A 57,347-nucleotide genomic window follows, 5' to 3' on the forward strand; every position below is an offset into this window, starting at 1 on the left:
CGTCGAGGTCGTCGTCGCCGCTGCCGCCCGCGAGCGCGTCGTTGCCCTCGCCGCCGAGCAGCGTGTCGTCATCCGCCCCGCCGTCGAGCGTGTCGTTGCCCGCCAAGCCGCTCAGAACGTCGTCGCCAGCTAGGCCGCTCAGCGCGTCGTCCCCAGCCGTACCCGTCAGGAGGTCGTCGCCCGGCGTCGCGACCGGGGCGTCAGGCACCTCGGCGAGCGAGACCACCGTCACGTCGTCGAAATTCACCCCCTGGCTGCCCCAGGAATAGAGGCCGAAGGTACCGCCATTCAGCCCGCGATCCTCGATCGCATAGGGGAAGAGCGCCTCGCCATCGATGAAGGCCGAGATCTTGTGGTCGACGATGTCGACGCGCAGGCTCGTCTCCCGGTTGACTGCGTACTTGTTCCAGGCTTGGCCGAGCACTTCCTCGACGCCATCCTGCAGGCGGACCAGGGTCCAGACCTGGAATTGGTGGTTCAGCTCGAGCTTATAATAGTTGTTCGGGTCCTGATAATAGAACACCAGGCCGAGGCCATCGTCGTCAGGCGTCTTGAACGAGGTCTCGACCGAATAGTCCTTCCAGGCATAGGCGCCGGCCGCTTCCGCGTCATAGATCGCGATCGTACCCTTGCGCAGGATGTAGTTGCCGTCGCCGAGCGGGCTCCAGCCCTTCTGCCAATCATCGGCATTGCTCGGGCCGCCGGCCGTAAGCTGCTCGCTGTAGATGTTCGACTTCTGATAGAGCCGCCCGTTCTCGACCACCCAGTTCGACGGCCCGCTGATCGTGCCCTCGTCGAGGATCGTCCAGACGTCGGAGAGCGGGCCAGTGTCGAAGCCGTCCTGCATCAGCACGGCGCCATGATCGACAACGTCGACTGCAATCGTATCGGTCGAGACCTTGCCGGTGCTGTCGGTGACCTCAAGCACGACCTGCTTGGTGCCGACCGCGAGCTCGACCGCCGCGTCGCGCGTCTCGGCGACGACCTCGCCGCCGACGAGCCAGCGATAGCTGACAATCGCATCCGGCCCGAACGAGCTTTCCGCCGTCAGGTGGACCAGGGCCGCGTCGTGGCCTTCTTCGGCGATGGCGCGCATGTCGCCCTCGCCATGGGCGGTGAGAGCGAGCTTGTTGACGGTGATGTCGTCGAAGATCGAGCTCTTCTGCCCGCTCGAATAGACGCCGATCGAGCCCCCCGAGAGCGGGTTCGCATCGGTGACCGGGCCGTCGAAGACGCTCTTGCCGTCGAGCAGGACGTCGATCCAGTTGCCGGAAACGACGACGCGCAGGTCGAGCTCGTCATTGAAGCGGTAGCCGGCCGAGACCTGGGCCAGCACCGTCTCGACGCCGTTCTGGACGCGCACGAGGCTGCGCGAGACGCCCTCGTTGTCCATGACGAAGCGGTAATAGTTCTGCGCGTCCTTGTAGTAGAAAACCACGCCGATATCGTCGTTATCGGTCGATTTCAGCGAGACGTCGTAGCTGTAATTGCTCCAGTGCATCGCATCGGCGCTATCCCAGACCAGGAGCTTGCCGGCCGCGTCGCTACGGTCGTGCAGCGCGCCCTCGCCCGCGGCAGGGTCGGAGTCGGGCGCGTGGATCGTGCCCTTCACGGACCAGGTGTCGAGGTCCTGGACGTGGTTCTTGTCCCAGAGCGAGAGCGAGCCGTCGCCGAAGCGCGGGTCGAGGCTGCCGTTGTCGAAGTCGAACTGGACGGCATGGGCCGGGTCGATGGCCGCCTCCACCATGATGCCGCCGGCCTTGGCGCCGCCGAGCGCGCCGATCTCGGCCGCGCTCATCACCTTGTCGGTGAAGAAGACGCTGTTGGCGAAGCCGTGCACGGTCTCATAGTCGTTCTGGTACGGCCCCTCGTCGGTGAAGATCAGGAAGCCCTTGACCGGATCGATCTGGTAGCGGTCGGCCGGCATCGATTGCGAGCCGACGAGCACGCCCTGGAGGTACTTCGCCAGGGTGACGGTGCCGTCGCCATTATCCGTCACGGTCAGCGCGATGCGCTGCCATTTGTCGGTGGCGAAGACGCCGGTGTAGTTGCCGCCGATGCCGATGCCGCCGGCCATGTTGACCAGGAAATCGGCGTCGCTGACGTTGGTCGGGTCGGTCTGCAGCAGGGCCATCCAGTGGTTCTTCGCCTCAGGCGCGAAGACGTCCCAGATGATGGTGTAGCTCTTGATCGGGCCGCCATTGGCCGGCCCGAAGCCGGGCTTGAGCAGATAGCCCTCGTCCGGCGCCGTCGCCGGGAACTCCATGATCTCGTCGACGCCGCCCGTGAGCGCGGCGGTGCCGAGTTCGGTCGTCGTGCCGAAATGCGTGGCATCGAAGATGCTGTCGGGCTCGATCACCTCGAACTGGCCGTTGCCATGGCTCGGCTCGAGCGGCGCGCTCGCATTGAAGTCGAACTGGACGGAATGCCCGCCGGCGGGCTGCGTCGCGGAGATGCCGTCGGCATCGGCCTTGCCGAGCGCGGTGACTTGGGCCGCCGTCAGCGCCTTGTCGGCGAACATGACGCTGCTGACATAGCCGGACTGGGTCTGCAGGTCGGAGCCGTTGGGCGCGTTGTCGGAGAAGATCAGGAAGCCCTTGACCGGGTCGATCTGGTAGCGCGAGGTCGGCATCGACTGCGAGCCGACCAGCACGCCGTCGATATATTTCGCCAGGGTCGAGTTGCCGTTGCCGAGATCGGTGACGGTCAGGACCACGCGCTGCCAGACGCCGTACTGGAACGTGCCGGTATAGCTGCCATTGATGCCGATGCCCCCCGACTTGTTGATCAGGAAGTCGGCGTCATTGGCCGAGGACTGCGCCGGGTCGGTCTGCAGGAAGGCGAACCACTGGCTCTTGTTGGCGACGGGCACCAGCACGTCCATGGCGAGCGTGTAGCTCTTGATCGCCGCGCTCGAACCGAAATCCGGGCGGATCAGGAAGCCCTCGGTGGTGGGAGCCGCCGCCGGGAAGGACATCACGCTGCTCGGGCCGCCGGTCATGGCCGGCAGACCGAATTGCGCGGCCGTGCCGAAGACGAGCTTCTCGGAGAAGTCGGGCGCGGCAGCGGCGGCCGGCTTGCTCCAGCCCTCGGCATCGCCGTCGTTGAAGTTCTCGACCAGCAAGGTGCCGGCGCCCTTGACCACGACCAGCGCCTCGTCGGTCGAGACCTTGCCGCTCTGGTCGGTGACGACCAGCGTCAGCGTGTGCTTGCCAGTCTCCAGCTCGACGCTGGCCAGCGCGCCGGTCGCCACGACGTTGCCGTCCTCGTCGCGCCATTCATAGGACTGGGCGAGATCGGGATTGAGCGTGCCGCGGCCGTCGAGCACGACGAGCGTGCTGTTCGCGCCCGCCCCGGCATCGGCGAAGACGTCATTGCCGGCCTTGGCCTGGGCGTAGAGCTCGGGCGTGCCGAGATCGAGCCCGGTGATCTCCTGCTGATGGTCGCGATAGGGGCCCGTCAAGCCGTCGCGGTCGATCTCCTCCTGGTCGCGATAGCCGGTCATGTATTCGTCGCGCTCGGTGAAATAGGTCGAGGTGAAGATGCGGCCATTATCCGGGTCGATGGTCAGCAGGCGGATGGCGCCCTCGCCGCCCTTGGTGACGAGCTCGGTGGTCGAGCCGTTCTGGTAGTCCGCCATCATCTCCAGCACGGTGTTGCCGAACTGCGAGTAGCTGACATTGGTCTCGGCCGAGTCGCCCAGCACGTGGCCGGACAGGGTCATGACGATGTTGGGATATTTGCTGGTCAGCTCGCGATAGACCGTCTCGCCGTCATTCGCGCCCTCGGCGGAATTGGCGACGCCGTAATCGGTCACCGGAGCGGCGCCGATCGTCGAGGCCATCGGGTCGCTGCGGCCGGCATAGGTCGTGAGCGTGTGCGAGGCGATGATGACGCGATGGTCGAGATGGCCGTCGAGCACGTCGCCGGCCCAGCGCAGCACGTCGTCGCGCGGCGCGAATTCCAGGCTCAGCACCAGCCATTTGGTGCCGTCCGGCGCGGTGAAGGTGTGGAAACTGTTGGCCGCCCGCTCGGGCTCGGCATCGTAGACGCCGCCGAACGTATCGGGATTGGTCGCGGCCTGCGCGTCCGGCGAGAACAGGCTGTCGAGGAAGGTGGTGGTGTGGTTGGCGGCCGAGCCGCCCGAGGCCTGGTCGTGGTTCCCCGGCAGGATCGAATAGGGGATCTTGCCGTCGAGCTGATGCAGTGCGGCAGACGCGATCTGCCATTGCGCCGCGTTGTTGTTGTCGGTGACGTCGCCGAGGCCGATGACGAAGTCGATGTTCAGGCTGTCGGCGTTATCGGCGAGCCATTGCGTCATGTCGCCGAAGATGTGGTTCAGCGCAGCGTTCGAGGTGTAGTTCTGCGTGTCCGGCAGCGCCGCGATGGTGAAGGCGTTGGCGCCGGCGGCATTCACGCGCAGATTGTCCGTGACGGAGGCGCCGCCCGCACCCGTCGCGGTCACCACGAGGTCGGCGAAGCCGAGCCCGGTCGCGTTCAAAGTCAGGACGCCGTTGACGATCTCGGCGGAAATCGCGGTGCCGTCGCTGCTCGTGACCGCGAACGTCGTATAGCTGTCGCCGAAAGCCGCTTTGAGATCGATCTGTCTGGTCGCGTCGACGCCGATGCGCAGCAGCTGGTCGTTGATTTGGTTGAGGTGCGCCATGGTCGGTTCTTTCCCTGCGGGACAGACGGGGGATCTGGATGCTCCGACCTATGCGGAGCGCCGACCGGCCAATCCAATAGAAACGGCCAATGCCCGTTATAGGGTGGTTAACCTTGCGGGAGCCCGGGCATGAACGATGCCCAGCTCCGGTGCTTCCACCTCGCCGCCACGGAGGAGAGCATCACGCGCGCCGCGGCTCGCCTCGGCATCAGCCAGCCGACCGTCTCGGCCCAGATCAAGACACTCGAAGAAGGCTACGGCGTGCAGCTTTTCCGCCGCGTCGGCCGGAAGATCGAGCTGACCGATTTCGGCGCGCATCTCAAGGCGATCACGGAACGGATCTACGCGGCGCAGGACGAGGCGCGCGAGTTGCTGATCGGCCACCAGAACCTGAGCAAGGGCCATCTGCGCATCGGCGCCGTCGGCCCGTTTCACGTCTTTCCGGTCCTGCGCGAGCTCGGCACGAAATATCCCGACGTCACATTCTCGCTGCGCTCGGGCAACTCGACCTCGATCTACGATGCGCTCGCGCGCTACGACATCGATGTCGGCATCCTGGCCGACCTCAAGCCCGGCGACCGGAAGTTCCACATCCAGTTCCTGCGGCGGGACGACATCGTCCTCCTGGTCAATCGCGACCATCCCTTCGCGGCGAAGGCGTTCGTCTCCTATGCCGAGCTCGCGCACGAGACAATCATCCTGCGCGAGCAGGGCTCCGTCACCCGCAGCACCTTCCTGAGCGCCCTGATCGCCGAGGACCACAGCATGCCGCGCTTCCTCGAGATCGAGACGCGCGAGGCGACCAAGGAGGCGGTCGCCTGTGGCTTCGGCATCGCGCCGCTGCTGCGCTCGGAGGCGGGCGAGGACGAGCGCTGCACGCTGGTGCGCATCGCGCCGCTGGCCCCCGGCTTCGACGAATACGTCGCCTGCCCGCGCGACCTCATCCGCACCCCGCTGATCAAAGCCTTCCTCGACGCCGCCAGCACGGTCTCGGCCCAGCTCGACATGCTCAAGGCAGCCCGCGCGGACAACTGACCCGCAAGACGGGAACCTCCGCCCCTGCCGGCCTCCCAGCGTCATCACTTTGTCGCGGGTCATTTCTGCGTGAGCGGAAAGCCCAAGGCGGCCGTGCCGATTTGCGCCGCACTCACCCAAATCCACCTGCGCGCGCCTGAAACAGCCGACTGGCAGCCGGATTGACCGGGAGACCGGAGCCGCGCGCGCGAAACCGCGGGCGAAGGCTTCGACATAGGTCCTCTTGACGCCTTTCTCATGGTGGCATACCAAATGCCAATAGAGCTGCCGGACTAGCCCCCTTCGGGGATGCTGACCGAAGCGGGCCAGGCGGCACCGAGCCGAGGAAACGTGAGCATGAGCAACGTCTTAGCGTTGCCTAACCAAGAGGGGCAGGGCCGTCCGGACACCTCCGTGACGGCAGGGCTCCTGTGGCTTGAAGCGCTGGGAATCCCGAACCCGGCCCCCTCTTGCATGCAGGCGTCGAAAAGGGATCAGCGGCGCGGCCGCTGGCAGTCGCATGTCGCAATCGGTTGACTACGCTCAGCTGGTGGCGCGCGCGGGCGACGGGATCGTCGTGTCCGACCCGCAGGGCGTCATCACCGTCTGGAACCACGCGGCGGAGCGGATCTTCGGCTTCAGCGAGGCCGAGGCGCTCGGCCAGTCGCTCGACCTGATCACGCCGGAGCGCCACCGCCAGCACCACTGGGCCGGCTACGACAAGACGATGCGCACGGGCGAGACGCGCTACGGCGCCGACGTGCTGCGGGTGCCGGCCCTGCACAAGGACGGCCGGCCGCTCTCGATCGCCTTCACGGTCGGGCTGATGCTCGGCCCCGACAACACCGTCACCGGCATCACCGCCGTCATTCGCGACGAGACCCAGAAATGGAACGAGGAACGCCAGATGCGCCGCCGTCTGGCAGAACTCGAGGCCCAGGCCGCTCAGACCGTGGCAACATGACTGAACGCATCCGCTTCGAGCCCGCGAAGACGATCAGCGCGGAGATCGAGGCCAGGCGCTTAACAAGTTCGAGTACTTAACAAAGCAGCAAGTGCGCAACGAAGCAGTCGGAAGGGAACTAAACGCTATGAGTCAGCCGCTCGAGGGTATCAAGATCATCGACTTCACGCACGTTCAGGCCGGCCCGGCCTGCACGCAGTTGCTGGCGTGGTTCGGCGCCGACGTCATCAAGGTCGAGCGCCCCGGCGCCGGCGACGTCACGCGCTCGCAGCTTCGCCATGTCGAGAATGCCGACGCGCTCTACTTCACCATGCTGAACAGCAACAAGCGCTCGCTCACGCTCGACACCAAGACCCCCCAGGGCAAGGAGATCCTCGAGAAGCTGATCAAGGAGAGCGACGTCCTGGTCGAGAATTTCGGCCCCGGCGCGCTTGACCGCATGGGCTTCTCCTGGCCGCGCATCAACGAGCTCAACCCGGGCATGATCGTCGCCTCGGTCAAGGGCTTCAGCGACGGCCACCACTATGAGGACCTGAAGGTCTACGAGAACGTCGCGCAATGCGCCGGCGGCGCCGCCTCGACCACCGGCTTCTGGGACGGCCCCCCGACCGTCAGCGCCGCCGCGCTCGGCGACTCCAACACCGGCATGCACCTCGCCATCGGCATCCTGACGGCGCTGCATCAGCGCAACAAGACCGGCAAGGGCCAGAAGGTCGCCGTCTCCATGCAGGACGCGGTGCTGAACCTCTGCCGCGTCAAGCTGCGCGACCAGCAGCGCCTCGACGCGCTCGGCTACCTGGAAGAGTATCCGCAATACCCGCACGGCACCTTCTCGGACGTCGTGCCGCGCGGCGGCAATGCCGGCGGCGGCGGCCAGCCGGGCTGGGTTCTGAAGTGCAAGGGCTGGGAGACCGACCCGAACGCCTATATCTACTTCACCATCCAGGGCCACGCCTGGGCGCCGATCTGCCGCGCCATCGGCAAGGAGGAGTGGATCGAGGATCCGGCCTACAACACCGCCCGCGCCCGCCAGGACAAAATCTTCGACATCTTCGGCACGATCGAGGTCTGGCTCGCGGACAAGACCAAGTTCGAGGCGGTCGACATCCTGCGCAAGTTCGACATCCCGTGCTCGCCGGTGCTGTCGATGAAGGAAATCGCGGCCGATCCGTCGCTGCGCGCCAGCGGCACGGTCGTCGAGGTGCCGCATCCGCAGCTCGGCACCTACCTGACCGTCGGCAGCCCGATCAAGTTCTCGGACATGAAGGTCGACGTGAAGGCCTCGCCGCTTCTGGGCGAGCACACCGACGAGGTGCTGCTCGACCTCGGCTACACCCAGCAGCAGATCGAGGAGCTGCATCAGGCGCGCGCCGTCTGACGCTCCCGACCTGACCCGACCCGGCGAGACGGCGCGCGAACCAGCGGGCCGTCTCGCCTCCTCACCCGATAGCCGCGCTGTCGCCGCGAACATGGTCGATGGCGCCAGCGCGTCGTCAGTTGGCCCCCGGCCTGCCACGGCCGGGCGGCGACGGCGATCGCGACCTCCAGGCCCATGAGAGGCGGCATGCTCGACCCCCATCTCCTGGGCCGGCTCGACTTCGTTCATCAATCGCCGGTGAGCATGCCCTTGCCTGCCGGCCTGAACGCGCTCGGCCTGTTCGACGTGCGCGACACCGCGCTCTACGTGCCCGGGAACGTCGATCCGCACGAGCCGACGCCGCTGGTGGTGCTCTTCCATGGCGGCGGCGGTAGCGCCGCGAAGATCCTGCCGATGTTGCAGCAGCACGCCGAGCAGCGCGGCTTTCTCCTGCTGGTGCCGCAATCGGTCTTCCCGACCTGGGACATCGTCATCGGCGGCAACGGGCCCGATCGCGAGCGGCTCGACGCTGCGCTGGTCGAGGTCGCCTCGCGCTTCCGGCTCGATCCCGCCCATCTCGTCTTCGCCGGCCATTCCGATGGCGGCAGCTACGCGCTCTCGCTCGGCCTGACCAACGGCCATCTCGTCAGCCATGTCGTGGCCTCGTCGGCCGGCTTCATGTCGGTGCACATCCAGGCCGGCGCGCCGCGCGTCTTCATCTCGCACGGGAGGGCGGACGAGCAGATTCCGATCGACCGCAGCGGCCGGGCCCATTCCGCCAGGCTCCGCGAAGCCGGCTATGACGTGACCTATGTCGAATATGACGGGCCGCACGCCTATCAGCCGGCGGTGGTCGCGCAGGCCGTGGATTTTTTCCTGATCTGACGCCCCCGGCATGGAGGCGAGCGCCGCTCCACATCTGCGACATCCCCTACGGATGTCTTGCTTGTAACCGGGCGCGGCACCGCCTGATCTTGGCCGGGACATGAGTCGCCTGGCGGAAACGGTGCGGGCATCCAAACATGATTTTGGCATTACGTATGCCACATATTGTTACCTGAGACCGACCATGTTCGAAATTTGCTGTCTTTTCTGACTTGCCATCTGGCATAATATATACCAACCTGGGTTCAAGCGGCGCGAACAGACCGCAACGAACTCATAGGTGTAGGAAATGACCACAGCGCTTCAGGCCGGGGAAACCGGCCAACGCGTCAGCGATGCCTATCGTTGGACGCAGTTGTTCGTCGGCGTCATCTGCATGGTGATGATCGCCAACCTCCAGTACGGCTGGACCTTCTTCGTCCCCGACATCCAGCAGAAATTCGGCTGGGACCGCGCCGCGATCCAGTGGGCCTTCACGCTGTTCGTCCTGTTCGAGACCTGGCTGGTCCCGATCGAGGGCTGGTTCGTCGACCAGTACGGCCCGCGCATCGTCGTCATCTTCGGCGGCGTGCTCTGCGGCATCGGCTGGCTGATCAACGGCTTCGCTGAATCGCTCAACATGTTCTATGTCGGCCAGGTCATCGCCGGCATCGGCGCGGGCGCCGTCTACGGCACCTGCGTCGGCAACGCGCTGAAATGGTTTCCCGACAAGCGCGGCCTTGCCGCCGGCATCACCGCGGCCGGCTTCGGCGCCGGCTCTGCGCTCACCGTAGCACCGATCCAGTCGATGATCGCCGACTCGGGCTACCAAGCCGCCTTCATCAACTTCGGCATCGGCCAGGCCGTCATCATCTGCGCCATGGCCATCTTCCTGCTCGCGCCGAAGAAGGGCCAGGTACCCCCTCCTGCCGCTTCCACAGCGAACGTGCAGAGCCGTCGCGACTATGCTCCCGGTGAAGTACTGCGCCAGCCGATCTTCTGGCTGATGTACGCGATGTTCGTCGCCGTCGGCGCCGGCGGCCTGATGATCACCGCCAATCTCAAGCCGATCGCGGCCGATCTGCACATCGACAAGATCAACGTCACGCTCATCGGCTTGACCATGACCACGGTGACCTTCGCCGCCACGATCGACCGCATCCTGAACGGCCTGACCCGCCCCTTCTTCGGCTGGATCTCCGACAAGATCGGCCGCGAGAACACGATGTTCATCGCCTTCGGCATGGAAGGCCTCGGCATCTTCCTGCTCTACCTCTGGGGTCACGATCCCATCTGGTTCGTGCTGCTCTCGGGCTTCGTCTTCTTCGCCTGGGGCGAGATCTACTCGCTCTTCCCGGCGACCTGCACCGACACCTTCGGCTCGAAGTTCGCCACGACCAATGCCGGCCTGCTCTACACCGCCAAGGGCACGGCCGCACTGCTGGTGCCGCTGGCGAACTACCTGCAGCAGGCCGAGAACTCGTGGGACGGCGTCTTCCTGATCGCGGCCGGCGCCAACATCGCCGCCTCGCTCCTCGCCATCCTCGTGCTCAAGCCCTGGCGCCGCAGCGTCGTCGCAAGAGCCCAGCGCGAGACGCAAGCTGCCGCTCCGACCCCGCACGGCGTGCCCGCCGAGTAAGGACCTCCCGCGACATCATCCGGACGACTCTCCCAGCGTCCGCTTCGCGGTCACTCCCCGGCGCTCGCGCGCCGGGGTTTTTATTTGCGCGGGATTGACGGTCGGCCACCACCGGAATCGGGCAGAGCAGAACGACCGCGGCAGGCAGGCGATCTCTAGTGCTCGAACATCGCCTGATTTGCGTCGGGCGCAAGTCCGGTCTGACCGACCTCATATGTCAGGGTGTAGTGCTCCCCGAGGAACTGGTTGCGGTTGACCTGCACGACCTGGCCGCGCTCGTCGCGAAAGACGAAGGTCTGGTCGACCAGGGCGGTTCCGGGCGGGCATTTCAGGTGCGCCACGTCCGTGGCGCTCGCCGGCACCGCAGAGACCTGGACGGTGGCGCCCGCGATCTTCAGGCCGAAGCGGCGTTGCAGTACCGGGAAGATGAACACCGCATCAGTGAAATCGGCCTTGGTCAACTGCTCGCCATAGACCGGATGAAAGTAGATCGCCGAATGCCCGATCAGGCGCTCCTGCCAGAGCAGCTCGAGCTTGAGGCAGCGCAGCTTGGTCTTCTCGTCCAGCTCGAAGCCCTTGCGGACCTGCTCGTCCGGCGCCTCCAGGCGGAACGACTTGACGATGCTGCGGCGCCCCGCGCCGCCACGCGTGATGTCCTCGATCGAGCTGATCTGCTTGCGCAGCATGATCTGCGGCGGCACGGCAATGCGGGTGCGACGCGCCTTGCTCTTCTGGATGAAGCCTTCCGCCGCGAGCATCTGCAGCGCCTGCCGCACCGTGATACGGCTGACCCCGTACCGCTTTGACAGCACCGCCTCGCTCGGCAGCGCCTCCCCTACCGCGGCGCGCGGATTGGTCGCGATGGTCGAGCGAAGGGCGTTATAGACCTGTTCGTAGAGGGGAGCCGCAGAGCCGGCGAGCTCCGTGTCGAGTTCGATCTGGCTGCGCTTCAAGCGGGTCGACGTCATCGATGGGCTTGGCTCTTCCTGGAAACTCTTGGGACCAACCTCCGCGGGTCAGATGCGAGCGGCGTAACCCGCCGCTGCAACGCGGTCAAAGGCAAATTCACGTGCAAAAGCGTTCCTGATTCCGGTTGCGGCAACATGCGTTCAGGCAACAGGCGCGATCAGGCCCGAACGCTCCAGAAACGGGAAGACGCCGCCATTGGTCATCAGGTCGAGCAACTGCTTAGGCACCGGCTTGATCGCCAGCCGGGTACCGCGCTCCAGATTGACGACCGTCCAGTTCTCGATCGAGATCTCGGCGGTCTCGCCTTCCTCGAACGCCGCATGGACGCCCGGGCATTCCAGCGCCACGAAACCGAAATTCACGGCGTTGCGGAAGAACAACCCGTTGATCGTTTCAGCCAGCAGGCAGCGCAGCTTGAGATTGCGCAGCGAGCGTGCCGCCGGGCGGCTGGAACCCATGCCGAAATTGCGGCCACCGACCAGCACGTCGCCGGGTTCGACGATCTGCGCCCAGCCGGGGCGGTTGGCAGCGAAGACGGCGTTCTTCTGCTCCTCGTCGGAGACGTAGAGCATCGGTCCCGGCAACATCAGGTCGGTGTTGATGTTGTCGCCGAATGTCCAGACCTTGCCGGCGTTCATGAGCGGGCTCCTTCGGCATAGTCGGGGTGGACGATGTGCCCGGCGATGGCAGAGGCGGCCACGGTCGCGGGCGAAGCCATGAAGATCCGGGCCGACGGATCGCCCATGCGGCCCTTGAAGTTGCGCGTACTCGCCGTGATGCAGGTCTCGTTCGGCCCGAGCAGGCCCATATGGCCGCCGAAGCAGGCGCCGCAGGTCGCCGGCGTGACGACGGCGCCGGCGTCCAGCAAGGTCTGCACGTAGCCCGCCGCAAGGGCCCGGCGATAGATCTGCTGCGAGCCCGGCGTCACGATGAAGCGCACGCCGGTCGCAACCTGCCGCCCGGCGACGACCCGCGCCGCCTCGGCGAGGTCGTCCAGGCTGCCATTGGCGCAGGAGCCGATGAAGGCCTGGTCGATCTTCTGATCGGCGATATCGTCGACGGAGACCGAATTGTTCACCACGGCGTCCGGCAGCGCGACCTGTGGCGTGATTGCGTCGAGGTCGATGGTGTGGCGCGCCAGATAGCGCGCATCCGGATCGGCATAGGCCGGCTCGAAGGGCAGTTCGGTCCGCCCGCTCATGTAGTCGATCAGTATCTGGTCCGGCTCGAAGGTCACGAACTCGGCGCTGAGCTCGGCACCCATGGTCGCGAGCGTGCGGCGGGCGTCGATGCTGAGATTGGCGAGGCCAGGGCCGCCGAACTCGACATTCTGGTTGGCGTGATCGCCGTAGAGCCCGGCGATATGCAGGAAGACGTCCTTGGTCGCGACGCCCGGCCGGAGCTTGCCGACGAGGTCGTAGCGGATCGTCTCCCCGACCTGGAACCAGGCCTTGCCGGTCGTGGCGGCATAGACCATGTCGGGAAAGCCGACGCCGCGCGCCGCGCAGTTGAAGGCGCCGGCGGCGCAGGTATGCGAGTCGGCGCAGACGAGCACCGTGCCTGGCCGCGCATAGCCGTTCTCGGCGATGATCGTGTGGCAGATGCCCTGGTTGGGGCCGACATCGTGGAAGCGCGAGATGCCGAAGCGCTTGACGAAGGCACGGCCATAGCCATGCGCTTCCGCGGCATTCCGGTCGGGCGCCGGCACCATGTGGTCGTAGATCACCGCCGTCTTGTCGGGATCGTTGAGCTTCAGGAATTCGCGCCTGACATTGTGCAGGAAGCTCATGTCGAGGATCACGGTCATGTCGACGTTGACGACCGCGAGCTCGCCCGGAGACACCTTTTCCACGCCGCCGGCGCGGGCAAGAATCTTCTCGATGACGGTCATGCCCATGCTGACCTCCGTTATGTGGCCGGTGTTTCGGAAAGCGTCGCGAGCGCGTCGAGCACCGCGGCGGTCATCTCGGCTGTCGATATCGTCGCAGCTCCGGGCCCGGCGATGTCGGGAGTCCGGTTACCGCGCGCCAGCACGAGATCGACTGCGCGCTCGAGCAACGCCGCATCCTCGGGGCGCCCGAAGGAGAGGTCGAGCGCCATGGCGAAGCTGAGGATGGTGCCGAGCGGATTGGCCTCGCCGCGGCCGACCAGCTCTGGCGCACTGCCATGGAGGGGCTCGTAAAACCCCTTGCGGCGCCCATCCGGCAGACGTTCGCCGACCGAGGCGGACGGCAGCATGCCGGGCGAGGCGGCGATCATCATGGCGCAGTCTGAGAGGATGTCGCCGAACATGTTGTCGGTGAGCAGAATCTCGAACTGCGTCGGCGCTCGCACCAGCTCGGTGGCGCAGGTGTCGACGAAGATGTGGTCGAGCCCGCAATCGGGATAGCTGGCGTCACGCAGCGCCTGCACCTCTTCGCGCCAGAGGATGCCGGATTCCAGCACGTTGGCTTTGTCGACGGACGTCACGCGCCGGCCGCGCTGGCGGGCGATGTCGAAGGCGATGCCGGCGCCCCGGCGAATCTGGGTGCTGGTGAAGACCTGCGTGTTGACGGCGCGGCGTGCGCCGTCGGCGCCGATCTCGATGCCGCGCGGGCCATCGATATAGAGGCCGGCGGTCAGCTCGCGCACGAAGAGCAGGTCGGCATTCCTGACGATCTCTGGCTTGAGCGGCGAGACGTCGTCGAGATGGGGGCTCGCCTTGACCGGGCGCAGGTTGACAACGGCGTCGAGCTGTTGGCGCAGCTTGAGCGCCGTGCCCTGCTTGCGCACTTCCGGTGGGATGCCGGCATAGTCGCGGGCGGAGCCGAGCGCGCCGAGCACGACGGCGTCTGCCTTCGGCAGCTCCGCCAGCACCTCTTCGCGGATCATGCGGCCATGGCTGCGATAGGCCGGCACGCCGTAGGGCTCGTCGATGATCTCGCAGTCGAAACCGCGATGGGCTGCGAACCAGCCGACGACCCGCAGCATCTCGCGGGTCAGTTCGGGGCCGACGCCGTCCCCCGTGAGGACGACGAGCCGGTTGCGCCGGGCTTCCTGTGCCATCGCCGCTTTCCTCAGGCCGGGAGCGGATAGAGCGGATGCATCAGCCCGCTCAGCTTGCGCAGGAGATGGTCGAGATAGGCGACGCCGCGCTCGTCCAGCCTGCGGCCGCCGGTCTGGCGCGTGGCGTTGCTGGCGATGATGCCGCGCCGCTGCAGCACCGACTTGAACATGTGCGCGCCATAGCCGATCTCGAAGGTCAGGAACGGCAGCAGTGCGGCATGCAGATCATGGGCGACATCGTGATCGCCCGCCTCCAGCAGGTCCCAGAGCTTGACCTGCATCTCAGGCAATTCGCTCGCCGGCATGTTGCCGCAGGCGCCACGGCGGTATTCGTCGACCATGAACCGGCACGACTTTCCGCCGAGCATCTCCACCGGCCCGCCGGCGACGGCGAGGATGTCCGTCATCATCTGGCTGGCGAATTCCGTCTCCTCCTTGACGAAGCGGCAGGTCGGGTTGTCGCGCACCAGGTCGACGACGAGCTTGGCCGACATCGGCGTGCCGCCCATGCCGGCCCAGTTCTGGATCACGATCGGCAGATCGGTCGCCTGGGCGAGTTCCGCGTAGAAGGAGCGGATCTCACCTTCTGAGGGTCGCGCCAGCGTCGGCGGCATCGCCATGACCGAGTCCGCGCCGGCCTTGGCGGCGAAGCGGGCAAGCTCGACCGCCATGCTGGCGCAGGGGCTGGACACGCCGACGACGGTCGGAACCTTGCCGCGGCAAGGCTCCAGCGTCCGCTCGATCACCTCGCAGCGCTCCTTCTCGGAGAGAAAGGCCGACTCGCTGGCATTGGCCGAGGCGACGATGCCATGGGCACCGCAGTCGAGGCTGAACTTGACGACCTTGTCGAGGCCTTCGAGATCGAGCGAGAGGTCGGCATGGAAGGGCGTGGGCGGAATGACGAAGATTCCGCGCCAGGTGAACTCGCTAGGCATAATCTATCCCCTTGCTAGAATTGCAGCCGGCTAACCGCCAGCGTCAGCGCTTGGCCGGCTCGATGTAGTCGTTGGTGTAGAGGACCTTCGGGTCGACGTTGGGCCGCTTGCCCTCCGCCTCTTCCTCGAAGACGTAGTTGGCCTCGACGCCGGGCTCGTCGATGCGCGGCGAGAGCGGGTAGGAACTCATCGACTGGCGATAGGCCTCCTTGTAGAGGGCCGGATCGAGCTTATCGAAGAAGGGCAGCGCAGCCTTCTGGGCAGCTTCCGGATCCTTCTGGATCAGCTCCAGCGCCGAGGTCGTGGCGCGCACGATCTTTCGCGTGGTCTCGGCGTTCTTCTTCAGCCAGTCGGCCCGCGCGGTCAGGCAGTTGTAGAGGAAGTCCTTGAGCGGCTCGAACTCGCCGCTGCCGAGATTGACCAGCGTCGCGCCGCCGAACTTCAGCCGGCCGGTTTCCGCGGTCGGCGAGGAGAAGACATAGGCGTCGATGCGCTTCTGCGAGAAGGCGGCGAGCAGGGGCGCGGCGGTGCCCATCGGCACGATCGTGACGTCGCGCTCCGGATCGATCTTGACGAAGTTCAGCATCGAGCGAAGGAACTTGTCGGTCGAGCTGCCGACGCCGGTGATGCCGATGCGCAGGCCCTTGAGCAGCTTGAGCCGCTCGGCGATCGGGGTCTGCTCGGTGATCCCCGCCTTCTTGGCGATGTCGCCCTGGATGATCAGCTGCGAAGGGACATGGGTCACCAGGGCCGCGAAGGCCTTGACGTCCTGCTTGCGCATCTGCGCTTCGATGTTGAGATGGATGCCGGAGCCCATCACGTCGGCATCGCCGGACAGGATTGCCGCCATGGCGAGCGGGCCGCCGTTCAGCACGACGAGTTCGGGCTTGATGCCCTCGCGCTCGAAATAGCCGGCGCCGACGGCGACGTAGTAGGGCAGGAACAGGAAGCCGTCGCTGCCGAAGGCGAAGACGACCTTTTGCTGGGCCTGGGCGGGCAACCCGAACAGGAGTGCGAAAAGCAGGCAAATCATTCTGATCATTGTTGTTTCCTCCTTTTGAGCGTTTTTTGATCGAGACTGCGCTAGACGACGATCTCCCGGCCGGCGTCGGAGACGCGCCACGGCATCAGGCGGCGTTCGCTGATGTCGAGGATCTTGTTCAGGATCAGGGCGAGGATGACGATTGCGCCCAATGCCGCGAAGGTTCCGGCAGTGTCGAAGCGCGAGGCCGAATAGGACAGCAGGTAGCCGAGGCCGCGGTTGGAGGCGATGATCTCGCCGACGATCGCGCCGATCAGCGCGTAGGGCACCGACAGGCGCAGGCCCGCAAACACCCAGACGATGGCCGAGGGCAGGATGACCTTGGTCAGGAGATGACGCTCCTTGGCGTTCATCAGCCGCAGGATGGCGATCTGCTCCGGGCTGACCTCGCGCACGCCGCGGAAGGTGTTCAGGAAGACGATGAAGAAGACGATCGTCGCCGCGAGCAGGATCTTCATGTTCAGCCCGATGCCGAACCAGAGGATGAAGAGCGGGCCGAGCGCCGCCTTGGGCAAGCTGTAGAAGGCGGTCAGGAATGGCTGGAGCACATCCGAGAGCAGCTTGTTGCGGCCGAGCAGGACACCCGCGAACATGCCGGCACCGCCGCCGAGCAGGAAGCCGAGCCCGGCCTCCAGCGTGGTGATGCCGGCATGGAAGAGCAGCGAGCCCGAGCGCGCCAAGCCGATGAAGCTCTCGGCGATGGCCTGCGGGGTCGAGATGAAGAACACCATGTCCAGCGCCGGTGACAGGAACTGCCAGGCGGTGAGCAGGACGACGGCGAGCGCGAGCTGGAGAACGAGAACCATCTAAGCCTCCTGCGGCGAGTTCTGGGCTTCGAGCGCCGGCGCGAGGATGCGCCAGAGCTGCGCGCATTCCTCGGCATAGGCCGGGTTGAAGCGCAGGGTCATCAGGTCGCGTTCCGACGGCAGCGAACTCGTGATGACCTGCTGGATCGTGCCGGGCCTGGAGGTGAAGACGACGCATTTGTCGCCGAGCGCCACGGCCTCGTCGATGTCGTGGGTGACGAAGAACACGGTCTTGCCGAGCGAGCGGCAGAGCTTCTTGAGCTGGATCTGCAAGGTCAGCCGCATCTGCGCGTCGAGCGCGCCGAAGGGCTCATCCATCAGCAGCGTCTCGGGGTCGTAGGCGAGAAGCCGCGCCAACGCGGCGCGCTTGCGCATGCCGCCCGAGAGCTGGGTTGGGTAGGAGGCACCGAAGCCGACCAGCCCGACGAGCGCGAGCAGGCGCTCGACCTCGCCTGCGATCTCCTTCTTGCCGCGCCCAGCGATCTCGAGCGGCACGGCGATGTTGCCGGCCACCGTGCGCCAGGGCAGGAGATGGTCGACCTGGGTCATGTACCCGGTGCGGGAGTTGATCCCGGTCACGGGCTGGCCGCGATACAGCACTTGGCCGGCGCTTGGCTGGAACAGGCCGGCGGTCATGTTGAGGATCGTCGACTTGCCGCAGCCGGACGGCCCGACGACGGTGATGAAATCACCTTCCTCGACCGCCAGGTTGATGCCGCTGACGGCCTGGACGCCGTTCGCGAAAGCCTTCCCGACATCCTGGAAAACGATGATCGCGCTCATTGGAAACGAGCCCGAACGCCGACGACAAGCTGCGAAAGCCGCTGCATCATTCCTCCCAAATCGTCTTCTTGTTATAACAAGTTTAAGCCCTCCAATTTCGATTTGCAAGGCGCACCTGTGCCCCTCGGCCCCACGTCAAGGCGGAGAGCGTCGAAGCCGAGCTTGTCCGATGGAGACCGGCGCAATGTCGCGGGCCTGGAGCAATGTCCAAACGGGGAATGCCTCGACGCGAGGCCCGATTAGAGCATCGGACCGAAAAGTGGAATCCGGTTTTCGGAAAAATCCGATGCAATAACAAAAGGCTAGATCGTCACATTGCGTCCGATAGGACGCACGGCGATCTAGCCTCGACTGCAGAGGTCGAATCCCAGGCTTGAGTTACGCTTCAGGCCGGGACGGAGCCACTTCCTGCATTTGCCGCACGACCTGCGCGACGATCGGCGACCGATTGGCTGGATTCCACATGACCGACAGGTGGGTCACGGCGCTGACATCGCTCATCCGCTTCAATCTGATGCCGGGGATGTTCAGCTTCGCCATGTATTCGGGCACCAGCGCAATCCCCACGCCGACGCTGACCAGGTTCAGGATCGCGAACAGGTGCTGTGCGCGAAAATTGATTTTCGGATTGAACCCGGCTGACTGGCAGATCGAAATCACCGAGTCATGGAAACCCGGCCCGCGGGAGGACAGCACGAAGGTCTCCGCCGACATCGACGACAGCGCCACGGTTTCGCATTCGGCGGCCTCGTGGCTTGCGGGCAGGGCGAGCAGAAGCGAATGCGTGGCGATGACGTGGGAGCTGAGCCCGTGATGTTCGAGCGGCGTGCGTGCGAAGCCGATATCGATCTGGTCGCGCTCCAGCGCATCGACCTGCTCCGCGGAGTAGAGCTCTACCCACGTCTCATTGATGCAAGGCAGGGTCTTGCGGATGCTCTGATAGAGCTCGCCGGCGCCTGCGAGTAACGCGGTCGTGGCAAAGCCTATTCGAAGCCTGCCGCCCTCGCCGCGCTCGGCCCGCTTCACCACGATGGCGAGCTCGTCCATTTGCGCCAAAAGGCGCGTTGCCTCTTCAACCAACGCAACGCCGGCCAGAGTCAGCCTGACGAAGCGCTTGTTGCGGTCGAAAAGCCGGGTCTGAAGCTGTTCCTCCAGCTTCTTGATCTGTTGGGTCACGGGCGGTTGCGACATGTTGAGGCGCACGGCCGCCCTGCCGAAATGCAACTCCTCCGCGACAGCCAGAAAACACCGGAGCGCGCGCGTATCCATTCCCTAATTCCTTTTTTGTATCACTATATTCTGAAACTCCGAATAGACAAATTTCTCGATCGGTGGAAGTTTTCGCCAACTCAAAGCGGATCTTTCCATTGATGTCGGATAGCAGCCCACTCGTAACCAAGCCCCTCGAAGGCGTTCGAGTTCTCGATTTGGCGCATGTATTGGCCGGCCCATACTGCACGATGCTGATGGCGCTGAATGGTGCGGAAGTCATCAAGGTCGAACCGCTTCAGGGCGAGATGTTCCGCCACCACAAGCTGGTCGCGAAAGACGGTCGCCAAGTCACCGACGCGGTCGCCTTCCTTCATCGCAGCAAGAAGGCGATCACGCTGGATCTGCGGACCGAGAAGGGCAAGGACCTGCTCAAGCAGATGGTCGCGACGGCCGACGTGCTGGTCGAAAACTTCACGCCCCAGACCATGAGGCGCCTGGGCCTGGGCTACGACGTGCTGCGCGAGATCAACCCGCGGCTCGTCTATACGTCGATCAGCGGCTACGGCCACGACGACATTCTCAAGAGCCCCTATTCCGATCGTCCCGCCTTCAACATCGTCGCGCAAGCCGCCAGCGGCCTGATGGACATCACGGGTGAGCCCGGCGGGGCGCCGCTCGCGGCGGGCCTCTCCCTTGGCGATTTCGTTCCGGCCGTCTTTGCCCTGTCGGGAACTCTGATGGCCCTGCGCATGCGCGATCTCACGGGAATTGGCCAGCATGTCGACATCGCGATGTGCGACTGCCTTGCAAGCTTCTCCCAGATCGCGATTACCGAGAACTACCTCACCGGCGTGCTCCCGGATCGCAACAACCTGCTGCGCGGCAATCCCAGGGGCGCCTTCAAGGTCAAGGATGGCTACGTCGTCATGACCACGATCGGCGACGCGATGTGGGCGCGCTTCTGCACCTTCGTCGGCCGCCCCGAACTGAGCTCGGATCCGCGCTTCAGCACCGACCGGCTACGCGGGGCCCAATACGATACGGTGATCGAGCCCCTGCTGTCCGAATGGGGAAAGGACAAGACGCGCCGCGAGGTGGTCGATGCCTTCATCGCCGCCGACCTGCCGGCCGGCCCGGTCCAGAGCGCCGCCGACCTGCTCGATTGCCCCCATATGAAGGCACGCGACATGATCGTCGAAGTCGATGACCCCGTTCATGGTCACCTCGTGATGACGGGCAACCCGCTCAAGTTCTCTGCGGTGCCTGAAGCGACGCCGACGCCGGCGCCCAAAGTCGGGCAGGACACGGACGAGGTGCTGAGCGCACTTCTCGGATTGCGGGAGCACGACATCGCCGATCTCAGGCGGCAAAAGATCATCTGAGGGCCGAATCCAGGACAAGCGAACCAATACCAACGACGTGAGGCAAAACCAAGAACAATACATCAACGATAAAATTCTTCGGGAGGTCAAACGTGAACAAAGACAAGCTTAATGCTGTCATAGGCGCCGCTTTCACCCGCCGGCAGGCTCTTCGGTCGGCCTTGCTCGCAAGCGGCGCGGCCCTTTTGCCGCCGACCTTGTCGGCACCGGCATTCGCCCAGTCGGCCGGCAAGGAGATCGAGAAGGTCACCATCGCGGTTGGCGACGAACCGCCGACATTCGACGCGCACAAGGCCGTCGGCGCCATCGCGACCTATTTCACCACGAACGTCTATGAGGGCCTGACCGAGTTCGACACCAGCAACAAGCTCAACCCGGCTCTGGCGACCGAGTGGAGCGTCAGCGGCGATGGTCTCGCCTACGAGTTCAAGCTGCGCCGGAACGTCAAGTTCCATACCGGCGAGCCTTTCACCGCCAAGGATGTCGTCTTCAGCTTCAAGCGCTACCGCGACCCCAAGGTGCAGCCGCGCCAGGTCACGATGGAGCATCTGAAGGATATCGAGCTCGTCGACGACTACACAGTGAGGATCATCCTGAGCCGGATCGATCCGACCTTCCTGAATTTCCTCGCCCATCAGATGAATCTGCGGATCCTGTCGAAGGACTATTACGACAAGGTCGGCGATGCCGGCTTCGAGAAGGCCCCGGTCGGGACCGGGCCGTACAAGTTCGTTCGGCGGGCCATCAAGGAATTCTGGGAGCTCGAGCGCTTCGACGACTACTGGGGGGCGAAGCCGGCGGCGAAGCGCGCGATCTTCCGGGTGATTCCGGAGGCCGTGACGCTGGCCTCGGTGCTGAAGACCGGCGAAGTCGACATGGTCTGCGACTACCCGCCCGTCTTCATCAAGGATGTCGAGAGCGCCGGCGGCTTCCGGGTCATCCGCAACAAGGGCAGCAACACGATCGACATCCGGATCAACTGCATCCGCGAGACTGTGCCCGGCGGGACCGGCCCCAATCCCTACCGCGACCGCCGCGTCCGGCTGGCGATGAATTACGCCATCGACAAGGACACGTTGATCAAGCGGGTGCTCAACGGCAATGGCGACAAGGTCGCCATCCTGTTCCCGGAAGACATCGGCTACGATCCCGAGTTGAAGCCCTACCCCTACGATCCCAAGAAGGCCAAGGAACTGCTGGCCGAGGCCGGCTATCCGAACGGGCTGGATGCGACCTTCTATGGGCTCGTCGGCCAGCGCATGCCGATGTCGAAGGAGGTCGGCGAGGTCGTCGCCCAATATCTCACGGCGGTCGGCATCCGGACAAAGGTCGTCAACGAGGAATACGGCATCTGGCTCAAGCGTAGTGATCGCACCCAGCAGCCGGAGCTTTACCCCTTCGGCTATGGCCTGACCTTCGTCGGCGGCACGTTCCACTCTGCCTTCGGCCTCAAATACTACGGCTATTCCGGCATGCCGAACTCGTGGTTCGAGAGCAAAGACTACGATGCGGTGGTCGACCAGATCTACAAGACCATCGATCCGAAGGAAGTCGAGCAGCTCGCCCGCAAGGCGGCGAAGATTCTGCACGACGAAGCCGGCTATGTGACCCTTTACCGGGTCGTCCTGGCCTACGCCATGAAAGACAGCCTGCAATTCACCCCGACCGCGATCAGCAACACGGTCGAATTGAAGAACCTCAGACCAGCATAGCCGCCACCGCAGAATGCCCAAGACGATCTGTAGCGCCGGCGCCCCTGCCGGCGCCTCGGTGACGCGCGTCCAAATGCCAGCAGAAAGGGAAGTATCCGATGACCTCTCCGGTCGTGCTCTACGAAAAGAAAGACCATATCGCCTTCGTGACCTTCAACCGCCCCGAGGCGCACAATTCCTATAACGATCAGAGCCATGGCGAGCTGCTGAAGATCTGGCAGGACATCAACGCCGACGACAACATCTGGGCGGTGGTCCTGACCGGCGCCGGCGACAAGGCGTTCTGCGCCGGCCGCGACGTCAAGGAACTCGCTCACTACCAGAAGCGCGGCGAGAAGGTCCCGCGCTACGATCCCAAGAGCCCGACCTACCAGCAATTCGGGCATATCTGGCATTTCGACCTGCAGAAGCCGGTGATCGGCGCGATCAACGGCTTCGCCATCGGCGGCGGCCTCGCCTTCTTCATGCATTGCGACCTGCGCGTGATGGCCGACAATGCCTGGATCGCCGACGGACACGTCAATATCGGCCAGCTCGGCGGGCCAGAGGTGATCGCGCAATACATGCCTTACGCGCTCGCCGCCGAACTCGTCCTGATGGGCGCCCGCATCACCGCTCAGCGCGCCTATGAGGTGGGTCTCGTCAATCGGGTCGTGCCGCCCGGCCAGGTCCTGGCCGAGGCCACGAAAATGGCCGAACAGGTCTGCGACATGGCTCCGCTCGCGGTGCAGAAGTGCAAGCATGTGATGAAGACCTTGTACGCGCCGTCCGCGGGCGTCCACGAGCTGAGCGACTACTACATGGCCGCGATGCGCCTGACCGAGGACGGCAACGAGGGGCCGCGCGCCTTCGCGGAGAAGCGCAAGCCGGCCTGGAAGGCACGCTAGGCTCAAGCCGCGTTCCGCTGCGGGGGGCGTGCGCTCAGGTGCCAGCCCGTCTGGGCAATGCGTGGACTTGCCCGCCGACCTTCGTCCGACGCGCTGGCCAGCACGTCGGACGGGGCTCATTCTGGTGAAAGGAAAAGCGCAGCGAACGGAGGAATTCTGCACACCACCTGCCAAAGCCAAGAAAAACGCCGATAGGGAGGGCGAGTAGAGTGTATCAGCTGATCTTGCGACGCACGGGCCGCAGCCTGCTTGCGATCATCGGGGTGAGCATCGTCGCGTTCATCGCCGTGCGCATGTCGGGCGACATGGAGCGCTTCCTGCTGCCGCCTGATGCCGGCGCCGAGGATTTCGCGCGCGTGCGGCACGAATACGGCCTCGATCAGCCGCTCTACCTCCAATACCTGTTCTTCATCGCCAAGGCCGTGACGGGCGATTTCGGCACCTCCTGGCGCTGGCACGATCCGGCCTGGACCGTCGTGGTCGACCGGCTGCCCGCAACCCTGCAATTGGCGGCGGCGGCGGCGTTGATCGCCTTCCTGATCGCCATCACGGTGGGGCCGCTATCGGCCGCGCGGCCAGGGTCGTGGATCGATCGCATCGGCCGCGTCTTCGCCATTCTGGGCCAGTCCATGCCGGCCTTCTGGGTCGGGCTCATGCTGATCCGCATCTTCGCGGTCGACCTGCGCTGGCTGCCCTCCTATGGCCGCGGCGACCTCAGCAACCTGGTCATGCCGGCGATCTCGCTCGGCTGGTACGCCGCCGCCGCCCAGACCCGGCTGATGCGCTCGGCCATGCTGAACGTTCTCGACAGCGAGTACATCAAGCTCGCGCGCCTGAAGGGCGTGCCCGAGTTCTATGTGATCTACAAGCATGGCCTGCGGAACGCGGCGCTCCCAGTCCTGACCCTGATGGGCGTGCAATGGGCGGCGCTGCTCAGCGGCTCGGTCGTCATCGAGACGATCTTCGCCTGGCCCGGCGTCGGGCGCACGATCGTCGAGGCGATCTTCAACCGCGACTACGCGGTGGTGCAGGCCGGCACCTTCATGATGTCGCTGATCTTCGTCGGCGCGAACCTGACCGTCGACCTGCTCTACGGCGTGCTCGACCCCCGCATCCGCAACGCCCGATGAGCGCTGAACCGAGCCACGCATTGTCGCAATGGAGCAGGCCATGAGTGATGCCAGGGTCCCGATTGCGGACGCATCGGCCGTGCGGCGCTCGTATCGGCTGCGAGCGTTCTTCCGGCTGCCGCTGCCCTCGCTCGTCATCCTCTCCGTGGTCGTGATCGCAGCCCTGTTCGCTCCCTACCTCACGCCGCACGACCTCGATTCCTTCGACCTCTCCGCTTCGATGACACCGCCATTCTGGGTCGAGGGCGGCAGCAGCGAACATATCCTCGGCACCGACAATCTCGGCCGGGACATCTTCACCAGGCTGCTCTACGGCGCGCGCGTCTCGCTTCTCGTCGGCTTCCTCGCCGTCGGCATCGCCGGCACCGTCGGCACGATCCTCGGTCTGGTCGCGGGCTATTTCGGCGGCCTGGCCGATTCCATCATCATGAGCATCGTCGACATCCAGATGTCGGTGCCCGCGATCCTGCTCGCCCTGATCCTCGCCGCCGCGATCGGGCCGGGGCTCGGCACCGTCATCATCGTCATCACGATCATCTACTGGACCTTCTACGCGCGCCTGGCCCGCTCCGAGGTCCTGAGCGTGCGGGCACGCGACTTCGTTGCACTCGCGCAGGTCGCAGGCTGCCCGAGCCGGCGCATCCTGTTCAAGCATATCCTGCCCAACATCCTGAACAGCATCATCATCCTCGCGACTGTCGAGTTCGGCGCGGTCATCATCTTCGAGGCGACGCTCAGCTTCCTCGGGCTCGGCGTCCAGCCTCCGACGCCGGCCTGGGGCTCGATGCTCGCCGACGGCCGCACCTACATCGCCACCGCCTGGTGGATCTCGGTCTTCCCCGGCGCAGCGATCATGCTGACCGTGCTCTCGATCAACCTGCTGGGCGACTGGATGCGCGACCGCTGGGACCCGAAGAGGCGGCAGGTCTGACGTGGCGAACTCAGCTTCAGAGGCCGGCTTGCAGGATCAGGCGACCAGGCGACCGGAGCCACTCCTCGTCGTGGACGGGCTCAAGACGCATATCGAGACGCGCAACGGCGTCGTCAAAGCCGTGGACGGCATCTCGTTCAGCGTCCACCAGGGCGAGATCGTCGGGCTGGTCGGCGAGTCCGGCTGCGGCAAGACCATGACGAGCCTGTCGATCATGGGGCTCGTTCCTGCTCCATCCGGCCGCATCGTCGCCGGCAGCATCCGCTTCGCAGGCAAGGAGCTCGTCGGACTGGGCGAGCGCGAGATGCGGGCCATCCGCGGGCGCGACATCTCGATGATGCTGCAGGACCCGCTGACCTCGCTGAATCCCGTCTTCACCATCGGCAACCAGGTGGCGGAATCCTTCATCTTCCATCGCCGCAAGGGGGAGGCGCCGCGGAGCATCAAGGACAAGGTCGTCGAAGTGCTGCAGCGGGTCAGGATCGCATCGCCCGAACGCTTCTTCAGCTCCTACCCGCATCAGTTCAGCGGCGGCATGCGCCAGCGCGTCAGCGCCGCCATCGCGATCGCGCCGCAGCCGAAGCTGATGATCGCCGACGAGCCCATGACGGCGCTCGACGTCACCACCCAGGCGCAGTTCCTGCAATTGCTGCGGCAGCTGCGCAGCGAGACGGACCTGTCGATCATCTACATCACCCATGATCTCGGCGTCGTGGCGCGGCTCTGCAGCCGCGTGATCGTGATGTATGCAGGGCACATCGTCGAAAGCGGCGCCGTGGGCGCGATCTACAAGTCACCGGCCCACCCCTATACCCGCGGCCTGATGAACTCGGTGCCACGCCTTGGCGCGAGCCGGGGGCGCCTGTTCCAGATCGAGGGCCAGGCGCCGCATCTCCAGAACATGCCGCCGGGCTGCCCCTTCCACCCGCGCTGCAGGGAGGCGCAGGACATCTGCAGGCAAGAGCTCCCGCCGATGACCGATATCGCCGCGGACGGGCATCGTGCCGCGTGCTGGTTTCCGCAAAAGACACCCTTGAATCCAGTCAGTTGAGCCGATGACCGACCTGCTGCAAGTCTCCAACCTGACCAAGCATTTCCCGCTCCCGGGGGGATGGGCGTTCTGGCGCCCGTCCGACCGTGTGGTCAAGGCGCTGGACGGCATCAGCTTCTCGATCGAGGAAGGCACGACATTCGGCCTGGTCGGGGAGTCCGGCAGCGGCAAGACCACGGTCTCGAAGCTGATCCTGCTGCTCGAACGCCCGACGAGCGGCGAGATCCGCTTTGCCGGCACCGATATCGCGCGATTGGACAGCGGCAGCATCGCCGGCTACCGCCGCGTCGCCCAGGCCGTGTTCCAGGATCCCTATAGTTCGCTCAATCCGCGGATGACCGTCGGCGAGTTGCTGGCCGAGCCGCTCATCGTGCATGAGGCCCCTTCCCGCGACACGGTCGATCGGCGCGTGCGCGAACTGCTCGACATCGTCGGCCTCAACCCGGCCAGCGGGAAGCTCTATCCGCACGAGTTCAGCGGCGGACAGCGCCAGCGGATCGCCATTGCCCGCGCCCTCGCGCTGCGCCCGAAATTCATCGTGCTCGACGAGCCGGTCTCGGCGCTGGACGTCTCGATCCGCGCGCAGATCCTCAACCTCCTCTGCGACATCCAGCGCGAGTTCAACCTGACCTATCTGCTGATCGCGCACGACCTCGCCGTCGTCGCGCAGGTCAGCAAGACCTGCGGCGTGCTCTATCTCGGCAAGATGGTCGAGATCTGCTCGAGTGAGGACCTCGCCCACAACCCGCTGCACCCCTATACGCAGGCGCTCATAGCGGCCGTGCCGGTTCCGGACCCGGACTCGCCCGAACCACAGATCATCGCCGGCGAAATACCGAGCCCGCTGAACCCACCACCGGGCTGTCGCTTCCACACGCGCTGCCCGCTCGCGCAGCCGCAATGCCGTGAGAAAGAGCCCCTGCTACGCGAAGTCGCCCAACGTCGCTGGGTGGCCTGTCACCTGGTGTAGGTCGCATGACCGCCACTTCGCTTGCCGCCGCCTCTGAAGACCTTTCAACCAGCAAATCTAGAAGCTTGGCTTGGCTCCGATTTGCTGCGCGATGATGGATGCGGTCTGGGTCAGCGCCTTCACTAGGCCGTCGGTCTGCTCGTCGCGGAAGCGGAAGCTCGGGATCTGGAAGCCGACGCTGCCGATGACATCGCCCTGTGAGCCGAAGAACGGCACGGCGACGCCGATCGAATTCAGCGTCCGATGCGAGCGCGTCATGGCGAACCCCTTCCGCACCGTCTCCTCGAGGGCGCCGCGGATTTCCGCCTCGTCGAGCACCTCGCCCCGGATGTTCGGCGTGTCGCAAGTGGTGATCGCCGTCTCGATCTCGTCCTGCCCGAGATGGGCCAGCAGGGCGCGGCCGGCGGCGCCCCAGACGAGCGGCGCACGCCGGTTGAGCTCGACGACATAGCGCATCGGATCCTGCGGCGAGGCGGCCAGCGCCGTGTACATCCGCAGCTGCCGGCGCTCGAGGATCGTCAGCATCGACGTTTCGTTGAACTGCGCCGTGAGCGCGGCGAGCAGGGGCTCGGCGATCTCGGCGAAGGGCATCTTGCCGCTGAGCCGACCGACGATGCGGTAAAGCTCCATCCCGGCCGAGAAATTGCCCTTGTCGGTCTGCTGGGCGAATTCGAGATCGGCGAGCTTTCGCAGCAGGCGATGCGTGCTGCTCACTGGCCAGCCAAGCAGATCGGCCGCCTGCTTCGCGTTCAGATGCGGATAGTCCGACAGCAGGCTGACCAGCCGGAGCACGCGGTTGATGGCGCCAATCTCGTTTATAACCAACAGCTTAGCTTTCACGGCGAGGTCCCGCGGCGCAAGCGCGCAGGGTTGTGCCCGTAGTGAAGAAGCCGTTTGACCCCTCCGTCAAGAGATGCCATCTTTCATCTGGTTAGATATAAAACTCACTCAGTGAGATTTTGCCGATCGAAGTGAGCTGGCGCGCTATGCCGGCTCACAACCAGAATCGGGACGGAGGGAGATGGAAGCGCTTGATGAGACAATCGTGCTCGGCTCGGGCACGTATCGCTACGAACCGCTCGCGGAATGGGCAAAGCTGCCGGCCGGCTGGACGCTGGGAGAGGTGCCCTCGATCGCGATCGACGACTGCGACCGCGTCTATGTGTTCAACCGCGGCGACCGGCCGCTCATGGTCTTCGACCGCGACGGCAACTTCCTCGACTCTTGGGGCGAAGATCTCTTCCTCAAGCCGCACGGGCTGCATATCGGCCCGGATCAGTCGATCTACTGCACCGACGAAGGCACCCACACCGTCACCAAATGCACGCTGGACGGCAAGGTGCTGCTGCGCATCGGCGTGCCGAACCAGCCGGCGCCGCGAATGAGCGGCAAGCCGTTCAACCGCTGCACGCACACGGCATTGTCGCCGAGCGGCGATATCTATGTCTCCGACGGCTATGGCAATGCCGCGGTCCACAAATACAGCCCGGACGGCAAGTACCTGATGTCCTGGGGCGGCTCGGGCTCCGATCCCGGACAGTTCAACCTTCCCCACAAGATCGCCTGCGACGACGACGGCTGGGTCTATGTGGTCGATCGGGAAAACCACCGGGTCCAGATCTTCGACGGTGACGGCCGCTACGAGACCCAGTGGAACAACCTGCATCGCCCCGGCGGCATGTACATGCTGGGCCGCAAGGATCCGCTGTTCTTCCTCGGCGAACTGCCGCCTCATCTTGCCCATAACCGCGAGAACCCGAATCTCGGGCCGCGCATCAGCATCGTGCACCGGGGCAAGCTGGTCGGCCGCGTCGACAGCCTCGATGGGCCGGGCAACGGCCTTGGCCAGTTCACCTCACCGCATGGGCTCGCGGTCGACGGGCGCGGCGACATCTATGTCGGGCAGGTGACGCGCAGCACCTGGCCGCTGCTGTTCCCCGGCCGGGATCTGCCGGCCAACCCGACCATGCTCAAGAAGCTGAGGCGTCTGCCGGCAGCCTGAGAGCTGCAGGGCGCATCGAAACGAGAATGCGAAGCGCGGCGCCGGCCTGACTGCCGGCGCGCCGAAGCATCCGGGACATCAACGATAAAACAGGGAGAGGAAACATGAGGAAGGCCATCCTTCTCGCGCTTGCGGGCGCGATCAGCTTCGCTGCCGCAGCGGCAGCTCAATCATTCCCGCAGAAGGGAAAGCCGATCAGCCTGATCGTCCCGTCATCCGCCGGCGGCGGCACCGATACTGCGACGCGCCTGCTCGCGCCGCTGATGGAAAAGGATCTCGGCACCTCGGTCGTCGTCGTCAACAAGCCCGGCGGCTCGATGCAGGTCGGCTTCGGCTTCGTCGCCGGCGCCAAGCCCGATGGCCACACGCTGGCGATGCTGATCATGCCGCCGGCGCAGAGCATCTATTTCGACCCGCAGCGCAAGGCGCCGTTCGAGCGCAACAGCCTCGTCCCGGTCGGCATGTACTACGGCGCGCCCTTCGCCATCGTCGTCTCGGCCAAGAGCCCCTACAAGACGCTGGCCGACCTCGTCGCTGCGGCCAGGGCCGAAGCGGGCAAGCTGAACGGCGGCACCACCGGCTTCATGGCGTCGGGCCATCTCGCCCTGCTGGCCTTCGAGCAGGGCACCAAGACCAAGATGACCGCGGTGCACTACCAGGGCGGGGGCCCATTGCTGGCCGCGCTGCTGGGCGGGCAGATCGACGTCACCTTCAACTCGATCGGCGAGCTCCTGGCCCAGAAGAATGCCGGTGCCATCCGGCTGCTGGCCCTGATGAACGATACGCGCGACCCGCAGATCCCGGACGTGCCGACCGTCACTGAGGCCGGCTTCACCGGCGTCGCGCCGATGGGCTCCTATATCGGCCTCGCCGCTCCTGCCGGCACACCGCCCGACATCATCGCGCGCCTCTCCGTCTCGCTGAAGAAGGCGGTCGACGATCCCATCCTCAAGGAGCGGATGACCGGTCTCGGCAACACGCTGATCTTCACCGATCCGGCCGGGGCCAACAAGTTCTGGGACGAGGCCGACGCGCGGTTCAAGCCGCTGATCGAGTCGGCTCCGAAGTCCCAGTAGCACCCGCCAGGCGCAGGTCTCCGGCTTCCCTCCGCGGAGGCCGGAGACACCGGCATTCGCCCGCGGCTCCGCATCGACGCGCCGCGCAGTCACTCACGGGAATTCCGCATAATGAGCCATCCAGGCCCTTTCGCATCAGACATCCTGCCCGCCGGCGTCCGCTCCCGCCTGATCCCGGACATCAACGGCATGGTGATGCACATCCTGGAGGCCGGTTACGAGACGCCGAACCGCCCCTGCGTGCTACTGGTGCACGGCTTTCCGGAGCTCGCCTATTCCTGGCGCAAGGTCCTCGGGCCGCTGGCCGAGGCCGGCTATCACGTCATTGCGCCCGATCTGCGCGGCTATGGCCGGACATCGGGCACCAATCCCGGCTTCGACGACGACCTGATGCCCTGGCGCATCGTCAATCAGGTCCGCGATCTGATGGGCCTGCTCTGGGCGCTGGGCTACCGCTCGACCGAGGCGATCGTCGGCCATGACTTCGGCGCCATCATCTCGGCCTGGTGCGCTGCGATCCGTCCCGACGTGTTCCGCCGGATGGCGCTGATGTGCGGGCCGTTTGCCGGGCCCCCGGACATCCCCTTCGATACCGACCGGAACCCGAAGCCGCAGCGCCCCGACCCGATCCACGCCGAGCTCGCGGCGCTGGAGCGGCCGCGCAAGCACTACCAGCGCTATTACACGACGCGGCCGGCCAACACCGACATGACCCAGTGCGAGCAAGGCGTGCATGATTTCCTGCGCGCCTATTTCCACCACAAGAGCGGCGACTGGAAGCAGAACAAGCCGTTCCGCCTCTCCGGCTGGACCGCGTCCGAGCTGGCGAAGCTGCCGACCTACTACGTCATGGACATAGCCGAGACCATGGCGACCACGGCGGCCAAGGAAATGCCCTCGGCTGCCGAGATCGCCGCCTGCACCTGGCTGACGGAGGACGAGCTCAGGGTCTTCAGCGGGGAATACGAGCGCAACGGCTTCCAGGGCGGGCTGCAGAACTACCGCGTCCGCACCGAGAATGCCGGCCAGACCGACCTTCAGGTCTTCGCCGGCCGCAAGGTCGAGCAGCCCTCGCTGTTCGTCTCCGGCGACGCCGACTGGGCCGTGTTGCAGATGCCCGGCAATCTCGAGCGGATGCGCGACACCGTCTGCACCAATTTCGTCGGCTGCCATCTGCTGGAGGGCGCCGGGCACTGGGTCCAGCAGGAGCGGCCGGAGGAGGTCACGCAGATCCTGCGCGATTTCCTGAAGGTGCCCGCCAGCTGACGCGTCGGCAAAGAAGTGACGAGAAGAAGAGCATGCCCAAAGGGCGGCAGTCGGGAGGACGAAGGATGTCGGCGAACACGAAGGACCTGGCCTGCGGCGCGGTCTTCACAGGGGTCGGCGTGCTCTATGGCGGCATGGCGTGGACATCGCTGCCGATCGGCCGGGCGCTCGCCATGGGGCCGGGCTATTTCCCGGCGCTGATGGCGCTGATCCTGACGGGGCTCGGCCTCGCCATCCTGGTGCGCGCCTTCCTCACCTCGCAGGAGAACCCCTTCGGCGCCGTGCCCTGGCGCGCGGTCGCCTTCATCGCGGTCGCCGTCCTGTTCTTCTATTTCTGCCTCGAGCAGATCGGAATGTTCCCGACCGTCTTCATCACGACGCTGCTCGCTTGCGCGGCGAATGACAGGTTCCGCATCGTCGAATCGGCCATTGCGGGCCTCGTCGTCGCCACGTTCTGCACGCTCGTCTTCGGGTACCTGCTGCGGCTGCCGGTGCCGCTATTCGCCTCGCCATTCGGCGGTTAGTGGGACGGGCAATCGATGGATCTCCTCGACAATCTCAGCCTCGGCATCAGCGTCGCCGTCCTTCCGGCCAATCTCCTCTATTGCTTCCTCGGCGTGCTGCTGGGGACCGTGGTCGGCGTCCTGCCGGGCATCGGCCCGCTGGCCACCTGCGCCATGCTGCTGCCGCTGACCTTCGGCCTGCAGCCCACCCCGGCCCTGATCATGCTGGCGGGCATCTATTACGGCTCGCAATATGGCGGGTCGACGACTGCGATCCTGATCAACCTCCCGGGCGAGTCGTCATCGGCGGTCACCGCGCTGGACGGCTACCAGATGGCGCGGCGCGGCAGGGCCGGCCCAGCGCTCGCCGCCGCGGCGCTCGGCTCGTTCTTCGCCGGCACGGTGGCGACGGTCCTGATCGCGGTCGTGGCCGGCCCGCTCACCGCGGTGGCGCTGAGCTTCGGGCCGGCCGAATACTTCTCGCTCATGGTTCTCGGCCTCGTCTCCTCGGTCGCGCTGGCCTCGGGCTCGATCCTCAAGGCGACGGCGATGATCGTGCTCGGCCTGCTGCTGGGCTTGACCGGCACGGACATGTTCAGCGGCACGCCGCGCTTCACCTTCGGCATCGTCGGAATGCTCGACGGCATCGATTTCGTCGCCATCGCGGCGGGGCTCTACGGCATCGGCGAAATCCTGCGCAATCTCGAGGGCGGTGACCGGCAGCCGATGAGCGTCACGGCCGTCTCGCATCTCTGGCCGTCGCGAAATGACCTGAAGCGCATCATCGCCCCCGTCCTGAGGGGTACGGCCATCGGCTCGCTGCTTGGCGTCCTGCCTGGCGGTGGGGCGCTGCTGGCCTCCTTCGTGGCCTATAACGTCGAGAAGAACGTCTCGCCCAACGCCGCGGAGTTCGGCAAGGGCGCGATCGAAGGCGTCGCCGCGCCGGAATCCGCCAATAATGCCGGCGCGCAGACATCCTTCATCCCGATGCTGGCGCTCGGCATCCCCTCCAACGTGATCATGGCGCTGATGATCGGCGCGATGATCATGCAGGGCATCGTGCCGGGCCCGGACGTGGTGACGCGAAACCCCGAACTCTTCTGGGGGCTGATCGCCTCGATGTGGATCGGCAATGCGTTCCTGGTGATCCTGAACCTGCCGCTCGTCGGCGTCTGGGTCTCGCTGCTGCGCATACCCTATCGCTTCCTGTTCCCGGCGATCGTCGTGTTCTCCTGCATCGGCGTCTATTCGGTCGAGAATAGCAGCTTCGCGGTCCTGCTCCTGCTGGCCGCCGGCCTGCTCGGCTACCTGCTGATCAAGCTGGACTGCGAGCCGGCGCCCTTCGTGCTGGGCTTCATCCTCGGCCCGATGCTGGAGGAGCATCTGCGCCGGGCGCTGACCCTTTCCCGCGGCGATCCGACGGTGTTCGTGACGCGGCCGATCAGCCTGGCGCTGCTCTGCGTCGCCGCCGCGGCTCTCGTCCTGGTCACGCGCCCGGCGGTCGCCCGACGCCGCCAGGAGGTGTTCGTCGAGGACGAAGCCTAGCGAGGCGTGGCGGTAAATTGACAGGGCGGAGACGCTTCAGCATAGTCCTGTTCAATGAAATATAAATCTCATTGTATGAGATATTCGATGGGGTGCGGAGCTGTTGAACTCCGCTGCGAAACGACAGGGACGGCAGCATGACGGGCGTGATGGGTTCGGGCGAGTACCGCTACGAGCCGGTGGAAGACTGGGCCAAGCTGCCCGAAGGCTGGGAACTGGGCGAAACGGCTGCCGTTGCCGTCGACGAGCGCGACCGGGTCTACGTCTTCAACCGCGGCGCCCATCCGATGGTGGTGTTCGACCGCGAGGGCAATTTCCTGTCCTCCTGGGGGCAGGACCTGTTCAAGCGGCCGCACGGCCTGCATATCGGCCCGGACCAGTCGATCTACTGCACCGACGAGGGCACCCACACGGTCTGCAAATGCAGCCTCGACGGCAAGCTGCAGCTCCAGATCGGCAATCCCGGCCAGCCGGCGACGCCGATGAGCGGCAAGCCGTTCAACCGCTGCACCCATACCGCGCTGTCGCCCTCCGGCGAGATCTACGTCTCCGACGGCTACGGCAACGCGATGGTGCATAAATACGCGCCGGATGGCCGCTACCTCACGTCCTGGGGCGGGCCGGGCTGCGACCGGGGCCAGTTCAACCTGCCGCACAACATCGCCTGCGATGCCGACGGCTATGTCTACGTCGCCGACCGCGAGAACCATCGCATCCAGATCTTCGACGGCAACGGCCGGTACGAGGGCCAGTGGAACAACATGCATCGCCCCAGCGCGATGCTGCTGACGCCCAGCCCATGCCCGCTCTGCTTCGTCGGCGAGCTCGCGCCCTACATGGCTGTGAACCGCGACACGCCCAATCTCGGCCCGCGCATCAGCATCCTCTCGAAGGGCGAGCTGGTCGGCCGACTCGACTCCGTCGGCGGGCCGGGCACCGGCGCTGCGCAATTCACCTCGCCGCATGGGCTCGCGGTGGATTCGCACGGCGATCTCTATGTCGGCGAGGTCACCGCCTCGTCCTGGCCGTCGCTGTTCCCCGGGCAGCCTCTGCCCAAGCCGCTCAATTCGCTGAAGAAGTTCCGCCGTCTTCGCGACGATGGCTGAGGAGGCCTTGAGGATGTATCGCGCAGCCGCGCGCTTCAGCGCCCATATCGGCTATCTGTTCAACGAGTTTCCGCTGGCGGATCGGGTCAAGGCGGCAGCCGAGGCCGGCTTCGTCGCGGTCGAGCATCCCGCGCCGATGCAGATAGAGGCTGCCAGCATGCGCGTCCTGCTGGCCGATGCCGGGCTCGCCTTCGCGCAAATGGGCCTGGCCGCGGGCGACCCCGCACGCGGTGAGAAGGGGCTGGCGGCGCTGCCAGAGGCGAGGGCGCGCTTTCGCGACGCCGCACTCGCAGGACTGGACTATGCGGCGGAGATCGGCTGCCGCCTGGTCCACCCGATGTCGGGCGTCCTGCCCACCGGCTCGGGGCTGGACGCGCTCTGGCCGACTTATCTCGACAATATGGGTTTCGTCGCGGACGAGGCGGCCAAGCGCGGCCTCACCGTGCTGATCGAGCCGATCGGCCCCGGCACCCTGCCCGATTATGCGATGGCGCGGACGCAGAGCGGGCTGGACGCCATCGCCGCGCTCGGCCTCGGCAATGTGAAGCTGCTGTTCGACGTCTTCCACGGAGCCAACGAAGGTCTCGATCCGGCGGCGTTCATCGCCACGAATGGCGGCGCTATCGCGCATGTCCATTTTGCCGACCGGCCCGGCCGCCACGAGCCGGGGACCGGAGAACTGGACTTTCCGGCCATCAGGCGGGCGCTAGCCGAGATCGACTATGACGGGCTGATCGGCTGCGAATACGTGCCGAGCCGTCGGACCGAGGACGGTCTCCATTGGCTGCGCGGCTGGTCTCAGCCGGTGGCCGTCTAACGCAAGAACGAATTGCCCAGGAGTGAGCGATGGAATTGGGTCTCAGCGGCAAGGCCGCGATCGTCACTGGCGGGGCCGAGGGCGTCGGCCGCGCGGCTGCGGCCCGCCTGGCCCGGGAAGGCGCCAACGTGCTGATCGTCGGCCGGCGTCAGGATGTCCTGGCGGAGGCCGCGACCGCGCTGTCCCAGCCAACAGGCGGGCGCGTCATCGCCCATGCCGCCGACATCACCGGCGCCTCGGCTCCGGCAGAGATCGTCGCGGCGGCGCTCTCGGCCTTCGGCAGGCTCGACATCCTCGTCAACAATGCCGGCGTCGCGCTGGCGAAGCCGTTCGAGGCGGCGACGCGGGACGATTGGAATTCTGACTTCAACGTCAAGGTCTGGGCCGCGATCGAGCTCATCCGCGGCGCGATCCCGGAGATGCGGCGCCAGGGCGGCGGCCGGATCATCAACGTGACCAGCATCGACGGGCGCACGCCGCGCGCCTCGACCATGCCGACCAGCGTGGCGCGCGCCGCCGGCATCGCCATGACCAAGGGCCTGTCGCGAGATCTCGCCGCCGACAACATCCTGGTCAACACGGTCTGCATCGGCTTCATCAGGAGTGGGCAGCACGAGCGCCGCTTCGCTCGCACGGCCCCGGGCAATTCCGATCTCGACGCGCTCTATGCCGAGGACGCCAAGCGGCGGGGCGTGCCGCTCGGTCGGGTCGGCGAGGGCGAGGAGGCGGGCGACGTCATCGCCTTCCTGGCCTCCGAACGCGCCAGCTACCTCACCGGCATCGCCATCAACATCGATGGCGGCACCTCGGCCGTCGTCTGACCTGAACCGGAAGGGGGAGCCATGACGCTGCGCATCGCACTCGTCCACGCCGTGACCGTCGCGATCGAGCCGGTCAACGCCGCGATGCGGGAGTTGTGGCCGGAGGCCGCGGTGATGAACCTGGTCGATGACAGCCTCAGCGTCGACCGCGCCAAGGAGGAGGAGCTTTCGCCGGAGATGCATCGTCGCATCGGCGATCTCGGCGACTACGCGCTGCGGGCGCAGGCGGACGGCGTGCTCTATACCTGCTCCGCATTCGGAGCTGCGATCGCAGCCTTTACCGAGCGCGCGCCGGTGCCGGCGCTCAAGCCCAACGAGGCGATGTTCGAGGCGGCGCTGGCACAGGGTGACCGCATCGGCATGCTCGCTAGTTTCGGCCCCTCTGTTCCATCGATGACCGAGGAGTTCGAGGCGCTGGCCGCGAGCATGGGCCGCGGCAATGCCCGCCTCGAGAGCCATTGCGTCCCGGAGGCGATGGCGGCACTGCGGAGCGGGGATGGTGAGAAGCATGACCGGCTTCTTGCCGAGGCAGCCGACCGCTTCGCCGGGTTCGACGTCGTCCTGCTGGCCCAATTCTCCACCGCGCGGGCAAAGGCGGCCGTCTCCGCCGCGCTCAGGCAGCCGGTGCTGACGAGCCCGCACAGCGCCGTGGCGAAGCTCAAGCGCCTCGTGACCGCGCCCTCGCTCAGGGAATGAAGAGCTGATGCTTGTCGACCAGGTCACGGACGATCTGAGCGACCTCCTGCAGGCCGGGGCTGAGATTGTCGCGCCGGTAGCACAGCGCGGCGCGGTGGCCGCCCAGGGAGGGGGAGACGTCGAGGACCCGGACGCGGCGCGCCGCGATCTGCCGCCTCACCGCGCTGACCGGCAGGACGCCGACCGCGAGCCCCTGGTCGACCATGTCGGCGATCACGAACAGGCTGTTGCAGGTGCTGATCCGGCGTGGCGTCACGCCGGCCTCCGCGAACCAATTCATCACCGTGGCATGCAGCCGCGACGGCGGCGCCGTCAGCAGCAGGTGCTGCTCGGCCAGGGTCCCGGCGCTGATCGGCCCTGCGGGCAGGCGAAGCCCCGAGCCGGCGACCCAAGCCATGGCGTTGTATCCGAGCTCGCTCGTGACGATGTCGTTGCCGAATTCCGGCTGGCTGATCACGGCGATGTCGATCTGCCCCTCCTGCAGCAGGCGGTTGATCATCGCGCTGTTGTCGACGCAGGCCGCGATGCTGATGCCCGGATAGATCGCCTCGACCCGCTCGATCATCTCGGCCAGACAGACATGGGCGAAGGTATCCGTCGAGCCGAAGCGCAGGCTGCCGTTGAGCGGCGTCGCGCTGCTGAACCGGCTGGCAATGGTCTGCGACATTGCCAGCATGTCGCGCGCCGGCCCGAGAAGCGTCTCGCCCTCGGTGGTCAGCTGCGTGCGCGGGCCGCGCCGCACGAACAGCGGATGGCCCAGTGCCATCTCGAGCTCCCGGACGCGCTGGGAGATGGTCGGCTGCGTCAGGTTCATGTGGCGCGCCGCCGCGTTGAACGAGCCGAGCCGCGCGATGCAGTCGAAGGTGGCGAGTTGGTCAAGCGTGAAGCGCATTATAGACAAATCCTATGTCGCGGGAAGGAATATTCGATTTCCCTTTAGCGAGAGGTCTCTGTACCGTTCTTGGCAAAAGAATGGGAGGATATTTTTGATCAGCCGCAATAGCCTCAAGCAGGCCATCGTAGAGACGCGCCGTATCAAGGGCGTGCATTTCACGTATCCGGCCCTCGCCGCCATGGAAATCCTGGCGGCCGGCGGCCTCGATTACATCTACATCGATGGCGAACACGGTGCCTTCACCATCTCGGATGTGGAAGCCTGCTGCATCGTCGCCGACCGCCTCGGCGTTACTCCGGTCGCCCGCGTGCCGGACGGCACCGCGCCGGTGATCACGCAATTCCTCGATCGCGGCGTCAGGGGCATTATCGTCCCGCATGTCGAGACCGAGGAGCAGGCCCGGATCGCCGCGGAGGCGACCTATTTTGCGCCGCTCGGGCAGCGCTCCTTCGGTGGCGGGCGCCCTTACGCCCATGTCGGCAACAAGGACATCCCGTCTCTTCTGAAGCAGGCGAACGCGGGCGTCTCGCTCAGCCTGATGATCGAGACGGCGAAGGGGCTCGACAACATCGCCGCCATCGCGGCCGTGCCCGGCGTGGACTATCTCAGCTTCGGCATGTTCGACCTGTGCCAGTCGCTCGGCCATCCCGGCGATCCCAAGCATCCCGAAGTCACCGCCGCCGTCGAGGCGGCCGCGGCGAAGGTCCGGGCGCTCGGCAAGCCGATCCGAGAAGACTTCATCACGTTCGCCTGGATCAACGACCTTGTGGTGGAGGGTGCGCGCCGGCTTCTACCCTAAATGCGATCGATAAAATCGGCGCAGACAATAATAAATCGAGGAGGAAACAAGATGAAGATCAATCGACGTCAGTTTTCGCTGATGGCCGCCGCCGCGGGCGCAGCGCCCGCGAGCGCATTCGCCCAGGCAGCCTATCCGTCGCGCCCGATCGACCTGATCGTGCCCTTCGCCCCTGGTGGCGGCACCGATCTCAGCGCGCGCATGATCGTGCCGTATATCGAGAAGTACCTGAAGGGCACGATCGCGGTCATCAACAAGGCCGGCGCCGGCGGCCAGGTCGGCGCGGCCCAGATGGCGAAGGCCAAGCCCGATGGCTACACGATCGGCTTCATGAACGTGCCGAACACGATGATGAAGCCGCATGAGCGCGAGGCGGGCTACACGGTCGACAGCTTCGCGCCCATCGCGAACATGGTGTTCGACCCGGCGGTGCTCGCCACCCGTCCCGACAGCAAGTACAAGACGCTGGCGGATGTCGTGGCCGAGGCGAAGGCCCGCCCCGGCAAGGTGACGATCGGCTCCGCCGGCGTCGGCTCCAACACGCATCTCGACCTGCTGCGCTTCGAGTCCTTAGCCGGCATCAAGCTTCACCACATCCCCTATGATGGCGGTGCCGCGCCCCGCACCGCGCTGCTCGGCGGCCATGTCGAACTCGTCGCCTCCGCCCTTGGCGACTGCCAGCGCTTCGCCCTGGATGGAACGATCAGCATGATCGGCATCCTGACCAAGGAGCGCTTCCCGATGGCGCCGACCGTGCCGACCTATGCCGAGCAGGGTTTCCCCATCGAGGGCGGCGCGGGCCGGGGGCTGGTCGGCCCCAAGGGGATGAGCCCCGCGCAGATCGCCGTGATCGAAAAGGCGGTCGATCAGGCGCTGAAGGATCCGGAGTTGATCAAGAAGGCGACGGATATCGCCCTCCCGCTCGTCTTCATGAACAGCCCCCAATACGGCGAGTACCTGCAACGCTCCGACCGTGAACTGGCCGAGGTCTGGAAGACCACGCCCTGGATCTAGTCACGAAGGAGGAGGCCTGGGCGGCGCCGACCGCGGTCTCGCCCTGGCCTCTCAGCCCATCTCGCCCGCCGCTCGATCGTCGCGCGGCGGGCCGGGCAGGAATGATCCTGCCGCCCTCTCAAGGATGATCTCCATGTCGATTTCTGAAAGCGCACTCGCACGCCTGAAGGCGGTCGAATCCGGCATCGTGTCCGACAGCATGACGCGGCTCGGCATCTACGGCTGGATGGATGGCCTGCACCCGATCGGCGGTGGCCAGCGCCGCGCGGTCGGCCGCGCCCGCACCTTGCTGCTCGGTCCCAAGCGCGGCGAAGGCGCCTGGGGCAAGACGATGTATGCGACGATCGCAAGCCTCGAGCCGGGCGATGTGCTCGTGTTCGGCACCGGCGGCACGCAGCAGAACCTGATGGGCGACAACATGGCGAACTTCGCCAGCCGGCATGGCCTCGCGGCCATGGTCACAGATTCGCCCGTGCGCGATTCCGTCGGCATCGCCGCCGTCTCGATGCCGGTCTATTGCCGCGGTGCGGCGGTGCGCATTCCCGTCGAGATGGAGCCGATCGCGCTCGATGTCCCCGTGCTCTGCGCCGGAGCGCAGGTGCGACCGCAGGACATCATCGTCGCCAGCGAGGATGGCGTGATCGTGCTGCCGCAATCGCGGGTCGACGACGTCATCTACCAGGCCGACGATATCGAGCCGATCGAGGCGAAGCTCCAGGAGGCGATCGCGGGCGGCGCACCGCTGTCGGAGATCGAGGCCCTGATCAAGCGCAAGAAGCAGCGGCGCGAGTGAGCCTTCCCGGGCCCATCCCCGAGCATGGAGAGGAGACCGCGATGCTACCCATGCGCAATCCGGCAGAGATCGTGTCGGGGCTGTTCCTCATCGGCACGGCCCTCCTCTTCCTCTGGATCGGGCGGGCTCTGCCGGCCGGTTCGGTCACGCAGATGGGGCCCGGATACACTCCCAACCTGCTGGCGGTCATACAGCTCGTTCTCGGGCTGGCGGTACTCGCGATCGGGGTTGTCAGGGATGGCGAGCCGCTCGAACCATGGCGCTGGCGGCCCGTCGTGACCATTCTGGCCGCCGTCGCCTTCTTCGCCGTCTCGCTCGAATATATCGGGCTCGTCGGCGCGGTGGTGGGCACGGTCATCCTGTCGGGCTTCGCCACGCCGCAGTCGCGGCACGTCCAGAATGTCCTGCTCGCGGGAGCCCTGGCGCTCTTCACGGTGCTCGTCTTCGTCAAAGGGTTGAGCCTCCAGATTCCGGTCTGGCCTTTGGGCTGGGGGCGCGAATGAGCACGATCGACGGTTTCCTTCATGGGCTGGCGCTGGCCGCCCAGCCCATGAATCTCCTCTATTGCCTGGTGGGCGCGCTGGTCGGCACGCTGATCGGCGTGCTGCCTGGCGTGGGGCCGGTCGCAACCATCGCGATGCTCCTGCCCATCACCTTCTATCTGGAGCCGCTCCAGGCCCTCATCATGCTTGCCGGCATCTTCTACGGCGCGCAATATGGCGGCTCGACGACGGCGATCCTGGTGAACCTGCCGGGCGAGAACTCCTCGGTCGTCACTTGCCTCGACGGCTACCAGATGGCGCGGAAGGGGCGGGCCGGCCCGGCGCTGGCCATCGCCGCGCTCGCCTCGCTCTTCGCGGGCATCTTCGCCACCGTCTTCATCGTGCTGCTGGCGCCGCCGCTCGCCAAGATCGCGCTCGCCTTCGGCGCGACCGAGTATTTCTCACTGATGGTGCTCGGCCTGATCGCGGCGATCGTGCTGGCCAGCGGCTCGGTCCTCAAGGCGCTGGGCATGATCACGCTGGGCCTGCTGCTCTCGATGGTCGGCACCGACGTCAATTCGGGCGCGATGCGCTTCTCGCTCGGTATCCCGGAACTGGTCGACGGCATCAACTTCGTGCCTCTGGCGATGGGCATCTTCGCAGTGGCGGAGGTGATCCGGAATCTCGAATCCCCGGAACCGCGCGAGACGCTCAAGACGAAGTTCAGCGACCTCTGGCCGACGCGCGAGGATTTCCGACGCTCCTGGAAGCCGGCCTTGCGTGGCTCCGTGCTCGGTTCCGTGCTGGGTCTGCTGCCGGGCGGTGGCGCGATGCTGAGCTCCTTCGCCGCCTATAGTCTGGAGAAGCGCCTGTCTCCCAACGGCCACGAGTTCGGGCAGGGCGCGATCGAGGGCGTAGCCGCGCCGGAAGCCGCGAACAATGCCGGGGCGCAGACCTCATTCGTGCCGCTGCTGACGCTCGGCATTCCCGGCAACGCCGTCATCGCGCTGATGGCCGGCGCCATGATGATCCACGGCGTTCAGCCGGGCCCGCAGGTGATGACCAGCAATCCGGGCCTGTTCTGGGGCGTCATCGCCTCGATGATCATCGGCAATTTCATGCTGGTGGTGATCAACCTGCCGATGCTGCCGGTCTGGGTGAAGCTGCTCAGCATTCCCTACAGGCTGTTCTATCCGGCGATCCTGATCTTCTGCTGCATCGGCGTGTACACGCTGAACAACGCGGTGTTCGACGTCGTCATGCTGCTGGTCTTCGGGCTGATGGGCTATGTCCTGCTGAAATGGCGCTTCGAGCCCGCCCCGCTGCTGCTCGCCTTCGTCCTCGGGCCGCTGATGGAGGAGAACTTCCGACGCGCCATGATGCTCTCCTTCGGCGACCCGCGGATTTTCATCCAACGTCCGATCAGCGCGACCCTGCTCGGCGTCGCGGCCCTGCTCATCGCAATCATGGTCCTGCCCGCCTTGCGGCGCCGGCGCCGGGAGACCTTCGTCGAAGCGGGTTGACGGTCAGGCGCCGGCGCTCCTGGCCGGTCGATTCTGGGTACCCGGAAGCGAAAAGGGCCGCGGTCGCGCGGCCCTTTCTATGTGTAGATATTCTCCTCGGCGACGACCTCTTGGATCAGGTCGACCACCTGGCGCAGGCTCGGCCCCAACTCCTCGACCTGGTAGCAGATCCAGACATCGTAGGGCGGGATGGGCGGATAGGCTTTCAGCTCCTTCGCCAAGCCTTGCTCTACATAGGGCTTCATCACCCGGACCGGCATCGAGCCGATCCCGACGCCGCGTAGGATCATCCGGACCGTCGTCGCCAGTTCGTTGCAAGTGCTGAGCCGTTGCGGCGTGATATTGGCCTGGCGAAACCACTGCATGACGCTGGCGTTGTGGCGCGCCGGCGATGGTGTGATGATCAAGTGATGCGGTGCCAGGTCGGCTGGAGACAGGATCTCCTTGTCGAATTCATGAGATGAACTGGCAAACCAGCCGTGCACGTTGACGCCTGTGCGCTCACGGTGAATGTGTTCGGCGATGCGGTATTCCGAGGTGACGGCAAGATCGAGCTTCAACTCGTTGAGGAGCTCGCTGATCGTGTTGCTGTCGCCGACGTAAACCGCCGTCTTCAGCCCCGCATGGCGCTTGTTCAGCCGCTCAAGCATGATGTCGAGGCCAACGACTGCGAAGCTGGCGCTCACCCCCAGGCGCAATGTGCCGTTCAGCGGGTCGCCGGTGCTGAGCCGCACCGCCATTTCGTCGGCGGTGTTGATGAGTTCGTCGGCGTAACCCAGGAGCGCGGCGCCGTCCGGGCTGATCCGCAGGGAGCGGCCGCTGCGCACGAACACCTTGATGCCGAGCGCCAGTTCGAGTTCGCGGATTCGGCGCGATACGGCTGGCTGTGTCAGGCCGAGATGACGTGCTGCGGCGTGCACGCCGTGGAGGCGGACCGTGCGCTCGAAGGCACGAATTTGCGACAACGTGACGTTGTGGATCGCGGACATCTTGCAAGTTTATGACAGTACACGGCAGGAACGCACGCTTTTCTCATCCTGCACTGCAGCAATTTTTATGTCTCGCGCGATTTCACCATGATGTCGGGGCACGCGGAAGCTCTAGGCGGATGCGGCTTCCTGTTTCCCCTCGCGGCGTCTTCTCTTTATCTAACCAATTGAATGATCTTACGATTTTATCTTTCCGCGAAATGAAAAGCCGCTTCTGGCGACGCCTCCCCCGCCCGGAACGGCAGAACGACGTGGCTTTCGCGCAAGTAAACGGGCAGCGATTGATTACAAAAATGCATCACATGTGCGGATGATTACTAATTAGACCGAGCGACGCAACGCTGTTAAAAATTCAATGCTGCAGGTTTGATCTGAATGGCGGGAGAAAATATCTCACGGATCATCAGGTGTTCGGCAATCATAATATAAATAAAACATGGGAGGATGCTTATGCTCTGGAAGAGTGTTGGGCTCACGTTGGCCGTTGTTACATCTGTCCTCACCGGATCTGCTTATGCCCAGGGGACCGATTACCCTACGCAAAATGTCCGCATCATCGTTCCTTTCACGCCCGGCGGCGGCACGGACCTGACCGCGCGCATTGTCGCGGATGCTCTCGGCAAGGCATGGGGCCAGAGCGTCATCGTCGAGAACCGACCGGGCGCCGCGTCGCAGATCGGCATCGACTACGTCGCGAAGGCGAAGCCGGACGGCTATACGCTGCTGTGGTCTTCGGCTGACGGGATTTCGGTTCTTCCGGCGGTCAAGCCGAAAATGCCCTACAAGATCCCGGACAGCTTCGAATTCGTCTCGACGTTTTCTTCATTTCCGTTGATCCTCGGCGTCTATAGCAAGCTGCCGATCACGAACATGAAGGAATTCATCGACTACGCCAAAGCAAACCCGGGCAAGATGCACTATTCGAGCTCCGGCGCGGGCGGCGGCGGCCATTTGCAGCCGGCCTATATGGCGAAGGAGCTCGGGCTCGACGTCAAGCACGTGCCCTATGACAGCGCAGCGCCCGCGACCGTGGCGGTTGCCGGGGGCCATGCCGAGTTTACCGACGTCGCGCCCTCCACCGTCGCGCCCTACATCAAGGACGGCACGGTCCGCGCGATCGCGACCTCCGGGCGAAACCGCACGATCCTTTTCCCGGATGTTCCGACCGTCAGCGAGCTCGGCTATCCCGACCTCACCGAAGACTTCTTCTATGGCATGTACGCGCCGGCCGGCACCCCGGCGGACATCGTCGCGAAGCTTCGTGACGGCGTGCAGGCCGTCCTGAAGAGCCCGGGCATGGCCGAGAGGCTGCGGGCGCTCGGCCTCGAGCCGCTCGGCCTGACCGGCGAGGAATTCAAGGCATTCGCCGTCGCCGACCTGAACCGCTGGACCAAGATCGCCAAGGCGATCGATTTCCAGCTGTCCGGCCAATAAGCCCTGGGAGCCGTCTTTATCGACGGGCGCTGCGCGTCGCCGCGCAGCGCTTCCTCCGACGATCATATCCAAGCGGTTGCAGAACCAGCGTTCTGAGCCCCGACACACAACCGGAATGAGTTGATCCATCGATCGATTTGTCGATCGACTTGGATCCAATAAGATTAGGAGGAAATGGATGAACCGGAAACTCTTGCGTTTTCTATTGGCTGCCTTCGCTTTTGCTCCCGCAGCTTCGACCATCGCGCAGACGACGGATTATCCCACGCAGACCGTGCGGGTCATCGTGCCGTACGCACCGGGTGGCGGCACCGACATCACGGCCCGTATCGTCGCAGAGCAGCTCAGCAAGGAGTGGGGACAGAGCGTCATCATCGAAAATCGGCCTGGCGCGGCATCCCAGATCGGCATCGACTTCGTCTCCAAGGCCAAGCCCGACGGCTACACCCTGCTCTGGGCTTCATCTGACGGGCTCTCCATCTTGCCCGCCGTCAAGGCGACGGTCCCTTACAAGATTCCGGGCAGTTTCGAATTCATCTCGTCTTTCAGCTCCTACCCGCTCGTCCATAGCGTGTCCGCCAAGCTGCCGATCACGAACATGAAGGAATTCCTCGACTATGCGAAGGCTCATCCGGGCCAGATGAATTATGCGAGTACGGGCCCGGGTGGCGGTTCTCACCTGCAGGCGGCCTATATTGCGAAAGAGCTTGGCCTGGACTTGAAGCACGTCCCCTACGATAGCGGCGGTCCTGCATCCGTCGCGGTCGCCGGCGGCCATGCGGAGTTCACCGAGCAAGGCCCCTCGACGGTGTTGCCCTATATCAAGGCGGGCACCCTGCGCGCGATCGTGGTCTCCGGCAGCAAACGAGCCAGCGCTTTGCCGGATGTGCCGACGATTGCCGAGGCGGGTTATCCTAATCTGACTTCGGATCTCTATTACGGCATCCTGGCCCCGGCCGGCACCCCGGCGGCTATCGTCCAGAAGGTGAGGGACGATGTCCAGAAGGTCCTCAAGAGTCCCGGCATGACGGAACGACTCAATTCGCTGGGTCTCGAGCCGTTCGGGCTCACGGGCGACGAGTTCAAGACCTTCGTCGTCAATGATCTCAATAAATGGACCAAGGCCGCCAAGGCGATCGACTTCCGGCTTTCCGGCCCCTAGATCGCCGTGCGTCCTACCGGACGCAAAGTGACGATCTAGGCCTTTGTTGTTGCATCGGATCTTTCCGAAAACCGGATTCCACTTTTCGGTCCGATGCCCTAGGCCGCGCGGGCCATCCTCTTCCGCAGGCGCTGTGCGACGACCGCCGCCGGACGTGTCGGCCGCCGCATAGCCGATCCTTCAAACGACGCATGCCTACCGATGCCGGAGCGGCAACGGCGCCATGCGGACCGAGTTCTGCGGCCGGTCAGCGCCGGCGACACGGGAAACAGGCATGCTGCAAATCCAAAATATCCGACAGTTCTGGCTTGGTGTCCTGTTCGGCGTCATCGGCCTGATCGCGCTCTGGGAGCTTCCCCGGCCGATCGGGACGCTCACCGCGATGGGGCCGGGCTACTTCCCGATGCTGCTCGGTATCGGGCTGGTGCTGGCGGGAGCCGCATCGATCGTGATCGGCATCCGGTCGCACTCGCATACCGAAGTCGAGCCCCTGTCGCTGGTACCGACGTTCTTCATCATCTCGGGCATCGTGGCGATGGCCTTGCTGATCGACCGCGCGGGCCTCGCCGTCTCGCTCCTCTTCATGGTTCTCGGCACTTGCTACGACCGGGTCCTCAAGCATCCGATCGAAGTCGCGGTCATCTACATCGCCGTGCTCGGCATGACCTGGGGCGTCTTCCTCCACCTCATCAAGCTTCCGATCAAACTATTCTGGTAGTTCCTGGGAGACGATAGAAAATGGATTTTCTGCAAAGTCTTCTGATGGGCTTCCACGTCGCGATGACGCCGGAAAACCTGATGTTCTGCCTGATCGGCGCGACGGTGGGGACCGCTGTCGGCGTATTGCCCGGCATCGGGCCGGTGACGACGATCGCCATGCTGATCCCGCTGACCTTCCACATGCCGGCGATCGGCTCGCTCATCATGCTCGCGGGCATCTATTACGGCGCCAACCATGCGGGCTCGACGACGGCCATCATGTTGAACATGCCTGGCGAACCCAGTTCCGTCGTCGTCTGTCTCGACGGATATCCATTGGCCAAGAAAGGGCGAGCGGGCGCGGCGCTGGCCATGTCTGCGATCTCCTCCTTCGTCGCGGGCTGCGTCGCTTTCATGATCGTCGCGGCGCTCTCGCCGCAATTGTCCCATATCGCGCTTGCTTTCGGGCCGACCGAATACTTCGCCACCATCGTCATGGCGCTGATCATGGCCTCCATCCTGACCGATGACAGCCTCGTGACGACGCTCGGCATGTGCATGATCGGCCTTCTGATCGGGGCGGTCGGTACCGATCTGACCACGGGCGACGAACGCTATGCCTTCGGCATTCCGTCGCTGTCCGACGGGGTGAACTTCGTCGCGGTGGCCGTCGGCCTCTATGCCTTCACCGAGATCATCGAATACTCCGGCACCACGGCCATTCGCCAGAAGATGAGCTTCAGCTTCCGCGGGCTGATTCCGTCGCGCGATGATCTCACGCGCTCCTGGAAGCCGATCCTGCGCGGGACGGCGCTCGGGTCGGCCTTCGGCATCTTTCCCGGCACCGGGCCGATGCTGAGTTCGTTCGTCGGCTATTCGATGGAGAAGCGCCTGGCGAAGGACCCCTCCCGATTCGGCAAGGGGGCGATCGAAGGGGTGGTCGGGCCAGAAGCCGCGGCAAACGCGGCTGCCATCACCCACTTCATCCCGATGCTGACGCTCGGCATTCCGGCGGGCGCAGCCATGGCGATCATGCTCGGCGCGCTGCAGATCCAGGGCATAGCGCCCGGTCCCGGCGTCATGACTGACCATCCGGCGCTGTTCTGGGGGCTGATCGCCAGCATGTGGATCGGCAACCTGATGCTGCTCGTGCTGAACCTGCCGCTGATCGGCCTCTGGGTGCGGCTGCTCGGCATGCCCTTTCACGTTCTCTATCCGCCGATCATCGCCTTCTCCTGCATCGGGGTCTACAGCGAGCAGAACTCCTATTTCGACATCCTGTTCGCGGCGGGCCTCGGCCTGCTCGGCATCCTGTTCCGCATCCTGGGAGCCAATCCGGCGCCGCTGATTCTGTCCGTCGTCCTGGAGCCGTTGCTCGAGCAGAATTTTCGACGGGCGATGATCATCGGCAACGGCGATGTCTCGGTCTTCCTCAAGAACCCGATCAGCCTGGGCATCCTGCTCTTCACGGCAGCGGTGATGATCTACTTCAAGGTCAAAAGGAAGTCGATCATCGACGATGTCGTCAACCTCGACGACAAAGCGAGGGAGCCCGCTTGATCTGAGCAAGATGTAAACCTCGCGAATTTCGGTCTCGATCCGTAATCGCCCGAAATCGAAGTCCAATACGGACGCTTATTACCCAGATTTTCCAACGGGCCGGGGCAACCGGATTACCGCAGCGGGCAAACTTGTCCGAAGGCGGGACGATCCAGCTACGCCGGAGAAGCCATCAAACTTACGACTGCGCGAAAGGATGCCACTTCATGAAGATTACCGACATCATCGTCCATCCCCTGCAGGCGGATCATAACCGCCTGTCCTGGACGGCTCACGAGCCTTTCGCCCGCGCTATTCTGACCCTGGTGGAAGTCCGGACCGACGAAGGCGTGGTCGGCATCGGCGAGATCGCGAGCGGCCCGCAGCCGGTGGTCTGCGACATGCTGAAATCGATCATCCCGACGCTCATCGGCCTCGACCCGCGTGGTCATACCGAGATCTGGGACCGGATGCTGTCGCTCACCACGCCGCGGCCGGGCGCCGTCTTCGACGGCGACGGCCTGCCGGCGCCGCTGGCGCGCCACTTGCGCTGGGAGTTCATGGCGGCGATGGCCGGCATCGACATCGCGCTCTGGGACATCAAGGCGAAGTCGGTCAACCTGCCGGTCTTCCGCCTAATGGGCGGCACCCGCACCGATGTCTTCACCTATGGCGTCGGCGGCATGTATCGCAAGAACGGCAAGCCTTCCGACTACGCCGAGGAGCTGGCCGAGTTCGTCGATCGCGGCTTCAAGGCCGTGAAGCTGAAATCTGGCGGCCTGTCGCTCAAGGAGGAGGTCGAGCGCATCAAGGCCGTGCGCGACGCGATCGGCCCCGACGTCCAGCTCGCTCTCGACGTCAACGCCGCCTACAATGTCGAGGACTGCATCGAATACGCCAACACGGTGGCGGAATTCGACATCGCCTGGCTGGAGGAGCCGCTGCACTGGTACCTGCAGCCGGCGGATTTCGTGCGGCTCGCCAATTCCTGCCCGATCCCGCTCGCCCATGGCGAACGCGAATGGCACCGCTTCGCGGCCCGCGACTACATCGATTCAGGGGCGCTCCGTTACATCCAGTTCGACTCGGCCCGCTTCGGCGGGATCACGGAAGGCCTGCGCGTCGCGCTTTATGCCGAGCAGAGGAACGTGATGGTGCAGCCGCATTCCTGGCCGCATCTGCACGCCCATATCGCCTCGGCACTCGGCAAGGGAGCCTATGGCGCCGAATGCGTGCCTGACCCGCACATGCACCCGGTCCACCACGAGATCTTCAGCGGCGGCGCCTTCTACAAGGACGGACGGCTGCATCTCACCGAAGCCCCGGGCTTCGGCATGGAAGTCGACTGGAAGCGGGTGAAGGCGCTGACGGTCTGAGACCTTTGATGCAATCGGAAAACTGGAAGGAAAAGCAATGAGCGTCATCATGGGCACCGGCGAATACCGGTACCGGGTCGAAGAGCATTGGCCTCGCATCCCCGCCGATATCGAGATCGGCGACGTATCGGCCGTCACCGTGGACAAGAACGACCGCGTCTACCTGTTCAATCGCGGGCCGAACCCGATGATCGTTGTCGATACCGCGGGCAATTTCATCGAGACCTGGGGCCAGGACGTCTTCAAGAGCGCCCACGGCGTCTATGTCGGCGAGGACGGGTATGTCTACTGCACCGACTGGGGCGACCACACGGTTCGCCGCTGCACGCCGGGCGGCAAGGTGCTGATGACGCTCGGCACGCCGGACCAGCCGGCGCCCTATATGAGCGGCAAGCCGTTCAACCGCCCGACCCATACGGTCCTGTCGCGGGACCTGAAATATCTCTACGTCACCGACGGCTACGGGAACGCCAAGGTCTATAAATACACCTATGATGGCGAGCTGGTGAGCTCATGGGGCGAATCCGGCACGGGCGAAGGCGAGTTCAACCTCCCCCATGCGATCTGCTGCGACAAGCAGGGGCGCCTCTACGTCGCCGACCGCGAGAACCATCGCGTCCAGGTCTTCGACGGCGACGGCAAGTTCCTCTGGCAGATCAATAATATCCATCGTCCGGGCGGCCTCTTCCTGTCGGAGGACGATGATCCGATCTGCTATATCGGCGAACTCGGCCCCTTCTATGCGTTCAACCGGCACGCGCCCAATATCGGGCCGCGGGTCAGCATCATGACGAAGGAGGGCAAGCTCCTCGGCCGGCTCATCGGCGACCCGCCGGCAGGCAACGATCCCGGCCAGTTCCTCTCGACGCATTCCCTGTCGCTGGATTCCCACGGCGACATCTATGTCGGGCAGGTCGGCAATAATTCTTGGCCAATGCTCTTTCCGGGCGAGCCTCTTCCGAAAGACCTTTGCCATATCCGCAAGCTAGTGCGGGTCCGATAGGCCTTAGCGCAATGACGACTTGACGTATGGCTTTTGGGTCCTGGCAGGACCGCCCGGAGCCGATGCCGGTTAGGCGCAAGATCCCGCTTGGTTCCGCGACCAATGTCCGGTCCCGGGTAACCTCCCAATGTCCGGTCCCGGGTAACCTCCCAATGTCCGTAGTTGGCGTGATACGAACCAATGAGCCGCTTCTGGCGAAGGCCCGGTACCATCTACCGCGGATGGACATCTTGGAGGACGGGCGCACGGTACCACGTTGCGCCTGTCACCCCATGCCATCGCATCCAAGTATGGGAATCTCATAGCGCCAAGCGCGAACGCTTTCGTACATCTTCAACCAAAAAGCCGTGCTGCGATGCAACCTCTTGACTATGTAACCACGCTGTAACCACGGCCTTCCGCCGCGTCTGCGAAACCTCTCCGGCAGATCCAACGCCCAAACGCAAAAAGCGCCGGAAAATCCGACGCTTGCGATCTTTCTGGTTGGGAAAGATGTCTGGAGCGGGAGAAGGGATTCGAACCCTCGACCCCAACCTTGGCAAGGTTGTGCTCTACCCCTGAGCTACTCCCGCGTCCGGACATCGTCGCGCCGTTTCCAGCGGCGAGGCCGGCTTATTGCCCCAAAGCGTCGCGAAGCGCAAGCGCCTTGTTGCAGGAACTTCACAGGAACTGGACGAAAGCCCGGCGAGCCGGCATCGCTCGACTTCACCCGGCCGCTCGGGCATCGTTTCGCGATGCGACGCGGGTCCGGATTGGAATGCTGAAGGCGGTGGGCTCGTCCCGCGCGATTCGCCTGCTTCGGCGCGGCCTGCGCGCCGGCGCGCTCGGCCTGGCCGTTCTCCTGGCCGCGACCGGCCTTGCCCTTCTCGCCGGCGCCGTGCCGCTGCGCAGCGGGCCAGCCGCAGCCAGTGACGGCACGGTGACGATCTACGTGATGACCAACGGCTTCCACACCGATGTCGTCGTGCCGACGCAGACCGACGCCAAGGACTGGCGGCCGCTCCTGCAGGCCTCGCCGATCACCCGGCCCTCGCTCGATGCGCCGTTGATCGCCTTCGGCTGGGGTTCGCAGGCCGCCTATACCGAACTCGGCACGCTGGCCGATCTTTCGCCCGCCCTCATGCTCAAGGCCGTCGCCTTCGACCGCTCGGTCGTCCATGTCCAGCCGCTGGTCGCGATCCGGGCCGGCGAGAGCGTGCGCCGGTTCGTACTGACGGAGGCGGGCTACCGCGCACTCGCCCGCCATGTCGAGGACAGCCTGCAGCCGGGCGGGGCCGGCGAGCCGATCGCTCTCCCCGGCGTCACGCATGGCACCGGCGATGCCTTCCTGCGCGGGCGCGACCGCTTCTGGCTGTTGCGGAGCTGCAATGTCTGGGTCGGCGAGGCCCTGCGCAAGGCGGGACTGCCGGTCGGGCTCTGGACGCCGGTCGCGCAATCGCTCATGTGGTCGCTCGGCCCCGGCGATGCGCCGGGCCGATGATCCGAAGCCTGAGACGCAGCTCCCGATGACCTTCGCCCTGCCGATCGATATCCCGAAGCCGGCGCAGCCCGCCGACCTGATCGCCGCGCTCGACGCGCTCGGCATCGCCGTCACCCGCACCGACCACGAGGCGGTCTTCACCGTCGCCGAATCCAAGTCGCTGCGCGGCGCGGTCCATGGCCACCACACCAAAAACCTGTTCCTGAAGGACAAGAAGGGCAGGCTCTTCCTGGTCTCGGCGCTGGAAAGCACCAGGATCGACCTGAAGCGCCTGCACGAGACGTTGGGCGCCAGCGGCCGCCTCTCCTTCGGCTCGGCCGAACTGCTGTTCGAGACGCTCGGCGTCACGCCCGGCTCCGTCACCGCCTTCGCCGTGATCAACGACCGCACCGGGCGCGTGACGATGGTGCTCGATGCGAACCTGATGACCGGCGAGCCGATGAATTTCCATCCGCTGGTCAACACTGCGACTCTGCGGATCGCGCGCGAGGACATGCTGAGATTCCTGCGCGCCACCGGCCACGAGCCGATGATCGTCGACCTGCCCGCGCCACCCGAAGCGTGACGGCGCGCTTTTCGGACGACATCGTGCCGAAGCGATGGACAGACGGGCCGAGCCTCCCCATCTATGGCGCGCGCATCGGGCAGCCATGCGCACGGATTTCACATACCGGGACCATGGTCTAAAAGGCGGATCATACTTTGCCGCCGGATCGCGGCCCGGCCGATCGATGAGATGAAGGACGACCCATGCTGGTCAATGGCGAGGCGGCCGAACAACCCGGCCTGATCAAGGACACGACGACGCAAGGCTTCCGGCAGGACGTCGTCACGGAATCGATGACCCAGCCGGTGCTGGTCGATTTCTGGGCGCCGTGGTGCGGCCCCTGCAAGCAGCTCACTCCCGTCCTGGAGAAGGTGGTCAAGGACGCTGGCGGCAAGGTCAAGCTCGTCAAGATGAACATCGACGACCACCCGCAGATCCCGGGCCAGCTCGGCATCCAGTCGATTCCCGCCGTGATCGCCTTCCAGCGCGGCCAGCCCGTCGACGGCTTCATGGGCGCGCTGCCCGAGAGCCAGGTGAAGGGCTTCATCGAGAAGCTCGTCGGCCCAATGGGCCCGGGCGCCACCGAGGAGCTGATTCTCGCCGCGCAGGAGGCAGCCGAGGCCGGCGATGCCGCCGGCGCCAGCGAGCTCTATGCCGGCGTGCTCCAGCTCGAGCCCGAGAACGTCGCAGCGCTCGCCGGGCTCGCCCGGCTGCATCTCGATGTCGGCGACATCGAGGGCGCCAAGGGTATCCTCGCCGCGGCGCCGGAGGACAAGGCGGCCGATCCGGCGCTGGTGGCCGTGCGCGCCGCGATCGAGCTCGCCGAACAAGCCGCCGCGCTCGGCGATACGGCCGAGCTGGAGGCCAAGGTCGCCGCCAATCCCAAGGATCACCAGGCCCGCTTCGACCTGGCGCTGGCGCTGAACGCGAACGACCGGCGCGAGGAGGCGGTCGACCATCTCGTCGCCATCATCAAGGCCGACCGCGCTTGGAACGACGACGGCGCGCGCAAGCAGCTGCTGCAGTTCTTCGAGGCGTGGGGGCCGATGGACGAGCACACGATCGGCGGGCGTCGCAAGCTCTCGACGCTGCTCTTCTCCTGAGGCCAGCTAATTATCTGGGGTACCACATGGAGGATGACGCGCCGATGGGCATGAACGCCGTCTACAACGGAGCCGAGGATTGCCCGCAGGTCATCCCGGTCTTCCCGCTGGTCGGCGCTCTGCTCCTGCCGCGCGGGCAGATGCCGCTCAACATCTTCGAGCCGCGCTATCTCGCCATGGTCGACGACGCCCTGCGCAGCGGCCACCGCACCATCGGCATGGTCCAGCCCGAGCCGGAGCACGGGCGGCAGCTGGCGACGCCCGGCCTGCTCCAGGTCGGCTGCCTCGGCCGCATCACCCAGTTCGCCGAGACCGGCGACGACCGCTACATCCTGACGCTGACCGGCATCGCCCGCTTCCGCATCGTCGACGAGCTCTCGGTGACCACCGCCTATCGCCAGGCCCGCGTCTCCTATGACGAGTTCGCCATCGACTTCACCGCGCGGGCCGGCGAGGACGAGGTCGACCGCACCGCCCTGCTGCGGGCGCTCAGAGCCTTCGCCAAGGCCAACAGCCTCAAGATCGACTGGAAGGGCGTCAACGAGGCGCCGAACGAGGCCCTGGTCAATGCGCTCTCGATGATGTGCCCGTTCGGCCCGCGCGAGAAGCAGGCGCTGCTGGAGGCGCAGAGCCTGAAGAGCCGCGCCGAAGTGCTGGTCGCCATCACCGAGATCGAGCTGGCCCGCGGCGGCAGCGACCCAGAAACGACCTTGCAGTGAACTCCATTCCGGCTCCCGACGCGGTCGCTCCCGTCACCTATCCGCCGCGCCGCGCCGTCACCGCCTGGCTGTTCTTCGACTGGGCGGCCCAGCCCTTCTTCACGCTGGTCACGACCTTCGTCTTCGCGCCCTTCTTCGCCTCGGCGCTGGCCTCGGACCCGACCGAAGGGCAGGCGCTCTGGGGCTATGCCACTGGCTTTGCCGGCCTTTGCATCGCGCTGCTCTCGCCACTGATCGGCGGCATCGCCGACCGCACCGGCCCGCGCAAACCCTGGATCGCCGCCTTCGGCGCGCTGCTGGTCCTCGGCTCCGGATTACTCTGGTTCGCCAGGCCGGGCTCACCGCTCGCCGTGCCGATCGCGCTGATCGGCTTCATGATCGGCACGATCGGCGCCGAGTTCGCGACGATCTTCAACAATGCGATGATGACGCGGCTGGTGCCGCCCGAGCGCCTGGGTTGGCTCTCCGGCACCGGCTGGGCCACCGGCTATTGCGGCGGACTGATCTCGCTGGCGCTGACGCTGGCCTTGCTGGCCGCCGATCCGCTGACCGGCAAGACGCTGGCCGGCCTCACCCCCATCTTTGGCCTCGATGCCGCCGCCCGCGAGGGCGACCGCTTCTCCGGCCCGCTGACGGCGCTCTGGTTCATCGTCTTCGTCCTGCCGATGTTCCTGCTGACCCCGGATTCGCCCAAGACCGGCCTGAGCCTGAAGGCCGCGGCCAAGGGCGGCGTCGCCCGGCTACGCGAGACGCTGCGCGAATTGCCGCGTTTGCCGGCTCTCGGCCGGTTCCTGCTCGCCAATATGATCTACCAGGACGGGCTCGTGGCGCTCTTCGCCTTCGGCGGCATCTACGGCGCCGGCGTCTTCGGCTGGCAGACCATCGAGCTCGGCATCTTCGGCATCCTCTTGACCATCACAGGCACGTTCGGCGCCATCATCGGCGGCCGGCTCGACGACCGCATCGGCGGCAAGCCAGTGGTGCTCGGCTCGATCGCCTGCTTGCTCTTCGCCTGCCTCGGCATCCTCTCGCTCGCGGCGGATCACGTGTTCTTCGTCATCCCCGCCGCGCCGCCAGCGCTGGGAGACGGGCTCTTCGCCTCGCTGCCGGAGCGCGTCTATCTCGCACTCGGCCTGCTGATCGGCCTCGTCGCCGGCCCGCTCCAGGCCTCCTCGCGCAGCCTGATGGCGCGGCTGGCTCCGGCCGGGCGGCATGGCGAGTTCTTCGGATTGTTCGCGCTCTCGGGCAAGGTGACCTCGTTCATGGGGCCGACCTGCGTCGCTCTGGCGACGACGATATTCGCCAGCCAACAGGCGGGGCTGGCGGTGCTGATCGTGTTTTTCCTGGTTGGCGGCGTGCTGCTGGCCGGGGTCAATGTGAAGCAGCATCTCGCAAAATAGGCCGCGGGGAACCCTCTCCTGTAAGGAGAGGGCAGGGTGAGGTGTAGGCCCCTCGCCCAGCGAGACGCCAACCTCACTACCGCGGCGCTTCAACGTCCAACGGCCGACACCTCACCCCACCCTCTCCTTACAGGAGAGGGCTCCCGCGCTTCCTCGTCATGCGGTTCGCATCTGCGCCGCAGCGCGTGCGGGATGACACCCGACGACTACGGCAACGCCTTCAGATACCGCACCGGCCGCCCCGGCGCCGCGGCCTGCGCTGCGTGCACGATCGCGTTCGCGTCGATGCCAAAGTGCCGGTAGAGATCCGCCACCGTGCCGGTCTGGCCGAAATGCTCGACGCCGAGCGCCTTCTGGCGATGGCCATGCACGCTGCCGAGCCAGGCCAGCGTCGCCGGATGCCCGTCCAGCACCGAAACGATGCCGCAATCGCGCGAGAGCTCGCCGAGCAGCCGCTCGATATGGCTGGTCGCCTCATGGTTGCCGCGCTGGCGCGCCCGCTCCGCCGCCTGCCAGCCGGCATTGAGCCGGTCGGCCGAGGTGATCGCGAGCAGGCCGACATCGCGCCGGTCCTCGCTGAGCAAGCCGACCGCCTCGATCGCCTCCGGCGCGACTGCCCCGGTATAGGCGATCACCACCGAGGCGTTCGGACCGGGCTTCCTGAGCCAATAGGCGCCGTCGATGATCTCGCGCTCCAGCTCCGGCGTCATCACGCGCTGCGGCTGCTCGACCTGCTTTGTCGAGAGCCGGAGATAGACCGAGCCGCCGGTCTCGTCGCGCAGCCAGGTGCGCTCGTCCGGGTCGCCCTCGCCATCCTTCTGCAGATATTCGAACGACCAGCGCATCATCACCGCGAGTTCGTCGACGAAGGCGGGCTCGAAGGCGCAGAGCCCGTCCTGGCTCATGCCGATCAGCGGCGTCGCGATCGACTGGTGCGCGCCGCCCTCCGGCGCCAGCGTCACGCCCGACGGCGTCGCCACCACCATGAAGCGGGCATCCTGGTAGCAGGCATAGTTCAGCGCATCGAGGCCGCGCGAGATGAACGGGTCGTAGAGCGTGCCGATCGGGATCAGCCGCTCGCCGAAGATCGAATGCGACAGGCCGAGCGCCGAGAGGTTGATGAACAGGTTCATCTCGGCGATGCCGAGCTCGATATGCTGGCCCTTGGGCGAGAACTCCCACTTTTGCATCGAGGGGAT

Annotated in this window: 51 protein-coding genes and 1 tRNA gene (1 of these 52 running past the window's edge); 37 read left to right on the top strand and 15 right to left on the bottom strand. The window is 65.5% G+C overall.

Annotated features, from left to right (window positions below; translation table 11 throughout):
* Positions 1-4,666: metallophosphoesterase (locus DWF00_RS04920; RefSeq protein ID WP_114831660.1), on the bottom strand; the 4,666-nt coding region annotated here is incomplete at its 3' end.
* A gap of 129 nt (positions 4,667-4,795) precedes the next feature.
* Here DWF00_RS04920 and DWF00_RS04925 point away from each other — a divergent pair.
* The 5 genes from DWF00_RS04925 (at position 4,796) to oxlT (ending at position 10,504) form a co-directional block, all read left to right on the top strand.
* Positions 4,796-5,701 carry a LysR substrate-binding domain-containing protein gene (locus tag DWF00_RS04925; RefSeq protein ID WP_114831661.1) on the top strand — a complete coding sequence of 302 codons (906 nt, stop codon included), beginning with the start codon at positions 4,796-4,798 and terminating at the stop codon, positions 5,699-5,701.
* Between the two features lie 499 nt (positions 5,702-6,200).
* Positions 6,201-6,644 carry a PAS domain-containing protein gene (locus DWF00_RS04930; RefSeq protein WP_114831662.1) on the top strand — a complete coding sequence of 148 codons (444 nt, stop codon included), beginning with the start codon at positions 6,201-6,203 and terminating at the stop codon, positions 6,642-6,644.
* A 127-nt stretch (positions 6,645-6,771) separates the two neighbouring features.
* On the top strand, positions 6,772-8,022 hold the full coding sequence (frc, locus tag DWF00_RS04935) for a formyl-CoA transferase (RefSeq protein ID WP_114831663.1): 1,251 nt from the start codon (positions 6,772-6,774) through the stop codon (positions 8,020-8,022).
* 186 nt (positions 8,023-8,208) lie between these two features.
* Positions 8,209-8,886 (top strand): alpha/beta hydrolase, encoded by a 678-nt coding sequence (locus DWF00_RS04940; protein ID WP_114831664.1) that lies wholly within the window; start codon positions 8,209-8,211, stop codon positions 8,884-8,886.
* Between the two features lie 289 nt (positions 8,887-9,175).
* Positions 9,176-10,504 carry an oxalate/formate MFS antiporter gene (gene oxlT, locus DWF00_RS04945; RefSeq protein ID WP_114831665.1) on the top strand — a complete coding sequence of 443 codons (1,329 nt, stop codon included), beginning with the start codon at positions 9,176-9,178 and terminating at the stop codon, positions 10,502-10,504.
* A gap of 155 nt (positions 10,505-10,659) precedes the next feature.
* Here oxlT and DWF00_RS04950 read toward each other — a convergent pair whose 3' ends face one another.
* The 9 genes from DWF00_RS04950 to DWF00_RS04990 form a co-directional block, all read right to left on the bottom strand.
* Positions 10,660-11,472, bottom strand: coding sequence for a GntR family transcriptional regulator (locus DWF00_RS04950; protein ID WP_114831666.1), 813 nt, complete (start codon positions 11,470-11,472; stop codon positions 10,660-10,662).
* A gap of 141 nt (positions 11,473-11,613) precedes the next feature.
* Complete coding sequence (locus DWF00_RS04955) at positions 11,614-12,111, bottom strand: LeuD/DmdB family oxidoreductase small subunit (RefSeq protein ID WP_114831667.1); 498 nt, start codon at positions 12,109-12,111, stop codon at positions 11,614-11,616.
* Positions 12,108-13,370, bottom strand: a complete 1,263-nt coding sequence (locus DWF00_RS04960) for a 3-isopropylmalate dehydratase large subunit (protein WP_114831668.1) — start codon at positions 13,368-13,370, stop codon at positions 12,108-12,110. Before DWF00_RS04960 ends, DWF00_RS04955 begins: the two co-directional genes overlap by 4 nt.
* A gap of 11 nt (positions 13,371-13,381) precedes the next feature.
* A complete protein-coding gene (leuB, locus tag DWF00_RS04965) occupies positions 13,382-14,518 on the bottom strand; it encodes a 3-isopropylmalate dehydrogenase (protein WP_114831669.1) in 1,137 nt (378 codons plus the stop codon).
* A gap of 11 nt (positions 14,519-14,529) precedes the next feature.
* A complete protein-coding gene (locus DWF00_RS04970) occupies positions 14,530-15,453 on the bottom strand; it encodes a dihydrodipicolinate synthase family protein (RefSeq protein WP_114831670.1) in 924 nt (307 codons plus the stop codon).
* A gap of 43 nt (positions 15,454-15,496) precedes the next feature.
* Entirely contained in the window at positions 15,497-16,495 is a 999-nt protein-coding gene (locus DWF00_RS04975; RefSeq protein WP_114831671.1) for an ABC transporter substrate-binding protein, read from the bottom strand.
* A gap of 41 nt (positions 16,496-16,536) precedes the next feature.
* A complete protein-coding gene (locus DWF00_RS04980) occupies positions 16,537-17,301 on the bottom strand; it encodes an ABC transporter permease (protein WP_114831672.1) in 765 nt (254 codons plus the stop codon).
* A complete protein-coding gene (locus DWF00_RS04985) occupies positions 17,302-18,084 on the bottom strand; it encodes an ABC transporter ATP-binding protein (protein WP_114831673.1) in 783 nt (260 codons plus the stop codon). It lies immediately after the preceding gene.
* A gap of 378 nt (positions 18,085-18,462) precedes the next feature.
* Positions 18,463-19,353, bottom strand: coding sequence for a LysR substrate-binding domain-containing protein (locus DWF00_RS04990; protein WP_114831674.1), 891 nt, complete (start codon positions 19,351-19,353; stop codon positions 18,463-18,465).
* 101 nt (positions 19,354-19,454) lie between these two features.
* On the opposite strand from DWF00_RS04990, the gene DWF00_RS04995 reads away from it, so the two are divergent.
* The 7 genes from DWF00_RS04995 to DWF00_RS05025 all read left to right on the top strand — a co-directional run bounded on the left by DWF00_RS04995 (position 19,455) and on the right by DWF00_RS05025 (position 27,359).
* Positions 19,455-20,678 carry a CaiB/BaiF CoA transferase family protein gene (locus DWF00_RS04995; protein ID WP_114831675.1) on the top strand — a complete coding sequence of 408 codons (1,224 nt, stop codon included), beginning with the start codon at positions 19,455-19,457 and terminating at the stop codon, positions 20,676-20,678.
* A 197-nt stretch (positions 20,679-20,875) separates the two neighbouring features.
* On the top strand, positions 20,876-22,390 hold the full coding sequence (locus tag DWF00_RS05000) for an ABC transporter substrate-binding protein (protein WP_181832822.1): 1,515 nt from the start codon (positions 20,876-20,878) through the stop codon (positions 22,388-22,390).
* 98 nt (positions 22,391-22,488) lie between these two features.
* Positions 22,489-23,277 (top strand): enoyl-CoA hydratase/isomerase family protein, encoded by a 789-nt coding sequence (locus DWF00_RS05005; RefSeq protein ID WP_114831677.1) that lies wholly within the window; start codon positions 22,489-22,491, stop codon positions 23,275-23,277.
* Between the two features lie 209 nt (positions 23,278-23,486).
* The gene (locus tag DWF00_RS05010; RefSeq protein WP_245973753.1) at positions 23,487-24,407 is read left to right on the top strand and encodes an ABC transporter permease; all 921 of its coding nucleotides are present in this window, start codon (positions 23,487-23,489) and stop codon (positions 24,405-24,407) included.
* A 40-nt stretch (positions 24,408-24,447) separates the two neighbouring features.
* Positions 24,448-25,338 carry an ABC transporter permease gene (locus tag DWF00_RS05015; RefSeq protein ID WP_114831761.1) on the top strand — a complete coding sequence of 297 codons (891 nt, stop codon included), beginning with the start codon at positions 24,448-24,450 and terminating at the stop codon, positions 25,336-25,338.
* Positions 25,339-25,408: 70 nt separating this feature from the next.
* Positions 25,409-26,389, top strand: coding sequence for an ABC transporter ATP-binding protein (locus tag DWF00_RS05020; protein WP_245973754.1), 981 nt, complete (start codon positions 25,409-25,411; stop codon positions 26,387-26,389).
* A 4-nt stretch (positions 26,390-26,393) separates the two neighbouring features.
* On the top strand, positions 26,394-27,359 hold the full coding sequence (locus DWF00_RS05025; protein ID WP_114831679.1) for an ABC transporter ATP-binding protein: 966 nt from the start codon (positions 26,394-26,396) through the stop codon (positions 27,357-27,359).
* Between the two features lie 57 nt (positions 27,360-27,416).
* Here DWF00_RS05025 and DWF00_RS05030 read toward each other — a convergent pair whose 3' ends face one another.
* Positions 27,417-28,199, bottom strand: a complete 783-nt coding sequence (locus DWF00_RS05030) for an IclR family transcriptional regulator (RefSeq protein ID WP_114831680.1) — start codon at positions 28,197-28,199, stop codon at positions 27,417-27,419.
* Positions 28,200-28,380: 181 nt separating this feature from the next.
* Here DWF00_RS05030 and DWF00_RS05035 point away from each other — a divergent pair, with 181 nt between their 5' ends.
* The 9 genes from DWF00_RS05035 to DWF00_RS05075 all read left to right on the top strand — a co-directional run bounded on the left by DWF00_RS05035 (position 28,381) and on the right by DWF00_RS05075 (position 37,191).
* Positions 28,381-29,361: a peptidyl-alpha-hydroxyglycine alpha-amidating lyase family protein gene (locus DWF00_RS05035; RefSeq protein ID WP_114831681.1), complete on the top strand. Its 981-nt coding sequence runs from the start codon at positions 28,381-28,383 to the stop codon at positions 29,359-29,361.
* 104 nt (positions 29,362-29,465) lie between these two features.
* Positions 29,466-30,437: a tripartite tricarboxylate transporter substrate binding protein gene (locus DWF00_RS05040; RefSeq protein WP_114831682.1), complete on the top strand. Its 972-nt coding sequence runs from the start codon at positions 29,466-29,468 to the stop codon at positions 30,435-30,437.
* 111 nt (positions 30,438-30,548) lie between these two features.
* Positions 30,549-31,703, top strand: a complete 1,155-nt coding sequence (locus tag DWF00_RS05045) for an alpha/beta hydrolase (protein ID WP_114831683.1) — start codon at positions 30,549-30,551, stop codon at positions 31,701-31,703.
* A 65-nt stretch (positions 31,704-31,768) separates the two neighbouring features.
* Positions 31,769-32,227 carry a tripartite tricarboxylate transporter TctB family protein gene (locus DWF00_RS05050; RefSeq protein ID WP_181832823.1) on the top strand — a complete coding sequence of 153 codons (459 nt, stop codon included), beginning with the start codon at positions 31,769-31,771 and terminating at the stop codon, positions 32,225-32,227.
* A 15-nt stretch (positions 32,228-32,242) separates the two neighbouring features.
* Complete coding sequence (locus tag DWF00_RS05055) at positions 32,243-33,751, top strand: tripartite tricarboxylate transporter permease (RefSeq protein ID WP_114831685.1); 1,509 nt, start codon at positions 32,243-32,245, stop codon at positions 33,749-33,751.
* A gap of 137 nt (positions 33,752-33,888) precedes the next feature.
* A complete protein-coding gene (locus tag DWF00_RS05060) occupies positions 33,889-34,857 on the top strand; it encodes a peptidyl-alpha-hydroxyglycine alpha-amidating lyase family protein (RefSeq protein WP_114831686.1) in 969 nt (322 codons plus the stop codon).
* 13 nt (positions 34,858-34,870) lie between these two features.
* Positions 34,871-35,674 carry a hydroxypyruvate isomerase family protein gene (locus tag DWF00_RS05065; RefSeq protein ID WP_114831687.1) on the top strand — a complete coding sequence of 268 codons (804 nt, stop codon included), beginning with the start codon at positions 34,871-34,873 and terminating at the stop codon, positions 35,672-35,674.
* Between the two features lie 29 nt (positions 35,675-35,703).
* Positions 35,704-36,495, top strand: coding sequence for an SDR family NAD(P)-dependent oxidoreductase (locus DWF00_RS05070; RefSeq protein ID WP_114831688.1), 792 nt, complete (start codon positions 35,704-35,706; stop codon positions 36,493-36,495).
* Positions 36,496-36,516: 21 nt separating this feature from the next.
* Positions 36,517-37,191, top strand: a complete 675-nt coding sequence (locus DWF00_RS05075; RefSeq protein WP_114831689.1) for an aspartate/glutamate racemase family protein — start codon at positions 36,517-36,519, stop codon at positions 37,189-37,191.
* Here DWF00_RS05075 and DWF00_RS05080 read toward each other — a convergent pair.
* Positions 37,181-38,083, bottom strand: coding sequence for a LysR family transcriptional regulator (locus DWF00_RS05080; RefSeq protein WP_114831690.1), 903 nt, complete (start codon positions 38,081-38,083; stop codon positions 37,181-37,183). The genes DWF00_RS05075 and DWF00_RS05080 overlap by 11 nt on opposite strands.
* Between DWF00_RS05080 and DWF00_RS05085 the strand changes: the two genes are divergently transcribed.
* From DWF00_RS05085 to DWF00_RS05105, 5 genes are all read left to right on the top strand, one after another.
* Entirely contained in the window at positions 38,043-38,885 is an 843-nt protein-coding gene (locus DWF00_RS05085) for an HpcH/HpaI aldolase family protein (RefSeq protein ID WP_181832824.1), read from the top strand. The two genes, DWF00_RS05080 and DWF00_RS05085, sit on opposite strands and share 41 nt — an antisense overlap.
* A 51-nt stretch (positions 38,886-38,936) precedes the next feature.
* The gene (locus tag DWF00_RS05090; protein ID WP_181832825.1) at positions 38,937-39,899 is read left to right on the top strand and encodes a tripartite tricarboxylate transporter substrate binding protein; all 963 of its coding nucleotides are present in this window, start codon (positions 38,937-38,939) and stop codon (positions 39,897-39,899) included.
* 133 nt (positions 39,900-40,032) lie between these two features.
* Positions 40,033-40,692: an RraA family protein gene (locus DWF00_RS05095; RefSeq protein ID WP_181832826.1), complete on the top strand. Its 660-nt coding sequence runs from the start codon at positions 40,033-40,035 to the stop codon at positions 40,690-40,692.
* Positions 40,693-40,733: 41 nt separating this feature from the next.
* Positions 40,734-41,195 carry a tripartite tricarboxylate transporter TctB family protein gene (locus DWF00_RS05100; protein WP_114831694.1) on the top strand — a complete coding sequence of 154 codons (462 nt, stop codon included), beginning with the start codon at positions 40,734-40,736 and terminating at the stop codon, positions 41,193-41,195.
* Positions 41,192-42,697, top strand: coding sequence for a tripartite tricarboxylate transporter permease (locus tag DWF00_RS05105; protein WP_114831695.1), 1,506 nt, complete (start codon positions 41,192-41,194; stop codon positions 42,695-42,697). Before DWF00_RS05100 ends, DWF00_RS05105 begins: the two co-directional genes overlap by 4 nt.
* Before the next feature lie 77 nt (positions 42,698-42,774).
* Here the strand turns inward: DWF00_RS05105 and DWF00_RS05110 are convergent, their stop codons facing one another.
* Complete coding sequence (locus DWF00_RS05110) at positions 42,775-43,686, bottom strand: LysR family transcriptional regulator (RefSeq protein ID WP_114831696.1); 912 nt, start codon at positions 43,684-43,686, stop codon at positions 42,775-42,777.
* Between the two features lie 450 nt (positions 43,687-44,136).
* On the opposite strand from DWF00_RS05110, the gene DWF00_RS05115 reads away from it, so the two are divergent.
* The 6 genes from DWF00_RS05115 (at position 44,137) to DWF00_RS05140 (ending at position 50,899) form a co-directional block, all read left to right on the top strand.
* Positions 44,137-45,120 carry a Bug family tripartite tricarboxylate transporter substrate binding protein gene (locus DWF00_RS05115; protein ID WP_181832827.1) on the top strand — a complete coding sequence of 328 codons (984 nt, stop codon included), beginning with the start codon at positions 44,137-44,139 and terminating at the stop codon, positions 45,118-45,120.
* Positions 45,121-45,298: 178 nt separating this feature from the next.
* Positions 45,299-46,282 carry a Bug family tripartite tricarboxylate transporter substrate binding protein gene (locus DWF00_RS05120; protein WP_114831698.1) on the top strand — a complete coding sequence of 328 codons (984 nt, stop codon included), beginning with the start codon at positions 45,299-45,301 and terminating at the stop codon, positions 46,280-46,282.
* A 274-nt stretch (positions 46,283-46,556) separates the two neighbouring features.
* Positions 46,557-47,000: a tripartite tricarboxylate transporter TctB family protein gene (locus DWF00_RS05125; protein WP_181832828.1), complete on the top strand. Its 444-nt coding sequence runs from the start codon at positions 46,557-46,559 to the stop codon at positions 46,998-47,000.
* A 20-nt stretch (positions 47,001-47,020) separates the two neighbouring features.
* On the top strand, positions 47,021-48,541 hold the full coding sequence (locus DWF00_RS05130) for a tripartite tricarboxylate transporter permease (RefSeq protein WP_114831700.1): 1,521 nt from the start codon (positions 47,021-47,023) through the stop codon (positions 48,539-48,541).
* A gap of 206 nt (positions 48,542-48,747) precedes the next feature.
* A complete protein-coding gene (locus DWF00_RS05135) occupies positions 48,748-49,896 on the top strand; it encodes a mandelate racemase/muconate lactonizing enzyme family protein (protein WP_114831701.1) in 1,149 nt (382 codons plus the stop codon).
* A 37-nt stretch (positions 49,897-49,933) separates the two neighbouring features.
* Positions 49,934-50,899, top strand: coding sequence for a peptidyl-alpha-hydroxyglycine alpha-amidating lyase family protein (locus DWF00_RS05140; RefSeq protein ID WP_114831702.1), 966 nt, complete (start codon positions 49,934-49,936; stop codon positions 50,897-50,899).
* Between the two features lie 497 nt (positions 50,900-51,396).
* On the opposite strand, the gene DWF00_RS05145 is transcribed toward DWF00_RS05140, so the two are convergent.
* Positions 51,397-51,471 (bottom strand) — tRNA-Gly (locus DWF00_RS05145).
* A 185-nt stretch (positions 51,472-51,656) separates the two neighbouring features.
* Between DWF00_RS05145 and DWF00_RS05150 the strand changes: the two genes are divergently transcribed.
* The 5 genes from DWF00_RS05150 (at position 51,657) to DWF00_RS05170 (ending at position 56,148) form a co-directional block, all read left to right on the top strand.
* Complete coding sequence (locus tag DWF00_RS05150; protein WP_114831703.1) at positions 51,657-52,379, top strand: TIGR02117 family protein; 723 nt, start codon at positions 51,657-51,659, stop codon at positions 52,377-52,379.
* 25 nt (positions 52,380-52,404) lie between these two features.
* Entirely contained in the window at positions 52,405-52,944 is a 540-nt protein-coding gene (locus DWF00_RS05155) for a prolyl-tRNA synthetase associated domain-containing protein (RefSeq protein WP_114831762.1), read from the top strand.
* Between the two features lie 185 nt (positions 52,945-53,129).
* Positions 53,130-54,029: a thioredoxin gene (trxA, locus tag DWF00_RS05160; RefSeq protein ID WP_114831704.1), complete on the top strand. Its 900-nt coding sequence runs from the start codon at positions 53,130-53,132 to the stop codon at positions 54,027-54,029.
* A 44-nt stretch (positions 54,030-54,073) separates the two neighbouring features.
* A complete protein-coding gene (locus DWF00_RS05165) occupies positions 54,074-54,748 on the top strand; it encodes an LON peptidase substrate-binding domain-containing protein (RefSeq protein WP_114831763.1) in 675 nt (224 codons plus the stop codon).
* Entirely contained in the window at positions 54,745-56,148 is a 1,404-nt protein-coding gene (locus DWF00_RS05170; RefSeq protein WP_114831705.1) for an MFS transporter, read from the top strand. The genes DWF00_RS05165 and DWF00_RS05170 overlap by 4 nt, the downstream gene beginning before the upstream one ends.
* Positions 56,149-56,354: 206 nt before the next feature.
* Here the strand turns inward: DWF00_RS05170 and DWF00_RS05175 are convergent, their stop codons facing one another.
* Positions 56,355-57,347: the 3' end of a transketolase-like TK C-terminal-containing protein gene (locus DWF00_RS05175; protein WP_114831706.1), read on the bottom strand. The gene runs 1,401 nt beyond the window's last position; 993 of the gene's 2,394 nt are visible here — the last part of the coding sequence; its start codon lies off the right edge, out of view; it ends in the stop codon at positions 56,355-56,357.

The sequence above is a fragment of the Allobosea caraganae genome (assembly GCF_003351345.1).
Taxonomy (GTDB): Bacteria; Pseudomonadota; Alphaproteobacteria; order Rhizobiales; family Beijerinckiaceae; genus Allobosea; species Allobosea caraganae.

Coding starts and splice junctions, on each gene's coding strand:
- DWF00_RS04925 (WP_114831661.1), top strand. CDS start 4,796: ATGAACGATGCCCAGCTCCGGTGCTTCCACCTCGCCGCCACGGAGGAG.
- DWF00_RS04930 (WP_114831662.1), top strand. CDS start 6,201: ATGTCGCAATCGGTTGACTACGCTCAGCTGGTGGCGCGCGCGGGCGAC.
- frc (WP_114831663.1), top strand. CDS start 6,772: ATGAGTCAGCCGCTCGAGGGTATCAAGATCATCGACTTCACGCACGTT.
- DWF00_RS04940 (WP_114831664.1), top strand. CDS start 8,209: ATGCTCGACCCCCATCTCCTGGGCCGGCTCGACTTCGTTCATCAATCG.
- oxlT (WP_114831665.1), top strand. CDS start 9,176: ATGACCACAGCGCTTCAGGCCGGGGAAACCGGCCAACGCGTCAGCGAT.
- DWF00_RS04950 (WP_114831666.1), bottom strand. CDS start 11,472: ATGACGTCGACCCGCTTGAAGCGCAGCCAGATCGAACTCGACACGGAG.
- DWF00_RS04955 (WP_114831667.1), bottom strand. CDS start 12,111: ATGAACGCCGGCAAGGTCTGGACATTCGGCGACAACATCAACACCGAC.
- DWF00_RS04960 (WP_114831668.1), bottom strand. CDS start 13,370: ATGGGCATGACCGTCATCGAGAAGATTCTTGCCCGCGCCGGCGGCGTG.
- leuB (WP_114831669.1), bottom strand. CDS start 14,518: ATGGCACAGGAAGCCCGGCGCAACCGGCTCGTCGTCCTCACGGGGGAC.
- DWF00_RS04970 (WP_114831670.1), bottom strand. CDS start 15,453: ATGCCTAGCGAGTTCACCTGGCGCGGAATCTTCGTCATTCCGCCCACG.
- DWF00_RS04975 (WP_114831671.1), bottom strand. CDS start 16,495: ATGATCAGAATGATTTGCCTGCTTTTCGCACTCCTGTTCGGGTTGCCC.
- DWF00_RS04980 (WP_114831672.1), bottom strand. CDS start 17,301: ATGGTTCTCGTTCTCCAGCTCGCGCTCGCCGTCGTCCTGCTCACCGCC.
- DWF00_RS04985 (WP_114831673.1), bottom strand. CDS start 18,084: ATGAGCGCGATCATCGTTTTCCAGGATGTCGGGAAGGCTTTCGCGAAC.
- DWF00_RS04990 (WP_114831674.1), bottom strand. CDS start 19,353: ATGGATACGCGCGCGCTCCGGTGTTTTCTGGCTGTCGCGGAGGAGTTG.
- DWF00_RS04995 (WP_114831675.1), top strand. CDS start 19,455: ATGTCGGATAGCAGCCCACTCGTAACCAAGCCCCTCGAAGGCGTTCGA.
- DWF00_RS05005 (WP_114831677.1), top strand. CDS start 22,489: ATGACCTCTCCGGTCGTGCTCTACGAAAAGAAAGACCATATCGCCTTC.
- DWF00_RS05015 (WP_114831761.1), top strand. CDS start 24,448: ATGAGTGATGCCAGGGTCCCGATTGCGGACGCATCGGCCGTGCGGCGC.
- DWF00_RS05025 (WP_114831679.1), top strand. CDS start 26,394: ATGACCGACCTGCTGCAAGTCTCCAACCTGACCAAGCATTTCCCGCTC.
- DWF00_RS05035 (WP_114831681.1), top strand. CDS start 28,381: ATGGAAGCGCTTGATGAGACAATCGTGCTCGGCTCGGGCACGTATCGC.
- DWF00_RS05040 (WP_114831682.1), top strand. CDS start 29,466: ATGAGGAAGGCCATCCTTCTCGCGCTTGCGGGCGCGATCAGCTTCGCT.
- DWF00_RS05045 (WP_114831683.1), top strand. CDS start 30,549: ATGAGCCATCCAGGCCCTTTCGCATCAGACATCCTGCCCGCCGGCGTC.
- DWF00_RS05050 (WP_181832823.1), top strand. CDS start 31,769: ATGTCGGCGAACACGAAGGACCTGGCCTGCGGCGCGGTCTTCACAGGG.
- DWF00_RS05055 (WP_114831685.1), top strand. CDS start 32,243: ATGGATCTCCTCGACAATCTCAGCCTCGGCATCAGCGTCGCCGTCCTT.
- DWF00_RS05060 (WP_114831686.1), top strand. CDS start 33,889: ATGACGGGCGTGATGGGTTCGGGCGAGTACCGCTACGAGCCGGTGGAA.
- DWF00_RS05065 (WP_114831687.1), top strand. CDS start 34,871: ATGTATCGCGCAGCCGCGCGCTTCAGCGCCCATATCGGCTATCTGTTC.
- DWF00_RS05070 (WP_114831688.1), top strand. CDS start 35,704: ATGGAATTGGGTCTCAGCGGCAAGGCCGCGATCGTCACTGGCGGGGCC.
- DWF00_RS05075 (WP_114831689.1), top strand. CDS start 36,517: ATGACGCTGCGCATCGCACTCGTCCACGCCGTGACCGTCGCGATCGAG.
- DWF00_RS05085 (WP_181832824.1), top strand. CDS start 38,043: ATGCAGTCGAAGGTGGCGAGTTGGTCAAGCGTGAAGCGCATTATAGAC.
- DWF00_RS05080 (WP_114831690.1), bottom strand. CDS start 38,083: ATGCGCTTCACGCTTGACCAACTCGCCACCTTCGACTGCATCGCGCGG.
- DWF00_RS05090 (WP_181832825.1), top strand. CDS start 38,937: ATGAAGATCAATCGACGTCAGTTTTCGCTGATGGCCGCCGCCGCGGGC.
- DWF00_RS05095 (WP_181832826.1), top strand. CDS start 40,033: ATGTCGATTTCTGAAAGCGCACTCGCACGCCTGAAGGCGGTCGAATCC.
- DWF00_RS05100 (WP_114831694.1), top strand. CDS start 40,734: ATGCTACCCATGCGCAATCCGGCAGAGATCGTGTCGGGGCTGTTCCTC.
- DWF00_RS05105 (WP_114831695.1), top strand. CDS start 41,192: ATGAGCACGATCGACGGTTTCCTTCATGGGCTGGCGCTGGCCGCCCAG.
- DWF00_RS05110 (WP_114831696.1), bottom strand. CDS start 43,686: ATGTCCGCGATCCACAACGTCACGTTGTCGCAAATTCGTGCCTTCGAG.
- DWF00_RS05115 (WP_181832827.1), top strand. CDS start 44,137: ATGCTCTGGAAGAGTGTTGGGCTCACGTTGGCCGTTGTTACATCTGTC.
- DWF00_RS05120 (WP_114831698.1), top strand. CDS start 45,299: ATGAACCGGAAACTCTTGCGTTTTCTATTGGCTGCCTTCGCTTTTGCT.
- DWF00_RS05125 (WP_181832828.1), top strand. CDS start 46,557: ATGCTGCAAATCCAAAATATCCGACAGTTCTGGCTTGGTGTCCTGTTC.
- DWF00_RS05130 (WP_114831700.1), top strand. CDS start 47,021: ATGGATTTTCTGCAAAGTCTTCTGATGGGCTTCCACGTCGCGATGACG.
- DWF00_RS05135 (WP_114831701.1), top strand. CDS start 48,748: ATGAAGATTACCGACATCATCGTCCATCCCCTGCAGGCGGATCATAAC.
- DWF00_RS05140 (WP_114831702.1), top strand. CDS start 49,934: ATGAGCGTCATCATGGGCACCGGCGAATACCGGTACCGGGTCGAAGAG.
- DWF00_RS05150 (WP_114831703.1), top strand. CDS start 51,657: ATGCTGAAGGCGGTGGGCTCGTCCCGCGCGATTCGCCTGCTTCGGCGC.
- DWF00_RS05155 (WP_114831762.1), top strand. CDS start 52,405: ATGACCTTCGCCCTGCCGATCGATATCCCGAAGCCGGCGCAGCCCGCC.
- trxA (WP_114831704.1), top strand. CDS start 53,130: ATGCTGGTCAATGGCGAGGCGGCCGAACAACCCGGCCTGATCAAGGAC.
- DWF00_RS05165 (WP_114831763.1), top strand. CDS start 54,074: ATGGGCATGAACGCCGTCTACAACGGAGCCGAGGATTGCCCGCAGGTC.